Origin of the sequence: Methylobacterium tardum, from assembly GCF_023546765.1 — a bacterium.
Lineage (GTDB): Bacteria > Pseudomonadota > Alphaproteobacteria > Rhizobiales > Beijerinckiaceae > Methylobacterium > Methylobacterium tardum.
Genome location: NZ_CP097484.1, coordinates 2165770 through 2219410, shown reverse-complemented (window position 1 = coordinate 2219410; position 53641 = coordinate 2165770). Strand labels below are relative to the sequence as shown.

The 53641-nt window shown below is 64.5% G+C and carries 65 protein-coding genes, 1 tRNA gene and 4 pseudogenes (2 of these 70 running past the window's edge); 32 read left to right on the top strand and 38 right to left on the bottom strand.

Annotated features, from left to right (window positions below; translation table 11 throughout):
- From otnK to M6G65_RS10445, 4 genes and pseudogenes are all read right to left on the bottom strand, one after another.
- Window positions 1-416 carry the start of a 3-oxo-tetronate kinase gene (gene otnK / locus M6G65_RS10460; RefSeq protein ID WP_238196614.1) on the bottom strand. 859 nt of this gene lie to the left of the window's left edge, so 416 of the gene's 1275 nt are visible here — the first part of the coding sequence; its start codon is at window positions 414-416; its stop codon lies off the left edge, out of view.
- Window positions 413-1195, bottom strand: a complete 783-nt coding sequence (gene otnI, locus M6G65_RS10455; protein WP_238196613.1) for a 2-oxo-tetronate isomerase — start codon at window positions 1193-1195, stop codon at window positions 413-415. The genes otnK and otnI overlap by 4 nt, the downstream gene beginning before the upstream one ends.
- Window positions 1196-1396: 201 nt before the next feature.
- Window positions 1397-2304 (bottom strand): annotated as a pseudogene (ltnD, locus tag M6G65_RS10450) (L-threonate dehydrogenase).
- A gap of 238 nt (window positions 2305-2542) precedes the next feature.
- Window positions 2543-3865, bottom strand: coding sequence for an MFS transporter (locus tag M6G65_RS10445; protein ID WP_238196611.1), 1323 nt, complete (start codon window positions 3863-3865; stop codon window positions 2543-2545).
- Between the two features lie 349 nt (window positions 3866-4214).
- Here M6G65_RS10445 and M6G65_RS10440 point away from each other — a divergent pair, with 349 nt between their 5' ends.
- Together M6G65_RS10440 and otnC are read left to right on the top strand one after the other, a co-directional pair.
- Window positions 4215-5222: a LacI family DNA-binding transcriptional regulator gene (locus M6G65_RS10440; protein WP_238196610.1), complete on the top strand. Its 1008-nt coding sequence runs from the start codon at window positions 4215-4217 to the stop codon at window positions 5220-5222.
- Window positions 5219-5898 (top strand): annotated as a pseudogene (gene otnC / locus M6G65_RS10435) (3-oxo-tetronate 4-phosphate decarboxylase). Before M6G65_RS10440 ends, otnC begins: the two are co-directional and overlap by 4 nt.
- Window positions 5899-5940: 42 nt before the next feature.
- Here otnC and M6G65_RS10430 read toward each other — a convergent pair.
- The 3 genes from M6G65_RS10430 to M6G65_RS10420 form a co-directional block, all read right to left on the bottom strand.
- Window positions 5941-6453, bottom strand: a complete 513-nt coding sequence (locus M6G65_RS10430; RefSeq protein ID WP_238196608.1) for an MmcB family DNA repair protein — start codon at window positions 6451-6453, stop codon at window positions 5941-5943.
- Between the two features lie 106 nt (window positions 6454-6559).
- On the bottom strand, window positions 6560-7336 hold the full coding sequence (locus tag M6G65_RS10425; protein WP_238196607.1) for a cobalamin-binding protein: 777 nt from the start codon (window positions 7334-7336) through the stop codon (window positions 6560-6562).
- Window positions 7336-7857, bottom strand: coding sequence for a DedA family protein (locus M6G65_RS10420; RefSeq protein WP_238196606.1), 522 nt, complete (start codon window positions 7855-7857; stop codon window positions 7336-7338). The genes M6G65_RS10425 and M6G65_RS10420 overlap by 1 nt, the downstream gene beginning before the upstream one ends.
- Before the next feature lie 124 nt (window positions 7858-7981).
- On the opposite strand from M6G65_RS10420, the gene pdxY reads away from it, so the two are divergent.
- The 8 genes and pseudogenes from pdxY (at window position 7982) to M6G65_RS10385 (ending at window position 15758) form a co-directional block, all read left to right on the top strand.
- A complete protein-coding gene (pdxY, locus tag M6G65_RS10415) occupies window positions 7982-8833 on the top strand; it encodes a pyridoxal kinase PdxY (RefSeq protein WP_250103902.1) in 852 nt (283 codons plus the stop codon).
- Between the two features lie 64 nt (window positions 8834-8897).
- Window positions 8898-9782 (top strand): PhzF family phenazine biosynthesis protein, encoded by an 885-nt coding sequence (locus M6G65_RS10410; protein WP_238196604.1) that lies wholly within the window; start codon window positions 8898-8900, stop codon window positions 9780-9782.
- A complete protein-coding gene (locus tag M6G65_RS10405) occupies window positions 9775-10485 on the top strand; it encodes an NUDIX hydrolase (protein WP_238196603.1) in 711 nt (236 codons plus the stop codon). The genes M6G65_RS10410 and M6G65_RS10405 overlap by 8 nt, the downstream gene beginning before the upstream one ends.
- A 220-nt stretch (window positions 10486-10705) precedes the next feature.
- On the top strand, window positions 10706-11680 hold the full coding sequence (locus M6G65_RS10400) for an ABC transporter substrate-binding protein (protein WP_238196602.1): 975 nt from the start codon (window positions 10706-10708) through the stop codon (window positions 11678-11680).
- Between the two features lie 121 nt (window positions 11681-11801).
- Window positions 11802-14069, top strand: coding sequence for a glycogen debranching protein GlgX (glgX, locus tag M6G65_RS10395; RefSeq protein WP_238196601.1), 2268 nt, complete (start codon window positions 11802-11804; stop codon window positions 14067-14069).
- Window positions 14070-14210: 141 nt separating this feature from the next.
- Window positions 14211-14300, top strand: a tRNA-Ser gene (locus M6G65_RS10390).
- 99 nt (window positions 14301-14399) lie between these two features.
- Window positions 14400-14498, top strand: a pseudogene (locus M6G65_RS33970) (DUF6538 domain-containing protein); the annotation flags it as partial.
- A gap of 291 nt (window positions 14499-14789) precedes the next feature.
- Window positions 14790-15758, top strand: coding sequence for a tyrosine-type recombinase/integrase (locus tag M6G65_RS10385; protein WP_250103901.1), 969 nt, complete (start codon window positions 14790-14792; stop codon window positions 15756-15758).
- Between the two features lie 13 nt (window positions 15759-15771).
- Here the strand turns inward: M6G65_RS10385 and M6G65_RS10380 are convergent, their stop codons facing one another.
- From M6G65_RS10380 to M6G65_RS10365, 5 genes are all read right to left on the bottom strand, one after another.
- Window positions 15772-16503: a Crp/Fnr family transcriptional regulator gene (locus M6G65_RS10380; protein ID WP_238200348.1), complete on the bottom strand. Its 732-nt coding sequence runs from the start codon at window positions 16501-16503 to the stop codon at window positions 15772-15774.
- Between the two features lie 34 nt (window positions 16504-16537).
- The gene (locus M6G65_RS10375; RefSeq protein ID WP_238200350.1) at window positions 16538-16777 is read right to left on the bottom strand and encodes a DUF6894 family protein; all 240 of its coding nucleotides are present in this window, start codon (window positions 16775-16777) and stop codon (window positions 16538-16540) included.
- 240 nt (window positions 16778-17017) lie between these two features.
- Window positions 17018-17410: a hypothetical protein gene (locus M6G65_RS33965; protein ID WP_430929569.1), complete on the bottom strand. Its 393-nt coding sequence runs from the start codon at window positions 17408-17410 to the stop codon at window positions 17018-17020.
- A gap of 275 nt (window positions 17411-17685) precedes the next feature.
- Window positions 17686-18177 (bottom strand): hypothetical protein, encoded by a 492-nt coding sequence (locus M6G65_RS10370; RefSeq protein WP_238200313.1) that lies wholly within the window; start codon window positions 18175-18177, stop codon window positions 17686-17688.
- Window positions 18177-18680: a hypothetical protein gene (locus M6G65_RS10365; protein WP_250103900.1), complete on the bottom strand. Its 504-nt coding sequence runs from the start codon at window positions 18678-18680 to the stop codon at window positions 18177-18179. Before M6G65_RS10365 ends, M6G65_RS10370 begins: the two co-directional genes overlap by 1 nt.
- A gap of 979 nt (window positions 18681-19659) precedes the next feature.
- Between M6G65_RS10365 and M6G65_RS10360 the strand changes: the two genes are divergently transcribed.
- On the top strand, window positions 19660-20001 hold the full coding sequence (locus tag M6G65_RS10360; RefSeq protein WP_238200309.1) for a hypothetical protein: 342 nt from the start codon (window positions 19660-19662) through the stop codon (window positions 19999-20001).
- A 40-nt stretch (window positions 20002-20041) separates the two neighbouring features.
- On the opposite strand, the gene M6G65_RS10355 is transcribed toward M6G65_RS10360, so the two are convergent.
- On the bottom strand, window positions 20042-20713 hold the full coding sequence (locus M6G65_RS10355) for a recombinase family protein (RefSeq protein ID WP_238200307.1): 672 nt from the start codon (window positions 20711-20713) through the stop codon (window positions 20042-20044).
- Window positions 20714-20871: 158 nt separating this feature from the next.
- Here M6G65_RS10355 and M6G65_RS33460 point away from each other — a divergent pair, with 158 nt between their 5' ends.
- Both M6G65_RS33460 and M6G65_RS10350 read left to right on the top strand, forming a co-directional pair.
- Window positions 20872-20994, top strand: a complete 123-nt coding sequence (locus M6G65_RS33460; protein WP_283214926.1) for a hypothetical protein — start codon at window positions 20872-20874, stop codon at window positions 20992-20994.
- Window positions 20995-21781: 787 nt separating this feature from the next.
- The gene (locus M6G65_RS10350) at window positions 21782-22210 is read left to right on the top strand and encodes a hypothetical protein (protein ID WP_238199845.1); all 429 of its coding nucleotides are present in this window, start codon (window positions 21782-21784) and stop codon (window positions 22208-22210) included.
- A 142-nt stretch (window positions 22211-22352) separates the two neighbouring features.
- Here M6G65_RS10350 and M6G65_RS10345 read toward each other — a convergent pair whose 3' ends face one another.
- On the bottom strand, window positions 22353-22754 hold the full coding sequence (locus tag M6G65_RS10345) for a SpoIIAA family protein (RefSeq protein WP_238199844.1): 402 nt from the start codon (window positions 22752-22754) through the stop codon (window positions 22353-22355).
- 208 nt (window positions 22755-22962) lie between these two features.
- Entirely contained in the window at window positions 22963-23178 is a 216-nt protein-coding gene (locus M6G65_RS10340; RefSeq protein ID WP_238199843.1) for a hypothetical protein, read from the bottom strand.
- A 339-nt stretch (window positions 23179-23517) separates the two neighbouring features.
- On the opposite strand from M6G65_RS10340, the gene M6G65_RS10335 reads away from it, so the two are divergent.
- Together M6G65_RS10335 and M6G65_RS10330 are read left to right on the top strand one after the other, a co-directional pair.
- The gene (locus M6G65_RS10335) at window positions 23518-23679 is read left to right on the top strand and encodes a hypothetical protein (protein WP_238199842.1); all 162 of its coding nucleotides are present in this window, start codon (window positions 23518-23520) and stop codon (window positions 23677-23679) included.
- A 72-nt stretch (window positions 23680-23751) separates the two neighbouring features.
- Window positions 23752-23931: a hypothetical protein gene (locus M6G65_RS10330; RefSeq protein ID WP_238199841.1), complete on the top strand. Its 180-nt coding sequence runs from the start codon at window positions 23752-23754 to the stop codon at window positions 23929-23931.
- Window positions 23932-23964: 33 nt separating this feature from the next.
- On the opposite strand, the gene M6G65_RS10325 is transcribed toward M6G65_RS10330, so the two are convergent.
- Window positions 23965-24651 carry an antibiotic biosynthesis monooxygenase family protein gene (locus M6G65_RS10325; protein ID WP_238199840.1) on the bottom strand — a complete coding sequence of 229 codons (687 nt, stop codon included), beginning with the start codon at window positions 24649-24651 and terminating at the stop codon, window positions 23965-23967.
- Between the two features lie 248 nt (window positions 24652-24899).
- Between M6G65_RS10325 and M6G65_RS10320 the strand changes: the two genes are divergently transcribed.
- Together M6G65_RS10320 and M6G65_RS10315 are read left to right on the top strand one after the other, a co-directional pair.
- Complete coding sequence (locus M6G65_RS10320; protein WP_238199839.1) at window positions 24900-25190, top strand: DUF2312 domain-containing protein; 291 nt, start codon at window positions 24900-24902, stop codon at window positions 25188-25190.
- A gap of 128 nt (window positions 25191-25318) precedes the next feature.
- Complete coding sequence (locus M6G65_RS10315; protein ID WP_238199838.1) at window positions 25319-25741, top strand: DUF1236 domain-containing protein; 423 nt, start codon at window positions 25319-25321, stop codon at window positions 25739-25741.
- Between the two features lie 336 nt (window positions 25742-26077).
- On the opposite strand, the gene M6G65_RS34195 is transcribed toward M6G65_RS10315, so the two are convergent.
- Window positions 26078-26338 carry a hypothetical protein gene (locus M6G65_RS34195; RefSeq protein WP_488600465.1) on the bottom strand — a complete coding sequence of 87 codons (261 nt, stop codon included), beginning with the start codon at window positions 26336-26338 and terminating at the stop codon, window positions 26078-26080.
- Window positions 26339-26568: 230 nt separating this feature from the next.
- On the opposite strand from M6G65_RS34195, the gene M6G65_RS10310 reads away from it, so the two are divergent.
- From M6G65_RS10310 to M6G65_RS10295, 4 genes are all read left to right on the top strand, one after another.
- Window positions 26569-27153 (top strand): histidine phosphatase family protein, encoded by a 585-nt coding sequence (locus M6G65_RS10310; RefSeq protein WP_238199837.1) that lies wholly within the window; start codon window positions 26569-26571, stop codon window positions 27151-27153.
- Between the two features lie 202 nt (window positions 27154-27355).
- On the top strand, window positions 27356-27628 hold the full coding sequence (locus M6G65_RS10305; RefSeq protein WP_238199836.1) for a hypothetical protein: 273 nt from the start codon (window positions 27356-27358) through the stop codon (window positions 27626-27628).
- A 108-nt stretch (window positions 27629-27736) separates the two neighbouring features.
- Window positions 27737-28576 (top strand): hypothetical protein, encoded by an 840-nt coding sequence (locus M6G65_RS10300; protein WP_250103899.1) that lies wholly within the window; start codon window positions 27737-27739, stop codon window positions 28574-28576.
- A 94-nt stretch (window positions 28577-28670) separates the two neighbouring features.
- Window positions 28671-28889, top strand: coding sequence for a hypothetical protein (locus M6G65_RS10295; RefSeq protein ID WP_238199833.1), 219 nt, complete (start codon window positions 28671-28673; stop codon window positions 28887-28889).
- Between the two features lie 202 nt (window positions 28890-29091).
- Here the strand turns inward: M6G65_RS10295 and M6G65_RS10290 are convergent, their stop codons facing one another.
- On the bottom strand, window positions 29092-29337 hold the full coding sequence (locus M6G65_RS10290) for a DUF6894 family protein (RefSeq protein ID WP_238199831.1): 246 nt from the start codon (window positions 29335-29337) through the stop codon (window positions 29092-29094).
- 119 nt (window positions 29338-29456) lie between these two features.
- Window positions 29457-29948: a Ros/MucR family transcriptional regulator gene (locus M6G65_RS10285; RefSeq protein ID WP_238199829.1), complete on the bottom strand. Its 492-nt coding sequence runs from the start codon at window positions 29946-29948 to the stop codon at window positions 29457-29459.
- 311 nt (window positions 29949-30259) lie between these two features.
- On the opposite strand from M6G65_RS10285, the gene M6G65_RS10280 reads away from it, so the two are divergent.
- Complete coding sequence (locus M6G65_RS10280; protein WP_238199827.1) at window positions 30260-30679, top strand: helix-turn-helix domain-containing protein; 420 nt, start codon at window positions 30260-30262, stop codon at window positions 30677-30679.
- Between the two features lie 541 nt (window positions 30680-31220).
- Window positions 31221-31775, top strand: coding sequence for a PAS domain-containing protein (locus M6G65_RS10275; RefSeq protein ID WP_238199826.1), 555 nt, complete (start codon window positions 31221-31223; stop codon window positions 31773-31775).
- A gap of 148 nt (window positions 31776-31923) precedes the next feature.
- On the opposite strand, the gene M6G65_RS10270 is transcribed toward M6G65_RS10275, so the two are convergent.
- Complete coding sequence (locus M6G65_RS10270) at window positions 31924-32166, bottom strand: hypothetical protein (protein ID WP_238199825.1); 243 nt, start codon at window positions 32164-32166, stop codon at window positions 31924-31926.
- A gap of 291 nt (window positions 32167-32457) precedes the next feature.
- Between M6G65_RS10270 and M6G65_RS10265 the strand changes: the two genes are divergently transcribed.
- The gene (locus M6G65_RS10265; RefSeq protein WP_238199824.1) at window positions 32458-32658 is read left to right on the top strand and encodes a hypothetical protein; all 201 of its coding nucleotides are present in this window, start codon (window positions 32458-32460) and stop codon (window positions 32656-32658) included.
- A gap of 37 nt (window positions 32659-32695) precedes the next feature.
- Here the strand turns inward: M6G65_RS10265 and M6G65_RS10260 are convergent, their stop codons facing one another.
- A complete protein-coding gene (locus tag M6G65_RS10260) occupies window positions 32696-32887 on the bottom strand; it encodes a hypothetical protein (RefSeq protein ID WP_238199823.1) in 192 nt (63 codons plus the stop codon).
- A gap of 62 nt (window positions 32888-32949) precedes the next feature.
- The gene (locus M6G65_RS10255) at window positions 32950-34338 is read right to left on the bottom strand and encodes a class I SAM-dependent methyltransferase (RefSeq protein WP_238199822.1); all 1389 of its coding nucleotides are present in this window, start codon (window positions 34336-34338) and stop codon (window positions 32950-32952) included.
- Between the two features lie 377 nt (window positions 34339-34715).
- On the opposite strand from M6G65_RS10255, the gene M6G65_RS10250 reads away from it, so the two are divergent.
- Complete coding sequence (locus M6G65_RS10250) at window positions 34716-35243, top strand: Pycsar system effector family protein (RefSeq protein ID WP_238199821.1); 528 nt, start codon at window positions 34716-34718, stop codon at window positions 35241-35243.
- 108 nt (window positions 35244-35351) lie between these two features.
- On the opposite strand, the pseudogene M6G65_RS10245 reads toward M6G65_RS10250, so the two are convergent.
- A pseudogene (locus M6G65_RS10245) lies at window positions 35352-36080 on the bottom strand (DinB/UmuC family translesion DNA polymerase); the annotation flags it as partial.
- A 179-nt stretch (window positions 36081-36259) separates the two neighbouring features.
- On the bottom strand, window positions 36260-37171 hold the full coding sequence (locus tag M6G65_RS10240; RefSeq protein ID WP_250103898.1) for a hypothetical protein: 912 nt from the start codon (window positions 37169-37171) through the stop codon (window positions 36260-36262).
- A gap of 293 nt (window positions 37172-37464) precedes the next feature.
- Here M6G65_RS10240 and M6G65_RS10235 point away from each other — a divergent pair, with 293 nt between their 5' ends.
- Both M6G65_RS10235 and M6G65_RS10230 read left to right on the top strand, forming a co-directional pair.
- On the top strand, window positions 37465-37731 hold the full coding sequence (locus M6G65_RS10235) for a hypothetical protein (protein WP_238199818.1): 267 nt from the start codon (window positions 37465-37467) through the stop codon (window positions 37729-37731).
- A gap of 675 nt (window positions 37732-38406) precedes the next feature.
- Window positions 38407-39567: a protein NO VEIN domain-containing protein gene (locus M6G65_RS10230; protein ID WP_238199816.1), complete on the top strand. Its 1161-nt coding sequence runs from the start codon at window positions 38407-38409 to the stop codon at window positions 39565-39567.
- Here the strand turns inward: M6G65_RS10230 and M6G65_RS10225 are convergent, their stop codons facing one another.
- The 7 genes from M6G65_RS10225 to M6G65_RS10200 all read right to left on the bottom strand — a co-directional run bounded on the left by M6G65_RS10225 (window position 39568) and on the right by M6G65_RS10200 (window position 43762).
- Window positions 39568-40707, bottom strand: a complete 1140-nt coding sequence (locus M6G65_RS10225) for a DNA cytosine methyltransferase (protein WP_284042380.1) — start codon at window positions 40705-40707, stop codon at window positions 39568-39570. It abuts the gene before it with no gap.
- A complete protein-coding gene (locus M6G65_RS33455) occupies window positions 40629-41009 on the bottom strand; it encodes a DNA cytosine methyltransferase (protein WP_284042379.1) in 381 nt (126 codons plus the stop codon). Before M6G65_RS33455 ends, M6G65_RS10225 begins: the two co-directional genes overlap by 79 nt.
- 10 nt (window positions 41010-41019) lie before the next feature.
- Window positions 41020-41496 (bottom strand): very short patch repair endonuclease, encoded by a 477-nt coding sequence (locus M6G65_RS10220; protein ID WP_238199812.1) that lies wholly within the window; start codon window positions 41494-41496, stop codon window positions 41020-41022.
- 21 nt (window positions 41497-41517) lie between these two features.
- Complete coding sequence (locus M6G65_RS10215) at window positions 41518-41802, bottom strand: hypothetical protein (RefSeq protein ID WP_238199810.1); 285 nt, start codon at window positions 41800-41802, stop codon at window positions 41518-41520.
- Between the two features lie 62 nt (window positions 41803-41864).
- Window positions 41865-42164: a hypothetical protein gene (locus M6G65_RS10210; protein WP_238199809.1), complete on the bottom strand. Its 300-nt coding sequence runs from the start codon at window positions 42162-42164 to the stop codon at window positions 41865-41867.
- 317 nt (window positions 42165-42481) lie between these two features.
- Window positions 42482-43252, bottom strand: coding sequence for a tyrosine-type recombinase/integrase (locus tag M6G65_RS10205; protein ID WP_250103897.1), 771 nt, complete (start codon window positions 43250-43252; stop codon window positions 42482-42484).
- A gap of 201 nt (window positions 43253-43453) precedes the next feature.
- Window positions 43454-43762, bottom strand: a complete 309-nt coding sequence (locus M6G65_RS10200; RefSeq protein ID WP_238199806.1) for a hypothetical protein — start codon at window positions 43760-43762, stop codon at window positions 43454-43456.
- Window positions 43763-44004: 242 nt separating this feature from the next.
- On the opposite strand from M6G65_RS10200, the gene M6G65_RS10195 reads away from it, so the two are divergent.
- A complete protein-coding gene (locus M6G65_RS10195) occupies window positions 44005-45027 on the top strand; it encodes a hypothetical protein (RefSeq protein WP_250103896.1) in 1023 nt (340 codons plus the stop codon).
- Window positions 45028-45252: 225 nt separating this feature from the next.
- Window positions 45253-45522 (top strand): hypothetical protein, encoded by a 270-nt coding sequence (locus M6G65_RS10190; RefSeq protein ID WP_238199803.1) that lies wholly within the window; start codon window positions 45253-45255, stop codon window positions 45520-45522.
- 28 nt (window positions 45523-45550) lie between these two features.
- Here M6G65_RS10190 and M6G65_RS10185 read toward each other — a convergent pair whose 3' ends face one another.
- From M6G65_RS10185 to M6G65_RS10165, 5 genes are all read right to left on the bottom strand, one after another.
- Window positions 45551-45868 (bottom strand): hypothetical protein, encoded by a 318-nt coding sequence (locus M6G65_RS10185; protein ID WP_238199802.1) that lies wholly within the window; start codon window positions 45866-45868, stop codon window positions 45551-45553.
- Window positions 45865-46182 (bottom strand): DUF6626 family protein, encoded by a 318-nt coding sequence (locus M6G65_RS10180; protein ID WP_238199801.1) that lies wholly within the window; start codon window positions 46180-46182, stop codon window positions 45865-45867. Before M6G65_RS10180 ends, M6G65_RS10185 begins: the two co-directional genes overlap by 4 nt.
- 156 nt (window positions 46183-46338) lie before the next feature.
- On the bottom strand, window positions 46339-46857 hold the full coding sequence (locus M6G65_RS10175; protein ID WP_238199800.1) for a hypothetical protein: 519 nt from the start codon (window positions 46855-46857) through the stop codon (window positions 46339-46341).
- A 128-nt stretch (window positions 46858-46985) separates the two neighbouring features.
- Window positions 46986-48194, bottom strand: coding sequence for a hypothetical protein (locus M6G65_RS10170; protein WP_250103895.1), 1209 nt, complete (start codon window positions 48192-48194; stop codon window positions 46986-46988).
- A 796-nt stretch (window positions 48195-48990) separates the two neighbouring features.
- Window positions 48991-49917, bottom strand: coding sequence for a ParB/RepB/Spo0J family partition protein (locus tag M6G65_RS10165; RefSeq protein WP_238199796.1), 927 nt, complete (start codon window positions 49915-49917; stop codon window positions 48991-48993).
- 739 nt (window positions 49918-50656) lie between these two features.
- Here M6G65_RS10165 and M6G65_RS10160 point away from each other — a divergent pair.
- Window positions 50657-50878 carry a hypothetical protein gene (locus tag M6G65_RS10160; protein WP_238199794.1) on the top strand — a complete coding sequence of 74 codons (222 nt, stop codon included), beginning with the start codon at window positions 50657-50659 and terminating at the stop codon, window positions 50876-50878.
- A 224-nt stretch (window positions 50879-51102) separates the two neighbouring features.
- Here M6G65_RS10160 and M6G65_RS33450 read toward each other — a convergent pair whose 3' ends face one another.
- Entirely contained in the window at window positions 51103-51225 is a 123-nt protein-coding gene (locus M6G65_RS33450; protein WP_283214926.1) for a hypothetical protein, read from the bottom strand.
- A 158-nt stretch (window positions 51226-51383) separates the two neighbouring features.
- Between M6G65_RS33450 and M6G65_RS10155 the strand changes: the two genes are divergently transcribed.
- A complete protein-coding gene (locus M6G65_RS10155; protein WP_238200307.1) occupies window positions 51384-52055 on the top strand; it encodes a recombinase family protein in 672 nt (223 codons plus the stop codon).
- Window positions 52056-52095: 40 nt separating this feature from the next.
- Here the strand turns inward: M6G65_RS10155 and M6G65_RS10150 are convergent, their stop codons facing one another.
- The gene (locus M6G65_RS10150; RefSeq protein ID WP_238200309.1) at window positions 52096-52437 is read right to left on the bottom strand and encodes a hypothetical protein; all 342 of its coding nucleotides are present in this window, start codon (window positions 52435-52437) and stop codon (window positions 52096-52098) included.
- 778 nt (window positions 52438-53215) lie between these two features.
- On the opposite strand from M6G65_RS10150, the gene M6G65_RS10145 reads away from it, so the two are divergent.
- A protein-coding gene (locus tag M6G65_RS10145; protein ID WP_238200311.1) for a hypothetical protein crosses the window boundary here: on the top strand, window positions 53216-53641 show its 5' portion. It continues 279 nt past the right edge of the window; only the first 426 of its 705 coding nucleotides appear in the window; its start codon is at window positions 53216-53218; its stop codon lies off the right edge, out of view.

Genomic DNA, 53641 nt, shown 5'->3' with positions numbered 1-53641 from the left:
TTCAGCGGCACCGCGCCCACGAACAGGTTGCCCTGGTAGACGCTCCGCCCCGTCTCGGGAAAGGCGGGGGTGACCAGCGCGATGGTCTCGCCGGCCTCCGCCCGCAGGGCGTCCATCACGGGTCCGATATTACCTGCATCGGTCGAGTCGAAGGTCGAGCAGACCTTGAACATCACGTGGGCGGCGCCCCGGGCTCGCAGCCACGCTTCCGCCTCGCGGGAGCGCGCCACCGCCTGGTCGGCCGGAATCGAGCGGCTTTTCAGCGCCACCACGACCGCGTCCGCCTCCGGCAGGGCGCGGCCCTCCTCAGGCACGCCGATAGTCTGGATCGTGCGCAGGCCCGCCTTCGTCAACGTATTGGCGAGGTCCGAGGCGCCCGTGTAATCGTCGGCGACACAGCCCAGTGCTAGGCTCATCGTGCGCTCTCCTTGTAGGCGGCAAGCCAGCCGAGGCCCGCGACGGTCTCGGCGGCCGGAATGTACTCGCAGCCGACGAAGCCGGCGTAGCCGAGCCGGTCCAGCTCGTCGAACAGGAAGAAGTCGGCCATCTCGCCGGTGCCGGGCTCGTGCCGCTCGGGCACGCTCGCGGTCTGAACGTGGCCGATGATCGGCATCAGGGCGCGCAGCCGCATGGTCACGTCGCCGTGCAGGATCTGGCAATGGTAGAGGTCGAACTGGAGCTTCAGGTTCGGCAGCGCGAGGTCGCGGATCAGGTCGGCGGCCCGGCCGAAATCGTTGAGGAAGTAGCCCGGCATGTTCCGGCCGTTGATCGGCTCCAGGACGAGGTCGAGACCGGCAGGCGCCAGCCGCTCCGCCGTCCAGATCACGGCCCTGCGGTAAGCTTCGGCAGCGCGCGGGTCATCGTGGGGCGCGAGGCCTGCCATCAGGTGGAGCCGGCCGACGCCGGTCGCCTCGGCGTAGCGGAGCGCGGTGTCGACACCGGCCTTCAGCTCGTCGAAGCGTTCAGGAAACGCCGCCAGACCACGCTCACCCTTGGTGAAATCGCCCGGTGGCAGGTTGAACAGCGCCTGGGTCAGGCCGTTGGCCCGGAGCCGCTCGCCGATGGCCTCCGGCGGATGCTCGTAGGGGAACAGGAATTCGACGGCGTCGAACCCGGCCCGGGAAGCGGCCTCGAACCGGTCGAGGAACGGCACCTCGTTGAACATCAGGCTCAGGTTGGCGGCAAAGCGCGGCATTCTTCTGGGACTCCCTGCCCGATCCTTGAAACGTGGCGATCCGCTCAGCGGACCGTCATCCAATCCAATCCCCTCATCCTGAGGTGCGGCGTGAGCCGCCTCGAAGGAGCCCTCCAGCCGGCCGCGCGATCCCTGGAGCCCTCTTCGAGGTCCGCTGACGCGGGCACCTCATGATGAGGGCGTGGAAGGGATCGGCGCCGATCACTTCATTCCCGGCAGCTTCGCGCCCGAGACCTGCGCGTAGAGCCGCGCCACGGAGGCGTCGTCGTCCCGGCCCATGCCGGCGCCGGACGCCATCAGGAACATCTGCAGCGCGGCCGCCGCCACCGGGACCGGATACTTCTCCGCCCGGGCCATGTCCTGCACGATGCCGAGGTCCTTGACGAAGATGTCGACGGCACTCTTCGGGCTGTAGTCGGCGTCGAGGATGTGCGGTACCCGGTTCTCGAACATCCAGGAATTGCCGGCCGATTTGGTGATCACCTCGTAGACGCGGGCAGGTCGAGGCCTTGCTTGGCCGCGAAGGCCATCGCCTCGCAGGCGGCGGCGATGTGGACCCCGGCGAGCAGTTGGTTGATCATCTTGAAGGCCGCGCCCTGGCCGGCCGCGTCGCCGAGCTCGTAGAGCGTGCCCGCCATGGCATCGAGGGCCGGCCGTGCCTTGGCGAAGGCCGCCGACGAGCCCGAGGCCAGGAACGTCAGGCCGCCGTCGGCCGCGCGGGCGGCACCGCCGCTCATTGGGGCATCGAGATAGTGGCGGCCGGTGGCCTCCAGCCGCGCCGCCAGGGTCCGGGCGATGGCCGGGTCCATGGTGGCGGAGGAGACGAACACCGCGCCCTCCGGCATCGCGGCGGCGGCGCCGTTCTCGCCGAACAGCACCGCCTCGGTCTGCGCGGCGTTGACCACCACGCTCACCACCACGTCGGCGCCCTCGGCGGCCTCAGCCGGGTTGGCGGCGCCCTGGCCGCCGGCGGCCGCGAAGCGCGCCACCGCCTCCGGGTTCACGTCGCAGGCCGCGACGGAGAAGCCGGCGCGCAGCAGCGAGCCGGCCATGCCGGAGCCCATCGAGCCCAGGCCGATCACCGCGGCGCGGTGTGTTGCGTTGGTCATCGGGGGCGGCTCCTGCATGAAGGAATGAGCGCCTCTGCATCACCGTGTGAGGCGGGGGTCGTCTCTCCACCCGAGTCGGGCTTGCCCGACCTGGGCTTCGGGATGCGGATCTCGGACAAGCCCGAGATCCGTCGGCAGAGGGGCGGAGTGAGGGGTGCGACCTCTCCGGAGAGACCTGATCCCTCACCCCAACCCTCTCCCGCATGGGAGAGGGGGTAGGTCTCGCCCGGATCGAAGGTCAGCGGTTGACCATCCGCGCCGGCGTGACGAACACGCACACGGAGCCGACCACCAGCATGACGGCCAATGCGTACATGCCGGCGGCGGTGCTGCCGGTGGCGTCGCGGAGTGCCCCGATGACGTAGGGGCTGACGAAGCCGGCGAGGTTCCCCACCGAGTTGATCAGTGCGATGCCGGCCGCCGCGCCGGCGCCGCTCAGGAAGGCGGTGGGCAGCGACCAGAACAGGGGCGAGCAGGTCAGCACGCCGGCCGCCGCCACCGAGAGCGCCGCCACCGCGATCGTGGTCGAGCCCGCATTGGCCGAGACCACGAAACCGATGGCGCCGAGCAGGGCGGGCACGATCAGGTGCCAGCGGCGCTCGCGCATCCGGTCGGCGGAGAGGCCCAGCAGGACCATCACGATCGCCGCGCACAGGAACGGGATCGCGCTGATCAGGCCGATGTTGAAATTGCCCTGCACGCCCGACGCCTTGACGATGGTCGGCATCCAGAATGTCAGGCCGTACTGGCCGGTGACGAAGGCGAAGTAGATCAGGCTCATGAACCACACGCGGCCGTTCCGGAACACGGTGGCGATCGAGTGCGGGCTCGATTCCTTGCCCTGGTTGTCGGCGGCGATGTCGCGCTCGAGGAGCTGCTTCTCGGGTTCGCTCAGCCACTTGGCCTCGGACGGGCGATTGTCGAGGTAGAAGAACACGGCGAGACCGATCAGCACCGCCGGCACCGCCTCGATCAGGAACATCCACTGCCAGCCGGACAGGCCGTGCGCGCCGTTGAGCGCATCCATGATCCAGCCCGACAGGGGATTACCGAAGATGCCCGAGATCGGGATCGCCGCCATGAACACGGCGATCACCTTGGCCCGGCGATGGGCCGGGAACCACGAGGTCGTGTAGAGGATGACGCCCGGGTAGAAGCCGGCCTCAGCCAGCCCCAACAGGAAGCGCATCCCGTAGAAGCTCCACTCGGAGTTCACGAACAGGAACGCGCCGGAGATCACCCCCCAGGTGATCATGATCCGGGCGATCCAGACCCGGGCGCCGACCCGGTGCAGGATCACGTTCGAGGGCACCTCGAACAGGAAGTAGCCGAGGAAGAAGATGCCGGCGCCGAGTCCGTAGACCGTCTCGGAGAACTTCAGCTCCTGGGACATCTGGAGCTTGGCGAACCCGACATTCACCCGGTCGAGATACGCCACCACGTAGCAGAGCATCAGGAACGGCACGAGGCGCCAGAACACCTTCGCGTAGGTGCGGTCGGCGAAAGACTTCTCGTCCGCGGGTGCGGTGGCGCCCCCCAGCGGGGCGGCTTGGACCGGCATGGGCGTTCTCCCTGGTCCGGGCTCGAGGCCCCTGGACATTGGTCTTCACCGCTCGTCGGGCGGCGCTGGGGCGGTGCCATATCGCCTTTTGGCAGCGCTGCCAATCCGGTTGTGCGAGATAATGCAGGCCGCTATGTCAGTCGTCGGCAGCCGAGAACGGTCTTCCCATCGATCCCCCTCATCTTGAGGTGCCAGAGTGCAGCGTAGGCCTCGTAAGAGGCCTCCAGAGGTCGCAGCGCTTTCTGGAGCTCTCCTTGGAGGCCCGCTTCGCGGCCACCTCAGGTTGAGGGGGATCGATGGGAGGTTCGACGGGCGTCATGGAAAAAAACCGCGTCGGGAGAGCGGGGCCATGGACGACATCCAGCCGCCGGGGCGGCTCGTCACCCTCACCGACGTCGCCCGCGCGGCGGGCGTCGGCGAGAGCACGGTCTCGCGGGTCCTGCGCAATCACGGCTCCTATTCCAAGCGCGCCGGCGAGCGGGTGGCGGAAGCCGTGGCGCGGCTCGGCTACGTGCCGAACCGTGTCGCCGGCAGCCTCGCGGGGCAGGGGGCGAACGCGCGGCTCGTCGGCGTCGTCATCCCGTCGCTCGCGAACGTGGTCTTCCCCGACCTGCTGCGCGGCCTGACCGCCGCCCTCGACGCCGAGGGCATCCCCTGCGTGATCGGGGTGAGCGACTACGATCCGGACCGCGAGGAGGCGCTCGCCGCCGCGCTCCTGTCCTGGCGCCCCGCCGCGCTGCTGCTCACCGGGCTGGAGCACAATCCCGGGACGGTGGCCCTCGCGAGGGCCGGGGGCGTGCGCGTGATCGAGATGATCGACACGGATGGCGACGGGATCGACACCGTTGTCGGCTTCTCCAACCGGGCGGTGGGCGCGGCGAGCGCCCGCCACCTCGTGGCGCGCGGCTACCGCCGTATCGCCTATCTCGGCCACGACCTGCGCGTCGATCTGCGCGCGGGCAAGCGGCTCGCCGGGTTTGAGGTCGCGCTGGGGGAGGCGGGGCTGGCGCTCCACGGCCAGGAGATCCGGACGGGCCCGTCCTCGCCGGCCTCGGGCCGCGCCGGGCTGGAGGCGCTACTGGCGCGCGTGCCCGATCTCGACGCGGTCTACTTCTCCAACGACGACATGGCGCTCGGCGGCTACTTCGCCTGCCTGTCGGCGGGGCTGGCGGTGCCGGAACGGATCGCCCTGTTCGGCTTCAACGGGCTCGACTTCGCCGCCGCGATGCCCCAGCCCCTGTCGACGGTGCGCACGCCGCGCCTGGAGATCGGCCGGCAGGCCGCCGCCTGCCTGACCGGCGAAGGCCCGAAAAAAATCGATCTCGGATTCGAGCTGATCGAGGGAGCGACCGCATGAGCGACGAGAGCCGGCTGCGCGAGGAGATCTGCCGCTACGGCCGTTCGCTGTTCGAGCGCGGCCTGACGCCGGGCTCCTCCGGCAACATCTCGCTGCGCCTGCCCGACGGCGGCTGGCTGGTGACGCCGACCAACGCGTCGCTCGGCTTCCTCGACCCGGCGCGGATCTCGCGGCTGGACGAGGCCGGCCGGCTCGTCTCGGGCGACAAGCCCACCAAGGAAATCCCGCTGCACAGCGCGCTCTACGAGAGCCGGAGCGAGGCGAAGGCCATCGTCCACCTGCACTCGACCCACGCCGTGGCGGTGTCGATGCTGCCGGAGGTCGACCCGCGGCAGGTCCTGCCACCGCTGACGCCCTACTACCTGATGCGCACCGGCGGCACGGCCCTGGTGCCCTATTACCGCCCGGGCGACCCGGCCGTGGCGGATGCGATCCGGGGCTTGGCGGGAAGTACAGCTCGGTGCTGCTCGCCAATCACGGCCCGGTGGTGGCGGGCGACAGCCTGGAGGGTGCGGTCTTCGCCACCGAGGAGTTAGAGGAGACCGCCAAGCTTTATCTGCTCCTGCGCAACCTCAACCCGCGGCAATTGAGCCCCGGACAGGTGGCCGATCTGGTGCGCCATTTCGGCCTGACCCTGCCGGAGCCGGACGATCATGCCGGGCACGATCACGGGTGAGGCGCGGACGCCAATCAGAAAGCGGAGGCACAACCCCCCAGCCTACAGCGCTCCCTCTCGCACGGCCCCCGGATCCGCCAGTGCGTGGAGGATCCGGGCGGCGCTGTGGGCGAAGCGCAGCGTCACGGCCTTGCGGCGGGCACCGCTCAGCGGATGGTCGGGCGGCTCCCGCAGGATCCCCGCACCGTAGGCGTCGGCGACGATCAGGCCGCATTCCTCCGGGATCAGCGATTCCGGGACGTCCTCGGGGATCGCGAAGAAGAATCGGTCGCAGAAGTCGCGGTAATCCGGCCATTTCCGGTCGGCGCGGAAATCCGCCACGCTCGACTTGATCTCCACGATGGTGAGCTTGCCCGCCCCGCACAGCGCGATCACGTCGGCCCGGCGCCCGTTCGCCAGGGAGAATTCCGGCAGCGTCACGCAGCCCATCTCGGAGAACAGCCGGCGCACGCCGCGCTGGATGCGCAGGGCCGTGGGCGATTGCCGCCGGTCGACGGGCAGGAGCGCCTCGGCGACCGGGGGCGCGGAATCAGGCAGGCTGAGGGAAGCGGACATCAATCAAGGGGATGCGTCTGTGCCGAATCGGGACATCCTGCCAAGTTGTGCCCGATCAGTCACCTGCGGCGCGGGATCACTCCGCGGGCCGCCACCCCCGAAACACTCATCCCAGGCAAGCCTGGATCGCGTCGAACCCGTCGGTGAGCGCGGCCGGGCCGGGTTGAAGGATCAGCGGTGCCTTGATCTCGTAGATGCGCCCGTCGCGCACCGCCGGGATCGTCGCCCAGCCGGGGCGGGACCGGATGCGCTCGATGTTGACCCGCTTCCCGCACCACGAGGCGAGGATCACCTCGGGCGCCGCCGCGATCACCTGCTCGGACGTGACGATCCGATCCTTGGCGGCCGCCTGCCGGCTCAGGTCCGGGAAGACGTCCCGGCCGCCCGCGAGGCCGATCAGGTCCGAGACCCAGCCGATGCCGGAGATCATCGGTGCGTCCCACTCCTCGAAGTACACGCGCACCGGTCGGCGCTGCCGCGCCGCCGCGGCGGCCTCCGCGAGCCGGGCCTCGAAGCCGGCCGCCAGGATCTCGGCCCGCTCGGCCACGCCGACAAGGGCGCCGAGGGTGCGGATCATCGCGAGGCAGCCCGCCACGTCGCGCTGGTTGAACAGGTGGACCGCCACGCCCGCCCGGGCGAGGTCGGCGACGATGTCGGCCTGGAGGTCCGAGAAGGCCAGGACGAGATCCGGCGCCAGGGCCAGGATCTTCGGGATGTCGGCGCTGGTGAAGGCCGAGACGCGGGGCTTCTCCTTCCGGACCCGGGGCGGACGCACGGCGTAGCCCGAGACGCCGACGATCCTTTCCTCCTCGCCGAGCAGGTACAGGGTCTCGACGGTCTCCTCGGTGAGGCAGACGATCCGCTCGGGCGGGAAGCGGCGCATCAGCGGTCCAGCCAGGTCAGCAACCCGGCGCCCGGCGCCAGCAGCACGAAGGCCCAGACCAGAGCGGAGGCGACGTTGGCCAGCTGGAACGGCAGCCGCGCCAGGCCGAGGATCCCGGCAAAGAGCGGGACCAGGGCCCGGGCCGGCCCGAAGAACCGTCCGAGAGCCACCGCGGCGATGCCCCAGCGCCCGATGAAGGCCTCGGCCTTGGCCATCAGCTCGGGATAGCGCCGCAGCGGCCACTTGGTCTTGGCCCCCGGGCCGAGCCATCGCCCCGCCTCGTAGGAGATCCAGTCGCCCAGGGCGGCCCCGAGGGCGGCCCCGAGGACCACTGGCCAGAGCGGGATGTCGGCGCCGCCCACCAGCGCGCCGATTCCGATGAGGATCACGGTCGCCGGCACGAACAGCGACAGGACCGCGATCGATTCGCAGAAGGCGAGGCCACCCGCGATCAGCGGTGTCCAGGCCTTGTGCGCCTCGACGAAGGCGAGGGTCGCGGTGCGCAGGGCTTCGAGATCCATGGGGCTCAGCGTCTGACCGGGGAATCGCCCCCATCTGAGGCGCGCGGGGGAGGGCGGCAAGGGACAGGGGTGCGGGCGGGGCGGGAACCGGCTAACCCTAGCGCGGCCAAGAGCGAGTCGCGCGTTGAACGTCCTGTCGATCCAGTCCCACGTCGCCTACGGCCATGTCGGCAACGCCTCGGCGGTGTTCCCGATGCAGCGGCTCGGAGTCGAGGTCTGGCCGGTGCACACGGTGCAGTTCTCCAATCACACCGGCTACGGCGCGTGGCGCGGCCCGGTCTTCGACGCGGCGATGATCCGCGACGTGGTACGAAGCGGCATCGGCGAGCGCGGCGTGCTCGGAACCTGCGACGCGGTGCTGTCGGGCTATATGGGCTCGCCCGAGATCGGGGCCGCGATCCTGGAGGCGGTGGCCGCCGTGCGGGCGGCGAATCCCGCGGCGCTCTACTGCTGCGACCCGGTGATCGGCGACGTGGAGGAAGGCGTCTACGTGCGGCCCGGCATCGAGGCGTTCTTGCGCGAGCGCGCGGTGCCGCAGGCCGACATCCTCACCCCCAACCAGTTCGAGCTGGGCCTCCTCACCGGCCTGCCGAGCCGGACGCTCGCCGAGGCCGGAGCCGCGATCGCCGCTCTCCAGGCGTCCGGGCCCCGCGTGGTGCTGGTGACCTCGGCGCTCTGCGCCGACACGCCGCCGGACAGGATCGACTTGCTCGCCGGCGCGGAGGGGCAGCTCTTCCGGGTGCGCACCCCGCGCCTCGCGATCGCGGTCAACGGCGCCGGCGACTGCATCGCGGCCCTGTTCCTGGTCCACTACGCCCGCACCGGTTCGGCCGCCGCGGCGCTCGGCGCGGCGGCGGCCTCGGTCTACGGGCTCCTGAAGCGGACCGCCGAGGCGGGGTCCCGGGAGATCCTGACCGTGGCCGCGCAGGACGAGTACGTGAATCCGAGCGAGACCTTCACGGTCGAGGCGGTCTGAGACACGGCCCGGCCGCGCCCGATGCGGCCAGGCCGGCACAGCGAGAGCAGGAAGGTCCGACACGATGGCGCGCCGCTTCGTCACCCTGGACGTGTTCACCGAGCAGCGGCTCGCGGGCAACCCGCTCGCGGTGGTGCTCGAGTCCGAGGGGCTCGACGACGCGGCCATGCAGGCCATCGCGCGGGAGTTCAATCTGTCCGAGACGGTGTTCGTGCTGCCGCCCGCGGAGGCCCGGCACCGGGCGCGTCTACGCATCTTCACCCCGGGTCGGGAACTGCCGTTTGCCGGCCACCCGACGGTCGGCGCCGCGGTGCTGCTGGCGCTGCAGCATCCCGCCCGGGGCGATGCCCGTGCCTTCGGCCTGGAGGAGGGCATCGGGATCATCCCCTGCGTGGTCGAGACCCTGGCCGACGGCACGGGCGGCCGGGCGCGGTTCCGGCTGCCGACCCTGCCGGAGTTCCTCGGCCCCGGTCCCGAGCCCGAAATTCTGGCGCCGCTCCTCGGCCTGACCGCCGGGGACATCGGCACCGGCCGGCACGTGCCGAGCCGCCACGGGGTCGGCCCGAGCTTCACCTGCGTGCCGGTCGCCTCGGTGGCGGCCGTCGACGCCGCCCGGCCGGCCCAGGCGCCGGATCCGGCGGACGGGCTCTACCTCTACACGCCCGATCCCGAGGGGACCGGCCAGAGCTGGCGGGTGCGGATGTTCGCGCCGAATTTCGGCGTCCCGGAGGACCCCGCCACCGGGGCGGCGGCCTCCGCCTTCGCGGGAGTCCTGATGCAGTTCGAGACCCTGGGGGAGGGCACGCACGACGTGGCGATCCGCCAGGGACAGGCGATGGGCCGGCCGAGCACGATCGCGCTCCAGCTCACCATCGCGGCGGGTGCCCTGCGGGGCGTCGAGATCGGCGGCGCGGCCGTGATCGTCTCGGACGGCGCCCTGCATGTCTGAGGGCTTCCGCATCACGCGCCTGACCGGTGTCACGGCGCGGATCGTGACCTACGACTGGGCCTTTCCCCGCGAGAATGCCGCCGCGATCGCGGCGCATTGGCAGGACCGGATCCGGCGGAGCCCCGGATTGTTCGACGGCACCGTCCTCCTGAGCTGCGCCCACAGCGTCGCGGACGGGACCGCCCGGGTCGATCTGTTCGCCGTCCGTTATTCTACCTTCACGGCATACCGGAACTTCAGGGTCGCGGACCCGCAGGTCGCCAACGCCTTCGCGGCGATCGTGCCCTGGACGGCGGACGGCGCGGTCCTCCTCGGCGAGATGGGCGCCCACACGGCCAATGCCGGCCAGCTCTACTTCCCGTGCGGCACGCCGGACCCGGACGACATGCGGGGCAACCGCGTCGACCTCGCCGGCAGCGCCGCCCGGGAACTCGCCGAGGAGACCGGCCTGGCGCTGCCCGAGGGCGCCGCCACCGAGTGGGTGCTGCTGGACGGGGAGGGCCAGCTCGCCTTCCTGCGTCCGGTGCGCTTCCCGGATTCGGCCGCGGCGCTCGACGCGCGCATCGGGGCCCATCTCCGCGGCGAGGCCGAGCCGGAACTCGCCCGCCTGCACAGCGCGCGGAGCACCGCGGATATCGACGCCGCGCGGATGCCGGGCTTCGTGCGCGCCTATCTCGCAGACGCGTTCGGGTCCCGATCCTGACGCGCAACCGCGCCGGGCCCGGCGCGGTTGCGCCGACATGATCCGCTGGCACCTGCGGGGAGAGACCTAGATCGTCTCGTGCACGTCGGCTCGACGCGATGTTCTTGTACGATGCGCGTGCAATACAGAATCCCATTTCATTGATCGCCGCTGGCGCAACCATAAACTCGGCCGTCCCGAAGGGCTCGCGCGTCGCGGGCCGCAGACGGCGACAGGCTTCATGCGCACCGGATCTCACGCTCGTCCCGCCGGCCGCCGGCTCGCGGCCGTCCTGCTGGCCGCCGCCGTCACCGTGGCCTCGGCGGCGGCATCGCTCGCGGCCGACACGGTCGTCCTGCGCGTCGGCGATCAGAAGGGCGGGAACCGGTCGCTCCTGGAGATCGCCGGCGCCGCGAAGGATCTGCCCTACCGGATCGAGTGGTCGGAATTCCCGGCCGCGGCACCGATCCTGGAGGCGCTCAACGCCGGCGCCCTCGACGTCGGCTATACCGGCGACCTCTCCTTTCTCACGGTCTACGCGGCCGGGGCGCCGATCAAGGCGATCGGCGGCACCAAGTCGGATCCCCGGACCCAGGCGATCCTGGTCCGCGCGGATTCCCCGATCCGCTCGGCCGCCGATCTCAAGGGCAAGCGGCTCGCCGGCACCCGCGGCGGCTGGGGCCAGTTCCTGATCCGCGCGACCCTGGAGAAGGCCGGGATTGCGCCGTCCGAGGCCATCTTCGCACCGCTCAACCCGGTCGACGCCAAGGTCGCGCTGATGGCCGGCTCGGTGGATGCCTGGGCGGTCTGGGACCCCTACGTTTCGTTCGCGACACTCAAGGACAAGGCCCGCCCGATCGCCGACGGCGCGGACCTGACGCCGACCATCACGTTCATCGTCGCGTCGGACAGCGCCATCGCCACCAAGCGCGCCGCCCTGCAGGACTTCCTGCTCCGCCTGAACAAGGCGCGGCTGTGGTCGCTGGACCACCTCGATGCCTATGCCCGGAACACGGCCGAGCTGACCAAGCTGCCCGAGGACGTCCTGCGCGCGGCCTACACGGCGCAGCGGACCAGCCCGGTCGCGATCGACGACGCCGTCGTGAAGGAGGTCCAGGAGGCCTCGGACCGGGCGACCCGGTACGGCATCCTGTCGAAAACGCTCGATGTTGGCCGGGCCGTCGACCGCAGCTTCACGGCCGCGGCCTCGAACTGAGGCGCGGGCGTGCGGCGCCCGTGATTTTTGCGGCAGCGCGGGAGCTTCGCTGTTTTCGGCACGTTCACCAGAGGCTCCCCGCAACGGCACGTGGCCGGGCGGGTCGCGTTCCGGAGTGTTCATGTCCGATTCCCGTCGTCCCGCATCGCAGGCCCGCGCGACCCGCTCGCGCATCCAGGAAGGCCAACCCTATCCCCTCGGCGCGACCTGGGACGGGCTCGGCGTTAACTTCGCGCTGTTCTCCGCCCACGCCACCAAGGTCGAGCTCTGCCTGTTCGACGACCAGGGCGAGCAGGAGATCGAGCGGATCGAGCTGCCCGAGTACACCGACGAGATCTGGCACGGCTACCTGCCCGATGCCCGGCCCGGCACGATCTACGGCTACCGGGTCCACGGCCCCTACGAGCCGAAGGCCGGCCACCGGTTCAACCCCAACAAGCTGCTGATCGACCCCTACGCCAAGGGGCTCGTCGGCTCGATCACCTGGAACCCGGCCCTGTTCGGCTACCAGATGGAATCGGGTGACGACCTGACCTTCGACGAGCGCGACAGCGCCCCCTACACCCGCCGCTCGCGGGTGATCGACCCGGCCTTCACCTGGGGGCGGCACCAGAAGCCGCTGATCCCGTGGGAGAAGACGATCGTCTACGAGACCCACGTGAAGGGCATGACCAAGCTCGACCCGCGGGTGCCCGAGAAGCTGCGCGGCACCTATGCCGGCCTCGGCACCCGGGACGTGCTCGACTACATCAAGAGCCTCGGCGTCACCTCGGTGGAGCTGCTGCCGGTCCACGCCTTCGTGCAGGACGATTACCTCGAGCAGAAGGGTCTGGTGAATTACTGGGGCTACAACACGATCTCGTTCTTCACCCCCGCCCGGCGCTACGCGGCGGTGCCGGACTTCGCCTTCTCCGAGTTCAAGGAGATGGTCTCGCGCTTCCACGGCGCCGGTCTCGAGGTGATCCTCGACGTGGTCTACAATCACACCGCCGAGGGCAACGAGAAGGGGCCGACTCTGTCGTTCAAGGGGATCGACAATGCCTCCTACTACCGGCTGATGCCCAACGAGCCGCGCTACTACATCAACGACACCGGCACCGGGAACACCTTCAACCTGTCGCATCCGCGGGTGCTGCAGCTCGTCACCGATTCGCTGCGCTACTGGGCGCAGGAGATGCAGGTGGACGGCTTCCGCTTCGACCTCGCCACGATCCTGGGCCGCGAGCCCTACGGGTTCGACGAGGGCGGCGGCTTCCTCGACACCTGCCGGCAGGATCCGGTCCTGAATTCGGTGAAGCTGATCGCCGAGCCGTGGGATTGCGGCCCGGGCGGCTACCAGGTCGGCGGCTTCCCGCCGGGCTGGGCCGAGTGGAACGACCGGTTCCGCGACGACGTCCGAGCCTACTGGAAGGGCGATGCCGGCCTGCTTCCGGACCTCGCCGCGCGCATCGCCGGCTCGGCCGACAAGTTCAACAAGCGTGGGCGCAAGCCCTGGGCCTCGGTGAACTTCCTCACCGCCCATGACGGCTTCACCTTGCACGACACGGTCTCGTACAACGACAAGCACAACGAGGCGAACGGCGAGGGCAACCGCGACGGCCACTCGCACAACCTCTCGTACAATTACGGCGTCGAGGGTCCGACCGACGACCCGGAGATCCGGGCGGTGCGCCTGCGCCAGATGCGCAACATGCTGGCGACCCTGTTCCTGTCCCGCGGCACGCCGATGCTGCTCGCCGGCGACGAGTTCGCCCGGACCCAGCAGGGCAACAACAACGCCTATTGCCAGGACAACGAGGTCTCCTGGCTGGACTGGGGTGCGATCGGGGAGGAGGAGCAGGACCTCGCCGAGTTCACCCAGCGCCTGATCATCCTGCGCAACGCCCTGCCGATCCTGAGCCGCGGACGGTTCCTCACCGGGCAGTACGACGAGGAGTTCGGCGTCAAGGACGTGGCGTGGCTGCGCCCGGACGGGAGTGAGATGACGCCCGAAAATTGGACCGACGGCGGCGCCCGCGCCTTCGCGGTTCAGCTCGACGGCCGCGCCCAGGCCACCGGCCTGCACCGCCGCGGCGGCGACGCGACCCTGCTGATCATGTTCAACGCCCACCACGACCTCGTGACGTTCACGCTGCCCGAATCCGTGGGCGGCGTTGCCTGGACGCGACTCCTCGACACCAACCTGCCCGACAGCCAGGACGTGGAGAGCTTCAAGTTCGGCATCGGCTACGACGTGACCGGGCGCTCGCTGCTGATGTTCGTGCTGAAGCCCGAGGACAGCCCCGGCGACGGCGACAACGCCATGGAGCGCTCGTACCAGCACGTGATGCAGGCCTTCGAGCGGGCGAACGTGGAGCATGTCCGGTTCCACCTCGACGCGGAAGGCTGAAACCCGCGGCCGGGCGGTTTTCGCACCGCCCGGCCGTCTCCGCCTTGCGCACGGCGGCGCACCCGGCTAACAGCACGGCACCGCGCGGCCCTGGCTGCGCCCGGCGCCCCGCTTGTGCGCCCGGGTGCCCGGTCCGCGGACGGAGGGGTGGCCGAGTGGTTGAAGGCGCACGCCTGGAAAGTGTGTATACCGGAAACGGTATCGCGGGTTCGAATCCCGCTCCCTCCGCCAATTGCCTATAAACCACTGTCAATAAACGGTTTTTAGCTCTCGCTTCGAACCCACTTGGTGACACAGTGTCATCGTGGCCGTTGAGGAGAGAGGTCAGCGGTGCGCCGCCCGGAGTACCTGCAACGTCGTCGCGGGCGCTGGTACGTGCGGCTCAGGGTCCCCGCCCACCTTGTCGCGACAGTCGGCCAGCAGCATCTCGTCAGGGCTCTCGACACGGACAGCGAGACTGCTGCCCGCGAGCGACGGTGGCTCGCGCTGGCGCTGTTGTGGGACTGGATCGGTGCGCAGACCGTCTCGGACGGTTGGGAGCCCGCCTGGGCGGCTGAACTGACCGGTTCAGGACGGTCCCGTGACGATGCCGGGCGAGAGTGCCCCGACCCTACTCCTCATCCTCCTCCCAAGAGGCGATCCCGAAAGGGTAGCCAGGACCATGCTCCCCAAGGTGTCTCATCGCGCCAGACCACGATCCTCACGACGATGGAGCGCTGGTTGAAGGAGATCGAAGGGGTGCAGACGAAGCAGTCGAGAATGCAGCACGCCTTGGCGGTGCGGGAGTTCGCTCGAACACAGCCGCCAAATTGTTCTGTTCGTAGGGTAGATCGACGTGTCGCAGGCGACTTCGTTGGCGAGGTTCTGCTGCGGAGTGGAGCATCTCAGAAAACCATCAATCGGAAAATCGCCTCGCTTTCTTCCATGTGGCAGTGGCTCACCAAGCGTGGCTTTGTCGGTAACAACCCGTGGCGAGGCCAGGGTAGCTTTGCAAAGCCCTCGAAGCAGGGATCGGCTAAGCGCGCCTACACTGCTGACGAGCTTGTTGCGCTGCTCAGGGCAGACCCTGTCGAAATCATGGGCCAACGGTATGGGGCGGTGCTGTTCGACCTCATGCGGATCGGCCTACTGACTGGCTGCCGCATAGGTGAGCTTTGCCAACTACGTACTGCCGACGTGATTGCTGACGAGCGGGCGTTCCGCATTTCACATGGGAAGACGGAGAACGCCCGGCGCATCGTACCAGTTCATGAACTGGCGTGGCCGATCATGCAGCGGCGATTAGCAAGCTCATCTGATGGTTGGGTGTTCTCGGGCCTCACCCCCGCAGGGCCGGACGGGAAACGAAGCTGGATCGTGGTGAAGCGATTTGCGACCTTCCGACAGAAGGTGCTTGGACCGAGCAAGCAGGTCGATTTTCATAGCTTCCGGCGGTCCTTCGCGACCTATCTTGAACGGGCCTCTACCCACACAACGGCGGTCAACAGCAGCGTCATCGCTGAGCTTATGGGGCATGCCAAGCCGACGCTCGCCCTCGCCGTTTACTCTTCAGGGCTTGTGCCTGAGCAACTCCGCGCCGCCATCGACGCTCTTGATCGTGTGATCGAGCCTCCTGTGAAAAAGCACCTTCAAACCCTGACGCTTGGTGCCTGCACGCTAAGTCGGCCAGGAGCGGAGGCCGGACCCTAGCGTAACAGGCAGTCTACCCTACTGCTTCGGGCTGCCGCGGACGGAGATGGAGATAGGCGGGATCGAAGCCGCAGAACTCCTTCAGCCGATCCACGTCCGGGATGGTGAGCCGCCGCCGTTCCAGCACGATCAGACCCGCTTCCCGCAGCGCTTGTAGGGTGCGGTTAACATGCACGCTCGTCATGCCGAGCACGTCGGCAAGGTCGTTCTGGCGCAACGGCATTGGATAGCTGTTGGCATCCGCCGCGCCGACGCTCTGAAGCCGGAGCAACAACTCGCAGAAGATGTGCGCCAGCCCCTCGGCCGCCTCGCGTTGACCGATGTTGGTGAGCCACTCGCGTAAGGTGCCCTCATCCACAAGCGTCGCCCACCACATCGCGCGGTTGATGCGGGGGTGGCGCTCCGTCAGATCAAGGATCGTCTCACGTGGGATCACCGCCAGCGTGCAGGGGGTAAGTGCGCCGATGGAATGGTCCATCTCGCCCAGGATCGCCACGTGCAGGTCGCAAAAGTCACCCGGCACCAGCACGGCCACGATCTGGCGTCCACCGTTCCGCATCACCTTGTAACGGAAGGCGACGCCATCGAGCACGAGATGTACGTTGTTGGGTCGGTCGCCTTGTCGGATGATGTCCCGCCCAGCCGCAATGGGCTGAGTGGACTTACACACCTGCTCCAGCACCGCTCGGTCTCGGTCGGTGAAGTCAACGACAGCTTCCAGCTTGCGGATCAGCGGATTGGACATGGCGTTCCCCGCCGCGTCGCAGATCGGCTTACTGTCAGCGCAGCAGCCACAACCCGGCATAGTTTAACGTCCCAGAGTAGACCGGGTGCCCGTCCTCGTCGGTGACCAGCACGGTGAAGGTCTGACGGTCGCCATCTCTGGGGATTTCCTCGCGGGCGATCTCGGGCAGCGTGCGCAGGGCCTGCTGGCGCACCGCGTCGAGGTCGGCGCACTCGGTGCCGGTGTCATCCCGCTTGGGGCCACCGTTGTGGATGTCGAAGAAGTAGCGCGGCACGCTGGCGCTCCGGTCACGAGCCGGGAGCACGCAGGTCTCGCAGTCGCTGACGGCTCGGGTAGGAGCCAGCGATGGATATACCTACTCGGCACGGACCTCGGCCGCACTGACTTAGGTGACAATGGGCAGCGACCGATAGGTTAACGATAGGACGCGGTCCTTTTGGGCCATTAGGGCTGGGAAGGTCCGAGAAGCGTTGGGAGCGGTTGCTGGCGGCAGGTGCCCAATGTCAGAGGCGGCTTACCAGAGGCAGGTTCCAAAATGCTGCACCCCTTCGATCTCCTTCAACCAGCGCTCCATCGTCGTGAGGATCGTGGTCTGGCGCGATGAGACACCTTGGGGAGCATGGTCCTGGCTACCCTTTCGGGATCGCCTCTTGGGAGGAGGATGAGGAGTAGGGTCGGGGCACTCTCGCCCGGCATCGTCACGGGACCGTCCTGAACCGGTCAGTTCAGCCGCCCAGGCGGGCTCCCAACCGTCCGAGACGGTCTGCGCACCGATCCAGTCCCACAACAGCGCCAGCGCGAGCCACCGTCGCTCGCGGGCAGCAGTCTCGCTGTCCGTGTCGAGAGCCCTGACGAGATGCTGCTGGCCGACTGTCGCGACAAGGTGGGCGGGGACCCTGAGCCGCACGTACCAGCGCCCGCGACGACGTTGCAGGTACTCCGGGCGGCGCACCGCTGACCTCTCTCCTCAACGGCCACGATGACACTGTGTCACCAAGTGGGTTCGAAGCGAGAGCTAAAAACCGTTTATTGACAGTGGTTTATAGGCAATTGGCGGAGGGAGCGGGATTCGCCCCAGCCACCGATTTCTACCGCACGATCAATAGTCTCGCTTCCTTGCTCAAGGGGTAACACCGTGGGACCTCGCGTCAAGCGAGGCTCCATGGTCCCGACCTTCGGTCGTCAGCGCCCGGCAGTCGTCGCGGGGCTCACATCGGATCCGCAGCCACCCGCCTCCGGCTCAGGGTAGGAGACGGGCGCCCCGACCTCGACGACAGGCGACGCACACGTCTCGGCTTCGAGGTCCTCCAGCAGCACCAGTTCCGGTGCCTGCCCGGTGAGGTTGATCAACGCCACCTCGTGCCCGGCGACGTAGCTTTGGAGGTAGCGCAGGTCCTTCTCCTGCTCGCCGAGGCGGGCACGGATCCGCTCGTTCTCGGCATCTTGATGATCGATCAGGGCGTTCACGCTGGCGATCAACACGTCGTCGATGTGGATCTTCCGCTCACGCATCTCCGTGCGCAGGCGCATCAGGTGCTGGGCGAGTTCCTCCTCGGTGCGGGCGCGCTTGGCGTTCTGCTCCTCCAGGAACTCAACCTTGAGCGACAGCGCCTCGACCATGGTCATGGCCTTGCGCAGGGCTGCGACGAGCTTGGCGGGATCGATATCGGCCATCACGCGTCCTCCGTCCCGGCGACGAGGCCGTGCGGGTCGTAGAGCGCGTGCCGCTTGGGCGCGTTCGCCTTTTTGGACCGGGTGTTGGCGTAGAACGGGCCGATCTCGATGACCTCGGCGTCAAGGTGCAGGCGCGCCTCCATCCCTTCCTCGCCCGCCACGACGAGCAGGAACTGGCCGTGGAAGTAGTGGTTGCCGGGCGGCGAGCCGATGTGGCCCATCTTGGCCCACAGCGCCTCCGGCTCGTCGCGCATCCAGGCCGCGGCGGCGTCGGCAGCCTCGCGGTAGGGCGCGAGCCCGGTCTCCGGGATCCGGCCCGCGGCGTGCTCCTGCTCGGCCCAGGCCACAACCTTCTTCGGGTCGATGAGCTCGACGAGCCGGTGCCAGTGCGGGGTGCGCTGGTTCAAGGGCATGCCGTCGCCGAGGTAGACCCGCAACTTGATGGTATGCTGGGTGTTGCCCTTGCCGGGGTTCGGCCCGTTGTCGAAGAACTGCGCCCGCATGGCGCGGACCCGACCCAGCGGCGGGAACCGGGTGAACCAGGGCTTGCTGTCCTTCCTCGGCTTCTTCCCGGCAGGCCGCGGCGCGGACGCGCGGGACAGAGTAAGAGGAGCGTCCGCCTCAGGCAGAGTGGGGGCGAGGACATGAGGGGAACGGTGGGCTCGCTGCCGATGAAGGCGTCGAGCCAGTCGGAGTCACGCATTGGGGGGAAAACCTCTTGAAGCAATAGGTAGACTTTACCAGCCCCCTGGAGGCCGCCTCAATATTATTCGATCCTCATGAATGGGAAGCGCTCCTGATCGGCAGCCATTCTCATTGAACATCTTGATCAAGTTCAGGTGCAAGGAAGAATATTGTTCAATGAGAAACAGGGCTGCTGCCCCTCGTCTCGGAAGAAAACGGAGTGACACCGCTCGACGCGCTTCACTCGTCTCGCAAGAGAAAAATCGACGACCGCCGTGCTGCGCCCGTCGCCCGCCAAATGAACTCGACGGGGAACGCCTCGTGCTCCTCGCCTCTGGCTCGTCGCCTCGGGATCAACACCCGGATCCGCAGGAGCGGATCGGCCACCGGATGCCACCTGCGAACCAGTACCGCCATCGACCGAGGCGCCCTATCACCCAGGGCCAATTAAGCGAGCCCCGATGCCCGAACCGCGCCGCCACGATACCACCTGCGGGCGCCCGGCATCGCCGGGGCACACACACTCTATAGTCAGATCCAGCCACCGATCCGGCGGGCGTCTCCCAGGCCCCATCTCCACGCTGGGTGCCCCTCGGGGAGCCTCGGCTGCCGCGGGATCCTGGCGAACGGATCCAGCCGGTCGAACCACTGGTCGGGCTGATCCTCGCGGGCTGAACGTCGGCGATGGTCCGGAGGATGATCTTCGAGCCATCGATCGAGATTAAAATAATGCGACCTCCGACACGAGGTAGTATTGTAAGTTTATCGGCGCTTCTGCCGGTAAGGACCTCTTTTACCGTGAACAAGAACGAAGACGTTAAGTACACCTACGCCTTGCCGATTTACAATTATCGCTCTTCTGCCGTTTTGAAGTTGATCGAATTGGCGCATAAACATGCCGAGTTCTCGACCAGGGAGGTTGAGGACACTTGGGCGTTGACCCGTTGGCCTCACCACGTCCTCATCGGCTTCAAGCTGCGTGACGACCAGCGCTTCTTCAAGCGCACCTTCTGGAGCCGGAACGCGGCGGAGATCCATCAGTACGGGCTCGCGGCGCCCGGCTCCTACACCCCGCCGTATGCTCCGCCTCCCACCAGCGCGAGGGCTGCTCTGGACGAGATCCGCAGGCGCCTCAGCTAACGAACGCACTGAGCGGAGTGTCTTGATCGCGACCCGCTCATCACGCCGCGGCGGTGATTGTCTCCTCATCCTGGGAGGCGGTCATCGCCACATGCACGCGCTGCACGGTCGAGGCGCCGACGCCGGTCCGGCGCGCCGTCTCTCGGATCCCGACCCCGGCTGCCAGTAGCGCCCGGATTGCCTCGGCTTTCTCCGCGTCCAGCGGCGGCCGACCGAGGCGAGTGCCCTTCGATCGCGTGCGCTCCAAACCCGCCAGGACGCGGTCACGGACCATGCTGCGCTCATAATCGGCGAAGACCGACAAGAGCGAGAAGAGCAGCCGACCCGAGGGCGTCGTTGTGTCGAGCCCTTGGACGTGCAGGTACAGACCGACCCCGCGGCTCTGAACCTCGGCGAGGAAGCCGACGAGGTCCTGGAGCGAACGCCCGAGGCGGTCCACGCTCCAGGCCGCGATTAGATCGTACTCGCGCCGGGCGACTCCCTTGAGGAGAGCATCGTAGCCCGGCCGCCGATCGCGCCCACGCGCGCCACTGATCCCCTCATCAATGTGGATCGCCACGACGGTCCAGCCCAGCCGGGCACCAACCGCCTGAAGTTCGCGAAGTTGGTTCTCAACCGTCTGCCCCTTGGACGTGCTTACGCGGGCATAGAGTGCGACCTTCATCGCCCCCAGATTCTCACGGATCCGCGCCTCGGCCAAGCCTACGGCCACGAGCCCTGTCCCAGAACCAGATGGTTCCGGGACAGGCCGACATAAGAGCCGCCGCGAAGGGAAAATGGGAGCCGAAAACGAGAGGGTTTTTGGGACAGGATGCGGAACGGTTGGCCAGACGACCACCGCCGCCGAGATCTCGAACAGCCACGAAGGGCATGATCACCGTCGAGGTGACCATGGACGCGACGTTCTTGGGCATGATCCTGCACCGCCGTGAGGCGCGCTGCCCGAAGTTCGAGAACAACGGGTACGAGGGCTCGCCACTGTGCCCTCGGTGAAGATGGTGACCTCCGGAGAGGACCATCCTTTCGAGATCGGCAGGGCATAGCCCTGGATCACGGCCTCTATGATCTCGAACTCCGCGGAGGACGCACTCGATCAAGCAGGCGTCCTTCAACGAGGACAATCACGATATCAGCGCCGACGAGGGGTTCGAGAAGGCCCTGCTCAACGACGCCGAGCGCAACTTCAGGAGCACGCGTGAGCGGACTGGGTCCTCGGAGTGGACGACAATCTCCATCATGAAGCGGCCATTGACGAGAGAGATCCGCAGCCGGATCGGCGGCCAAGGTCTGGAGAAAGTCGTGATCACCACCAAGGCCACAGATGACTCGGGGTTCGAAGAGTGGAGCTAGGTCTCGAACTTCGGGAGGAATGTTCGGCGTCACCCTCCGAGACCGCTGCTGAGGCGGTGCCCGAACCACGTGATCACTATTGACGACAGGGTGGGGACGACGTGCCCTCGGTGTAGTTGCTCGGGGAAATAGCGGCACTCCTAGGACTACATGGCCGGGAGCAGGGTGGCAGAGAGCACTTTGATCCCCGCGAACGCGATCAAGTGTACAACGGGTCGATTTTCCGCCGGGAAGACCTCCGTGCATCTAGGGCCCCAAAGCTTAGGGACAATGCGCTGTGTATTAGCACCAGAAGAGGCGCGACTACCCACTGGTTCGCGGCAGCGTTTTTGCCTAAAAGAATAATTTCGACTTCGCCCAGCAGCATCTGGCATCAAGAGAAAGCCAGCCCAATTGGTGGGCCCGGCGATTGCCAGAAAGTCATTTCACCATGAAGTTCAAGATTTGGAAGCGCGCTCGCGCCGTCGAGTGTGGCGTGAGGATCTTCCCGAACGGTCTCGAAATTCCGATCGCCTACGATGACTATTTCTTTTCTGCGTTCAAGTTGCCGGTGCTCTGGAAGGGCGAGGAAGCCGTGATGCATTTCAATTACGGCACCAAGCGCTTGGACGACATCAACATCATTGCGACCCGGCTGCTGGCCCACCCGCGTCTTGCTATCGGTGGACAAGTCGAGATCATCACGCACGTTGAGCGGCGTTTCAAAATGAGGGTGTGGGCTAGGGAGGAATATGTCAGGGACGCCATCGCCAACCTGCAATTCGATGTCCCCCCGAGGTTCGGGCGTTCTTCCTGGGGGACGGTGAACATCTATGCTGATACCCCGAGCGACCTCGTCGCCATCCGGATGTGCATCTGATCGCATCTGCGCATTAGAAATGCTCGCCCCTCGGGGCGAGCATTACGCCAGCGTCCCACTTTCTGCTACAAAGAAGCTGTTGAGCGACGCCAAGCGGGTGAAGACTCCTTGGATGTGATCGCCGAGGTACTTCCCGGTCTGCTCAGGCGGTAGCTGGTCCCGCTTCAGCGAGGTGGGCCCACGCCGCAGCCTCCTCAGCCAGATCGAATGTCTTCGTCTCTACCGGAATGACCGTCCCCGACAGCTTGATCATGGCACGAGCGAACGTCGGTGCGCCGACCACGACGTACTTCCGGATGTGGGCCACCGACCGGACCTTCACCTCGTTCGCGTAGCCGTCAAACTTCGCGCCGAGGTCGGACCCTTCGTAGTTCGACATGATCAGCAGCATGTCGATCTTCCCGTGCGCCTGCATGGCCTCGTCGGTGATCCGGCTCATCCACTCTATGTCGGACTTGGTGATCTTGTCCTTGATCTCGAAGGCGATGAGATCAGCCCGCGGTGCGTCGCGCTGGATGACGGATCCGTCTGGTGCAGCGTTCATGAAGCTCTCCGGGGCTACATCGTTTGGCAATCGTCGGAAACCGCGCCGTGGTGAGTCCGGATCCGCAGATGCTCGGGCTGCGGCTATCAAGCGCGATAAGAGACTCTCCGGGCCTTGCCCGGACCTGCGGCATCGCAGTCCCTGGCCCGGTCTGAGGTGGAAGCGGCCGGTGAGCACACGCCGGACGCTACTGTCCCCAATGACACTCTCAACGACGCATCTCGACCTGCTGCTGAGCGGCCAGGATAGCGCGAGTGTAGCCCAGCACCTTGTTGCGGTCTGCCCCCCGGCCCATCGAGAGCCACATGGAGATCAACTCGCCGAGCATCGCCGCATCCGACTCGGCGAATGGGCCCGTGAATGTCTCCACGGGCACGCCGAGAGCCTCGGCGATGCACGTCAGGATCTGGTGCGTCTCGTTCATGAGATCTCGTAGCTCCGACATCTGGCATACCGAATTAAGAATGCAGTCGAAATCGAAGCAGACCGATCACAGACCCGTGAGCGGTCCAGGGTGTGCGCCGCAAACGAGCGGTGCTGACGCGCATTCGATGACATGGCAGCCATCGCCGGTTCACGAACTCTCACAAGAGCTTCCACGGACCCATGATGCGCTCCGAAGCAACAATGCGCCTCGTCGAGTCTGACGGAGTGTCGCAGTTCAGGTGAGTTAAAGCTGATACCGTCCCTGGAACCCGTATCGTCGCCGCATGTTGTCGGGACAACTGCCGGTACTGGCGGCCACTGAAGGAAATTTGCCTATATGACCGACAAGAAGCAGCAGAACCAGTCAAGTAATACTGGTCACGCGACGAAGAACAACAAGGACCCAAACCACGACAACCAGGGAACGGTCCATCACTCGGACGATGGCCGCCTGAAGGAGAACCGCGAGAAGGGCATCCACCGAGGCGACAAGGAGTAGTGTCAGCCGCCGAATGTGAGGGCGCCGTCGAGGCGCCCTCCGCTCAGGTCAACGAGTGATCGAGGAGGTAAGATGGCCAACGACGTGACGACTTTCACGATCAAGGACGCGCTGGCGGCACGGATCGAGGACCATATCGAGATCGCCATCGAGGCGCAGGACGGCACAAAGCTCAAGCTCAAGGCGAAGGCGGACCAACTGGAAGCGCTGGTTGGCGATCTGGAGACCATCCTTGACGCCGACGATGCCTGAGGGCGTGACCAGCCCTGCTGAACCCTGAATCCATCAGTCGTGGATGGTCTCCGCACCTGCGGCGTCGGGGTAGTATTGCGGCGCCTCCCTACGGTCGAACATGCCGTAGTCGCGTATCACGCGAACACGGCGCAGCCTGCATTCTTCCGGCAGCGCGACCTCCGGCTCGAACCCTTCGGCGGCCCCACGATTTCGCCAGGACAGAAGCAGTACGAAGTCACCCGGCGTCAGGATGGCCTCGAACACGTCCCAGGCGACGAGGCCATCTGTCTTGGGGCTGAGGCCAAGCCATCGGGCGAGCGCGTCCGGGCTCGCCTGTTCTGTCCCGCCAAGTGGGCGGCTTGCATCGATCAGGCTAACGGTCGTGCCTAAGCCGATCTCGGTCTCGTCCAGGCGCTGCTCGGTCAACGCGTGACCCTTGGGAACCTGCGTGTCCTTGGTGACCTGACCGACGCGCAGGTGGTAATTGTGCAGGATCTCGGACCGACCCGTCGCCTGGGCCTCGTGGTGCCGCACTCGCGTTCGCCAGCGCACCACTGCCTTCTCGTCGCGCCAGCCTGAGAGCGACAGGATCCAGCCCTCGCGGGTGAGGCTGCGGTAGCGGACGTTCTCCACGAAACCGTCGATCTGCTCCAACTCCGGCCGCAGGATCTTGGCGTGCCCGAGATAGGCGTCCCACTGCTCGGCGCGCGGATGAGCTTCGAAGATCACGGAGAACATGCGTCATTCCTTCTGCATGGCGTCCTGCTAGTCGTTGCGGTGACATCAGGCTTACACCCGAACCGGCCGAGGCTCTACGCCAGTCACAGCCGTGGTTGACCGGCTATCGGAAGGTGATCCGCCCACCATTGCCATGAGTGGGGTCGGTCCAGCGGCGTTACAGCAGAGCCTCGCGCCATCCCGTTCCCTTTAACGTCACGCTTACCCTGACTGGCCACGGTCGCGCGCCTCGTCGCAAGGATTAGCACATGAGCGGGAAGATCGAAGTCACCGACACCGTGGCCGTGGCAGGCGAACGCATCTGCTCGATCATCGAGCGCATCGAGCGACTGGAGGAAGAGATCAAGGACCTGATGGAGGCCAAGAAGGAAATTTTCGCCGAGGCCAAGGGTGAGGGCCTGGACGTGAAGGTACTCAAGGAGATCCTGAAGATCCGCAAGCAGGACAAGGACGAGCGCGACGAGCAGGAGACCCTACTCGACGTGTACCTGCGCGCCATGGACGCGCCATCGCCCGCGCCCCTGGCCGAGGCAGCCTGAGCTACAGTCTAGTCGGGACGGTGTCAGGCGCTGTCCCGACTGTCCGACGTTCGACCCGTCTCTCGGCAGGTCTTCGCACCCTCAGGCGCTTGCCTGAAGGCCCGCGCAACCGAGCAGGAAGATACCGCATGCGCATCCCAGCCACGCTCGCGCTCTTAGCCACGTTCGGCCTCACCGCGGCTGTCCACGCGCAAGGATTGGAACGAGGCGCCCAGGATGGAGCATCCCGCGGCGAGGAGATGGCCGGTCCCCTGGGCGCGATCGTCGGCAGGGCGATCGGGGCGGCCGTGGGCACCGCCAACGGGAACCTGGGTGTCGATCGGCGAGAGCGTTTTCGCATCTACGCGCTAGGCGAACACCGCCCATCCGTCGCACTCGCTGGCCCGGTGCGGGTCGGGACCATGCTGCCAGAGGACGGCGTGGTCTATTACGACGTGCCGCGGGAGTTCGCGCTGCCAGAATACAGCTACACGGTCATCAACGGGCATCCCGTGCTGGTCGAGCCGCGCACTCGCCGCGTTGTGGAGGTGATTGATGACGGACGGCCCTGACGCCAGAGGGTAGTGTCAAGGTACGGCGCGGCGAGCCCGCAGGTCGCCAGGATCGCCACCACCGTGACGCCGAGCAACGAAGGGCATCGAGCCCCGTCAGCCCGTGATCAGATCGGGCGACGGGGCTGACAGCACGGCGCTGACGCCGACCAGCGGCAACGAACTGTCAACCATAATAGCCGAGTTGGCCGCCAGCGATCGGCTGGGGGCTGAGCGTCGAAAGAGCAGCAGCCGAGACCCGGAGGTAGGGGCTCGCGATGCGGCCTCCTCGGCGCAGTCGCAACAAGCCCGCACCTGGAACACCAGGGCGGGCTTTTTCATCAGGCAGGTCCCGCGCTATGTCAGCGCCTGCGGGTGCGGCGACGGCGTACCGGAGTACGCCTCAGGCTTGAGTGGGCAGCCGCTGTGCGCCTTGCGGTGATACACTCGGCGCTGGACATTCAATCCGCTGTACGTCCCGCTGATGGCCACTCGCCCGTGGCAGGCGGGGCAGCGCTTCACGGCCATGGTATAGTGAGCGGCTGCCTCATCCAAACTGACGGCGAGCCATGCCCCCTCAATCTTCACTTCACAGGTCTGAGTGTCAGGGCTCGGCATCTCCCTGACCTGACATGCTGGGGTGGGTGCTGCCAGCGCTTCGGCGTCGCACCGCTGTCTCAGCACCAGGCCGGGCGGTGGGGCACTGGACGTGTGCGAGCACGACCGACCGTCCATCGCACCGCTGATGCGCCAGAGTGGCGGCAAGCACTTTCTCCAGAGCGCGTGTCGAACTCCAATGCCGATCCGGCGTTCCTGAAGCCGATCAGGCGGTTGCCGGAAGGAATAGGATGTCATCGCTGACCATCATGCTGGCGCGCCACGCCGAGAAGGCGGGTGGAGCATTCCCAGGAGAAGGGCTGACTTTCGAGGGCACGCCGGACGAGAAGTCGCTCGTCATACGCGGCTGGCAGCGGGCCGGGGCCTGGGCTGCGCTGTTCGGCCAGGGTGATGCGCGAGGCGACTACCCGCCGCCGAACGTCATCTATGCGGCCAAACCCAAGGCGGTTTCAGAGGATGCGAGCTTCAGCCATCGCCCGTGGGAGACGGCCATACCTGTGGCCAAGCGCCTCCACCTCGAACCGAACACGAGTTACGGCGTCTCGCAGGAGCCCGATCTGGTCAAGGAGATCGTCAAGCTCACCGGGGTCGTCCTGGTGTTCTGGGAGCACAAGGCGATTGTCGAGGAGATCGTCCCGGCGCTGCTGAAGAAGCAGGTTTTGCCGGGCGTCCCAAAGAAGTGGGACGGCGATCGGTTCGATGTTGTACTTCGCTTCGATCGGGCATTTCCGGACGCGCCCTGGTCGTTTCGGCAACTCTCGCCTCGTCTTCTCGACGGCGACACTGATCTACCGTTCAAGAAGCGCCAGTTCTGACTCAGGTAGCCAATGGGTGAGGCAGATCAGGTTGAGCGATGTCCGGCTCTCAGGGTGAAAAGCCTTCAGATTGGCAAGGCATCCGTTGGCTTCGATCGCCCCACCTGTGGGTGAGCGCACCTTCGGGCTCGGGCAATTCTCCAACCCCCGCTACACTCCTGTGACTGGCCGAGCCGGACCGACGTAGCCCGAGGATGTGCTCATGCTGGGATGGCTGCGCGGGTTTCTCACCGACACTGACGCGCTTGAACAGCGGCTTACAGGCGAACTGCGTGCGAGTGAGGAGCGCCTGTCGCGGCGGATGTCGGTCATCGAGCAGCGCCTAGCCGAGAACGAGCAGGTGCTCCGTCGTCTTGGACACCAGATCGCTCGGATCGAGGGACGAGCGTCAGCGCTGGGAGCGAGCGCTCCGGCGCTGGATAAGAGCAACGGCAACGACGACAGGCAGCCGGGAACGCAACCGCTTGGTTCATGAGCCGGGTGTACATCAGCGCAGGCAGCGCGAGCCGCAGCAGTTGGAAAACGGTGGCGTTCTCGTTGTCGGCGATGGGCGGCGTTCGCCCGAGGTGACACAAGCACGTCGATGACGAAGATCGAGCACTTACCGGCATGGTCGTTGCTAACACCGTCCGGGATAGCTGGGCTGCTCGCACGGCCGAATGGCGGCCCACCAGAGACGATCCGGCTCGGCTCCAACCTCGGCGAGACCAGTGCCGCCGGGATGCCGCTGCTCGCCACGTTGAGCCTCGTGCTCACTCGCGCGCAGGCGTCCGGCGGTCTCACGCTGACCGCTACGCACGCCCTCTCGCGCGCGGACACGCGTGCTCTGTTCGACGCTCTCGTCTGGCCCGACTACGACAAGGAGGAGGTCCTTGCCGTCAACAAGGTGCTCAATGAGGGTGACGTGATGCCGGTGGAGGTGACCCGCCTCATCGCTCAAGCTGCTAAGCTCCTACGGCGACGCGAGCGCAAGCTGGTGGCCACCAAGCGAGGGCAGGAATTCGCGTCAGGGAGCAGCGCTGTCGAAGCGTTCCGGCGGCTCTTCGCGCTGATCTTCTGGCAGATTGACCTCGGCTCACTCGACCGTGTGCCGGTCGAGCGCTGGCCGCAGGACCACGTCGGTCTGGTGCTGTGGTGCCTGTCGGTCGCCGCACGCAACTGGAGCAACGTTGGAGATCTCCTGCCGGTCTGCACGGTGCTCGACGCCGCAGCGGAGGGAAGCGCAGCCGATCATCTCGCATTCGCCTTCGAGGGCCGGATCCTGCGTCCGTTGACGTGGTTCGGACTGCTGGAGACGCGGCGCGTCGGCGAGCCGGGCACATTCGCGTGGCGCTACGTGCGCGAGTACCGCACGGCGCCGCTGTTCGACCGAGCCTTAACGTTCGAGGCCGAGGTCGCAGCATCGATCGGCTCGAAGCATTGAACGCCAGCGGTTCAAAGTGTGCGAGGCACCCCCGAGCTTATGGGCGATAGGGATTCTGCGGCCTCAGGCAGCCGGAACGAAGCAGGAGGCAGATGTGAAGATCCGGGTCGGAGAGCGCGGCGAGATGCGCCACATCCGGGTTGAGGGGATCGAGCGCACGAAGGAGAACACAGTCTACGTCACGGGTCTCATGGGCTTCGGCCGCGCCGAGCGCGTGGCTATCGAGATCGACGCCGATACGTTGGCCGAGATTGTGAGGGCAGCCCTTCAGGGCGGGCTCCGACCAGAACTCAAGGGCCGGAGCGAAATCTAAGGTTTTGCTACGATCGATCCTTATGGTCGAGGACGCCCGGCGGTGTCGCTCAGGACGCCGCTATCAACTTCTCGCGCAATGCGCTCGGCAGCGACGCGAGCCACGCCTCCTCGCCGCCCGGCTGCGGCAGGATGTTCCCGAACTCGGCCACTCCTTCAGCCGGGATGACCGACCAACATCCCTCGGCCGCGACGCAGCGAGGTCACGACCGATCTTTTCTGCCGAGGATCTCGCTGAACGGGATGCGCCAGAGCAGACGCCCGGCCTCATCGGTGACTTCGAACGCGTAGTCCTGCGGGGCGTCGCCCATGTGGGCGAGTTCGGCCGTCAGGTCCGGGATGGCCTTGCATGCCTCCATATAGGCGATCTCCGCGCTCGCGAACTCCAGCCCGGTGTCGTCGGACTGACAGCCACAACGTGACCGCAGATCGAAGAAGAACGACGGCATGGCACCGGCCCTGGGTGCCCCCCGCAATGAGAACCCGGGCGGTTCCGAGTGGTCACGCGTCTATGATGGTTTGTATAGAACCGGACGAAGCTACTCGGCAGTCCGGCGATCATCCAGCATCAGGAAGCTTGCTGGATCCTGGCCATGTCACCAAGATCGATGCTGGGCTTTTCGGATCCGCCTTTGCGACCGAGACCATTCTGTCGTGCCAGATTGGATCGCGCGGCGGAGTAGCTGGCAGCCGTCGAGGGATAATCCCGCGGCAAGCCGAAGCGCTCGCGGTACTCGTCGATGGTCAAACCGTGCTTGGTGAGATGGCGCTTCAGAGTCTTGTAGGGCTTGCCGTCGATGAAGCTGATCAGCGCGTCCGGTCTGATCGACTTCCGGATCTGGGCAGGTGTCAGCCTTTCCGCCGCTGGTTCGGCCGCTTCGGCACTCTGGCCAAGACCAGCGAGTGCGGCGTGAACGCCCGCGAGAAGACCGGGAAGTTCAGCGACGGGGACACGGTTGTGAGACAGGTAAGCGGCGACGATGCCGGTGGTGATCTCCACGTAATCGACCGCCTGTATCTCGACCAAATCATTAGTCTGTAGCTGCATGGCCTCTTCCATTAAGCTGCGCTCCGTGATTGAAGGAGCCTAGATGCTTTATCGCGACTGAAGGTCAAGAGAAAAAAGGCCAGCAGATCGACGGCAGGAGTGAGTCGAGACGGGGGGACAAGAAATCTGGACGTAGGGACAACAATGAGGGTTCCGGCCTTGAGGCACACCCCTTCCGGCTCAGGCATCAGCCCAAGCCATGCACGAGACGCAGCCAGAGACCGCACAACTTAATGGTGCACTAAGCATTCTGCGGTTGTGCTCACGGCAGCGGTTCAAGCTAAGCCCTAGCGTGCTGTTTCATGCCGAAGGTTTCTTCCCAAATGTCGCCCCTGCTCAAGCCCAAGGCAGCCACTGACGCCGACCGCACGATCGGCAGCCTGATCGCCTCCCTTCGGAAAGCGCAGGGCTTGAGCCAGTCCGCGCTCGGCGACGCCATAGGTGTGAGCTTCCAGCAGGTGCAAAAGTACGAGAAGGGCCACAACCGCATCGGTGCTGGTCGCCTCCAGATCATCGCTGACCTGCTGAACGTGCCGGTGGAAACCTTCTTCGCCACGCAGGCGGGATCAGAGAGCGAGAAGCTTGGAGCCCGAACTTTCTTCGAGGACCCGCAGGTGATGGAACTCGTCCTGGCCTTCACCAGCATCTCCGACGAGACGACCCGTTGCAGCGTGCTGTCGATTGTGAAGACAGCGGCCACCCTCCAGAACGATCACCGGACCGCCCAATCGCTGAAGGGCTGATCTCGCAGGCAGCGAAGCGGCGCGGCAGGAACGTCGCCCCGCTGCCCCGGTACGTCACCTTGACCCTGGTCCCAACCTATCTCGGACAGGACGCTTCCGGCCGCATGGCTGCCGAGAACTGTCCTGACGCGTCTCAGGGCTCGGATCGCGTCCTCTCCTGGTCGGCGATCATCCGCAGGGCTTCTAGGGCTTGCTGTCGCCCAACCTCTGTCGTGATCCTGGACCACAAGCGTAGGCACTCGTCCGCAGTCGCTGTCGGTCGCGCGGACGCCGGGTCGGTGAGGAAGCGTTCGACAGGCAAGCCGAGCGCGTCTGCGATCTGACGGAGCACCGCATGCTTCGGTGAATTGAATTTTTCCATGATGCCGCCCGAGGCCACGCCGGGAGAGATCGCCTTGCCGGAAGGCTCATAGCTTGTGAATGAGGTGAATTCTTAATGCAGTTGACGGTTCCGGCGCCAATCCTATTCCCATGCTAGGGTATGGGATCGGCGAGCGCCTCCTGATGCGGATGCAGGGCTCGGGCCCATGGAGCGTTCAGGATGATCTTCGTCGCGAAAGCGGACGGCGGCGTGACCTACGTCAGCCCCGAGTGGACCACCTTTACCGGACAAGCTGCCACTGAGGCTATGGAGCACGGCTGGACCGCGTGCATGCACCCCGACGATTACGAGATGGCTGTCACCTTCCTGCGCAGCGCCCGCGACCAGCAGAGCGAGTACAGCCTTCGCACCCGCCTGTGCCGGGCTGATGGGAGCTATGCCTGGGTCGTGATCGGTGCCGTGCCCTCCTACGGGCCGCCGGACCGCACCTTCCTGGGCTACCTCGGTTCATTGACAGAGATAGGCCCCAGCGGCTCCGAACCTCTGACCGCCTACGGCACCCTTGCGCGCTACGTGCCCCCACCCTCGCATCCGGCGACGCAGCCCGGCTCGACCTTGGAACGCGTGGCTGACTACCTGCTGATGGCCCATGGGCTGATCGAGCAGGATCACGCCAAGGAGATGTTGCCGGTGCTCAGGCAAGCGCTGATGGCGGTGGGTCGGTCGCTGGCGCGCAACATGTCCTCGCCAGATCCAAGCGGTAACCTGCACTGAGCCATCGGAGCTACACGCTGAGGTCGGTCGCTTCCTTGCGACCGTCCGGGCAGCCTGAGCAGCCGAGGATGATAACGAGACCGCGCATGCGCATTCGCACGGGCTTCATGACGCCCACACCCTGCCTGTAGGCTCTAGCCAAGCGCACTCAGCCCGCGTGCATCTCCGGCCTGCTCGAAGTCTCGACGGAGCAAGCTCTGCTCTGACACGCAACCATGAGTTCGCGCCTCAGGTCGTCAAGTTGGGCATCAGTCAGGTCTGACAGGATGTCTTCGTCAGCGTCGTCGATGGCCGCGATGAGGAGCAGACCAGCCGTCGTCGCCTCGAACTCGACCAGGACCTCTCGCTCAGCGTATGGGTCATGGGGGTTGAGGCAGTAGTGCTTCGGCATAGTGATTAGCTCCCGGCGTGCCGGTGAAGCGGTCCCGTTATATCTGTGCCGCGACGATGACATGACCATCGTTGGTCCGTCCGGGTTGCACGATGAACCGGTCGCGACATGCGCCGACCGCATGGCAACCACCGGCAACCGTATGACGATCAAAGACCGGACGCGTTTAGCGCTTCCGTGTGTCACCCCCGGCAGCGCACCTTAGGACCCACGAAGATCCAGCAGCCGGGCGTCGAACCCTTTGGTTACGGTTTGTCCCCGATGACGGCGCCCTGTTTTAGAGGTGCCGCGATGACCAGCCCGCAGTTAAGGTTGCAGGACGCCCAGGCCGTCATCGGGGCGATGGAGCCGGAGGAGATCTCTCGGGCGCTCGAAGAGGCCATGGACAAGGGCGTGAGCCTTGAGGAACTGGTGCTGCGCACCATGGCTCAGGTCCGCATTGAGACGCCACCCAGACGGGTCCCGCAACGTGATGACGCCGTGTGGGAGTGAGCGTCTCGGAGGGCACCCAGGTCGAGGTCTGCCGCCGTCAGCCAGACTTCCGCTCGCGAGTGGCCTCTTCATCCGCCACGGCCTCGACGGCGGCGATCACGTTCTCAAGCTCGGCAACCTGACGCAGGGCGCTACCGGCGGGCATCCCGTCGTGCCCAGCCATCGCGAGGATGAGATCGCGCTGGTGGGCTTTGAGGCGGTCGAGAAGAGCGGCGAGCTTGTCGTGCATCAGGTGGCTGTAGTCGTCGGGATCACCCTGAACAACCGGGTCAGCAGCCTATGCTCCTAACATCATTCAGCAGCATACAACTCAATCTCAGCCGCGGTATCGGCGACTTCCAAGTGAGCTTGACCGCGTTTCAGAACTGAAAAACGGTATTGATTATGGACATTGCATTTCCGCCCCGCGACCTCGGCCGCACTTACGGAAGCGGCGAGTTCCCAGCCATGCATCATTCCAAGTTTCGTGAAATCATCGAAGCCCGTGATGAAAGGTTCGCCGAGACGCGACATGGATGAGAGGAAAGCGGTTACTTCCGGGTCATCCATACCAAACAAAGTATCTGTCACATGATCGATCCATAGACGGCTGTCCGAATGCTTGCATAGGAGAGCCAGTTTCTTCAAGGTGTCGCATAGATCCTTCTTGGCAAGGTACATCGAAACACCTTCGAGAAGTACAAATGTGCGTCGATGAGGATCAAACCCGGCTGCGAGCAATTCACTCGGCCAGTCAGCCATTCGGAAATCGAGAGGCACCGGGACGATCTCGGCACGACCTGTATCCATACCCTGGAGCCGTGCATCGCGCTCCATCAGCATTTCCGGCAAGTCGGCCAGAAACCATCTTTCTCCGCTGTCTGCCAACTCGACGGGTTTCGTATCAAGTCCCGCTCCAAGGACGAGAACCTGATCGAACTTCTCGGCCTTCAAGGTATCGCGCGCGTATTTTGTCCGGGCACGAACCAACGAGGGAAGCTGCGGCGTAGCATTCGACATACGTTTTCCAATCGCGATGCCTTGCTCACCGGCAAGAACGTCCGAAAGGCTGTCGCCCCGTAGACCGGCAATCATCAACGCCGAAAGCTTCATTTTTTCGATCTGGCCTGCCGATGCCTTTTCATGGGTCGCCCGCGGAAGGTCGGCGTACATCCCAATCTCATGCTCGCAGAGAGCGACTAGCCGATCGGATTGAAAGATCTTGACTTCACCTTTCACTACGCAGCGCCCCTTCGACGCCAGACTTTTCCTCATGTCCTCGACAGTAGGCTGATCCAATTCAGCAACTGCTCGGATGGCCCCTGTACCAGGAGCTAAATGAGTCACACGACCATTTCGGAGCCACATCTGTACCGGCAGTGCGTTGCAGCGATCATGCACGCCCACCGTATAGATGCCCGGCACTGCCGCGAACATAGCGACACCGAGAGCATAATCCGCCATCAAGTAGAATACAGATGCTTGATGAGTTCCATTCTGGTTCATCGCCCCGTCTTGAAGAGGAGCGGTTAGGACGGCTCTCGCCGAAGTAGCTTCTTCTACCTTGCATTCGGCGAAGCGGAACAGTGGGACCAATTCGCCCAGTCGCTCTGTTATGAGTTTTGGGTCGCAATTCTTAGCATGAAGAACGATATCTTCGTTGCTCGGAATAATATTGAACGCTTCGTTGATGACATGCATCGAAATCACACCAACAATCCGGAGCACCCACCCGAAGAGGGCAGCCCACACACAATCTAAAGTATGTGTACACGATTTTTTAACCTTCGCAATTAGCTTGGCCGCCCTGTACCGTTTTATGATTAATTAGAGGCTGTGCCCTGCTCGGTGGTGAATTGCGGACAAGCCTGCTCTTTGCATCAGGGTACTCGCATCAGTGAGATGGCCATCTCGACCATTCTGACTGATCCAGTCACGCAACTTGACCTTGGAAATCATGTCGCTGACGTGAGCCCAGCGGGCCTGATAGCCCTCGTGGATTGCCGCCTCGTCTGTGGCACCGTTGTGGTAGATCTACACGTCACACCGGAGAGCCGCGCTCGGCACAGCGAGGGGCCATGCTGACCCTGGAAGACCTGGAGCACGCGACCGTCCACGGTGAGACGGCCAAGGAAGCTCTCTCCCAGGCGGAGCGCCGCCTTGCCGAACTCCTGGAGACCAAGAAGGCGATCGAGCAGAAGGCCACGACCTTGGTCGCCGCCTACGTCACCCTGTCCGTCGCGCTGGTCGGGGCGTCAGCGGGCATCTATCGCGAGGGCCACGCCGTCGCGAAGGCGCTCCCCTTCGCCCTCTCGGCCGTCACGTTCGTGATCGGCGCAGTCGTCCTGGTCGCGGCTCTACGCGGGCGTCAGTACGGCAACCTCGGCAGCACTCCAGACATGTGGCTGGTGAAGGGTCGGATCGACGGGAACGACGCCTCGCTCGCCCGGATGCGGGCCTACCTCGTCCATCACTATGCAAACCGCATCGCCGTCAGCATCAACAGCAACGAGGCCAAGCACCGCCTGCTCAACGCGGGCATGATCCTCGGCATGGTTGGCGTCGGCGTCTTCCTGATCGCCATCATCGGGTTTTTCGCGCTCTAGGATCTCCATCCCGGACACTCACGCCACCCGTGTCAGTCGGCGGCGGGTCACGCGGCGGCGTCTGCTTCGGCGGGTCCTTTTTGTCCTCGGCCATGGTGTCCTCCTTGATCACGCGTGGGCCACCGGGAGTTCGGTGATCCGGGTCGTGTAGTGTGGCGTGCGCATCTCGAATTTCGTGTTCCAGTCACGCTTTTCGACGAGCCCCGCGCGGGCGGGCACGACAGCACCACGGCCCCAACGGGCGTTGCAGGCGTCCATCGCCGCCATCAGCGGCCCCGATCGCTCTCGGTCCAGTGCGCCGATCAGCGCGCGCGGACTGTGGGACAGCGGCGCGAGATCGTTCGTCACGATCCCAGCCTTGCTGTAGCGCCACGGCCGTTCGCCCGCCTCGCGCCATGTCTTGGCTACCCCGAGGCGCGCTGCCTTGATCAGCGCCAGCGTGTCGGACGTGTGCTCGGGCAGGCTGACGGTAGTCGAGACCGAGCGTTGCGGATCGTCCCGATCATGCTCACTGGTGTGGTAGAAGACGCTCACGTGGTTGGTGCCGAGCCCCTCGCGCCGGAGCTTCTCACCAAGGCGCGTAGCATGGGCAGCTACAGCCTCCTCCAAGGTCGCTCGATCGGTGATGCGCGACGAGAAAGATCGCGTAACCGCGCAGCCTTTGCGTCGAGCGGGTACGAGGTCGAGCGGTAGGCAGGTGGTTCCCCGCAGTTCGTGGATGATCCGCTCGCCCACGACTGTCAGCCCCTTCCTGACCGGACGCGGGTCGAGATCGCGCAGATCCGCCACGCTCTCCACGCCCATCGCCTCCAGCTTCGCCAACGACGCCCGGCCGATGACGAGACCGGCGAACTTGAGGGCGTGTCAATCCTCGGTCAGTAGGGTGAGGTGCCGGATGACTTCGCCGAGAATTTTCAGGGGCGATCCGCAGGAGAAGACAGAACAAATTCGTTAATAGTTCTTTCAACAAAAAAGGGCGATCCCGAAGGACCGCCCTGTACGAAAACGCCTGACCCTCACTCGGAGTCTTCGTCCGGAAACATCTTCTTCCATCGCCGTTGCGCAGCCTCTACAGCGACATCTGAGAATAGGTGGGGGTGGTCGATAACGATCTTCTCTGCAAGCAGGTCAGCACGGCCGATCTTGATCATCGTCGAGTAACCGAGGGTCTCCGGGCCGGTAACAATCGTCTCGATGGCGCCGATAAGCCCCTTGTCCCTGACCAAGTTCCAGGTCCGATTGGCATGCAGCCGCTTGCCGCCGTTGTTCTTGCGGATCTCGATGGTGTGGAGCTTCAGACCCTCGGCGAACAACTCGGCGACGGGCTTGTGCTTCGGCTCAAGGGTGTCATCGAGTTCGTGGATACGACCGACGAAGTCATCATACGGCTGAGCGGGAGGAACGTAGTCCGGGTTGAGACGCGCCCGGCCCGGCTTGATGCTGTTGTCGAAGAGGATCAGTCCCTGGCGGACGAGGCTCTGACGGCCGGTCAACATGACGTTGTAGACGCCGTGCCAGTTGGTATCGGCTCCCTTGGCAACAACGGCGGCCATCGTCTCACGTATGGTCTTGGGACCATCGCCGAGCGCCTCCAAGATCTTGCCCTCGATCGAATTGCCCCACGAGAATTCTGGGATTTCAAACTGAGGGGCGGCTCCCTGGTCCTCGACATCCTCGTCGCCCTGTTCAGGAGCCAAGTGTCCGCCTTTCTCCGGGATCGGGATGCCCGGCGCACCCATCATAATACCTTCCAACTTAGCGATCACCGAGCCGATGCCTGCCTGGAAGGTCTGTTCGGCCTTAATCGTCACGGTTGCTTCCTCGATCAGTTCTTTTGACTCTTTTCTCCACAAATTCAATTGCTTGATCGCGTCCCTTGGCGGCTGTGTGGTCGCGACCACCATGACGTTTTCCATCGACCGATCCATCCCGACCTCCTCGCACCGTCCCGGCTGAGCGCCATTCCACGACTGTTAGCTAAAGGTTTTGGGCGAGTCAACGACCTACCTCTAAGTTTGGCTTAGACATCGGCCCGGAGCCAGACTTAGGCATCAATCAGAGCGAGAGCTTCCGGATTGGCGGCCTTCGCGGTGGAATGAGAGCGGCAACATCCTCTGTCAGAGGTGCTTGATGAGATCACCACTGTGGCAACCTGATCGAGACAAGCATCAATCTATATGACCCCGGTCACCCCTGAGCAGGAGATGGCGATCCGCCTCCGATGGCACTGATGCCGCTATGGAATATGGAATTGCCGGGGGCTCGCTCCGTGATAAGCCCGACATATGGCAGCTGCTTCATCGCCAGGAATATTACCTCGACGCTCAAGCAGATGGGCCAACCGGCTGATACACCGCCATCCAGGCGGACTGTGGATCAACTGCTTGGTTTGCTCAAAAAGTGCGTCTTGTTGTTTGATGGTGAATCTCGCGAGGCGGGTATGAGTTTTGATATTTTTTGCGTCATCCCCAATATTCTGCCGCATTAGTATTGTAAGAGGCGTACCTCCAAAATGCTCTTCCGCCAATGGGCCAGCAGCAGCGATGAATATTCTCTTTGCGTTTAGTTCCTTGGAAAAGTCGTAGCACTCTCTGACCGATTTATAGCGGGAATCGAATAAGCTATATCTTACTTCCGACAGACCGAGTGCAGATCGTTCGATTTTGCCTGCTCGTGTTTTGATATAGAATTCCCCTCCGGCCCGCGATGAACGTTCGAACCTGCACCTTATAAATTTCGAGGCCCACGAACCAACTGGCGTAAACGTGGCCCGCTTCATGGAAGCTTGTTCGTTGATTTGCTATCTTCGGTCGCCCCAGCATTCTCAATGCTCATGCTAAACCAGTGATGCGACAAGCCCGAGCGCACACGGCCGTTCCCTGCCCAACGAAATGACGAACCGTACGAACTTCGCCTGGATCATGACACTGCCAGCAGGAACGCTCGTTGACTTTGATGGTTGGGCGTAGTCCGCGCACGACCCAGGTTGGTCACCTGGATTCAACCCGCGTGATTTCGAGGTGACCGCGACGGGAACGGGGCCCAACGTCAGGCTGTCAGGCTTGCAAACACGTGACTGCATCGCCTTGGGATCATCGCTATCGACGGGTTCGGGCCGGTCGTATGACGCTCCGAGCCATCTACCCGCAGGGAGAAGCTACAGTTGAAGTATGTCATCAAACGCCTGCGCCGATCAGATCTTACCTTCTTCGAGTATCAATATCGCATTCAGAACGCAGGCAACCAGAAATCACTCAATCTGACAAGGCGTGTCTTTATCGACGTGCTATTTCCATCTGCGCCCGAGATCGCAGCGAATAACGGCGAAGTCGGCGCTCCCAAGCCATTCCATCTGCCGCTCACGATCTACGGACCCGGTGAACGCCGGATACCCCAGATCGTGTCTCGAAGTGTCCTGCCCAAGACACAGAAACAGAAGAATTGGCGTCTCAACGGGGAGTTTGTTCGTGACCCGGATGAGGATCCCAACCGTTATCATGCCCTGGCGGCAGACGATGTCGGTGTTCTTGCCTTCGATGGCGACGCGTTTCCGACCGCCGTCACTCTGGTTCTGCTGAGTCAGGCAGAGCCCGGCGATCTCGGTTTGCGCACGGCCGTTCTGGAAGCCATCAACAACAAGGCGATGGGGGTGATCACCCGTGACCTGCTCGCGCGGATCATCGAGCGCGAGGCGTCGCCGACGCATCCGATCCGCGAAGTTCTTGACAGCACGTTGGATGAGGTACTTGAGGACGCCGCGCTCGGCTCCTCGTCGGCCGTCCGCAGGCTGCGCAACTCCGGCTCCGCGCGCCGGATGTCGGCAAAGGCGTTGCAGAACGCCAGAAGGAATGCCGAGGTCACGGGCCGGAACGGCGAACTGCTGTTGAACGACTGGCTCCAGGCGGAGGTTGAAGCCGGGCATCTCCGGTCTGCGGTCTGGACCGCCGAGACGAACGCGATCAGCCCCTGGGATTTTGTCGTCGAGGAGAACGACGGGACCAGAGTCCGGATCGAGGTCAAGTCCACAGCCGGACCCTTCGAACGGAACTTCCACATCTCCCAGGCGGAGATCGAGTGGGCAGCGGAGGCAGAGGCACCCCGAACGGATCTCTACCGCCTGTCCGAACTCCAGGACGGCACTGCCTCGCTTAGGATCTGCCGTGACATCCGCGCCGTGGCCGCACAGATCGTTGCAGCCACCTCCGGTCTGGGCGTCGGCATCGTCCCCGACAGCTACACCATCAGCCCGGTGCAGTTCGGGACGTGGTCGGAAGCCGTCGCGATCGAAGTGCCGGACGAGGATGACGATGAAGAGGACGAGTAGCTACTCGGCCGCAACCGGCACACGGCGTGTTACTGCTGGTCGGGCACAGGCGCGGCGCAGGCTGTCCATGATCGTCTCGGCGAGGCGCTTCGCCATCAGGGGCGGAACGGCATTCCCGATCTGACGGTACGCCGGGTTCATGGTGCCACAGAAGGTGAAGCCGTCCGGGAAGCTCTGGAGCCGGGCCGCCTCTCGAACGCTGATGACGCGCGCCTGCGCACCATCGTAGTGGATGTGCGAGTAGGTGTCCTTGCCGATGTGCGCCATCAGCGTCCTGACCGGGAAGTCCGACTTGAGCTTCCACCAGCGGTTCGGGAAGCTGCCTACCGGGTACGGGGGGACCATGGTCCGGAAGATCATCGTCTTCTCGCCTGCCGTGAGACGCCTGCCGCCGCGCTGCTCACGGTTCTGGATATGCTCCTCGTACAGCCGGACGGCGGTCGCATGGGCCGCCGGGTACTCGGCACCGTTGGGCATGGCCCGGAAGATGTCCGTGTCCCTTGGAAGATACCGGATGACATGATCCCGTAACCCGTCCTCGGGGGCCTCGAACCCTGCCCATGTCCTCATCGTCTTGGCGTAAGCCGAGATCGCTCCTAGCTGTCGGGGATAGGCGGTGGGTACCTGGAAGCGCTGGGCACCCTTCTTGAGCTTGCCCTCCAGGTGCAGGGTGATCGGGCTGAGATCGCCGATTGCCTCTTTGGCCGTGACCGGCCCCGGAAGGTCCGGCGTTCCATGGTCCGCTTCCTCAAAGGCATCGCTACCGAAGAGGTCCACGAACTTCAGAGCCACGGAACGTGTCCCACCGTACCCTGATGGCAGCACCATGTGCTTGATCGCGCGCGGGAAGTGGATCTCATGATCGACTTCCTCATGCACGGCGAGCAGGTAGACCCGATCCCGCATCTGCGGGACACCATGGAAGGCCGAATTGATCAGGCTGTAGCGTGCCCTGTACCCGAGATCCTTCTCCAGAAGCTCGGCAATCTCACCCATGACGTTGTGACCGCCGTAGTTGAGCGAGTCGGGTACGTTCTCGATCAGCAGGGCGAGCGGCTTCGTCACCCGGATGTAGTGCAGGTAACGCAGGTACAGGTTGCCGCGCGGATCAACCTTGTAGGCAGACGGATGGTCTGCCACCTCGCGCAGCTTGGCGCGCCCGACCCGGGCGTAAGCTTGGCATGGGGGACCCCCACGAGCACATCGAAGGCCCGCTCCGGATCTCCGAGTCCCAGATCGGCGGTTACCTCGCCGGGCTCGACGCTGGTGATGTCGCGACTGCGCGCGTGCTGGGCGAGAACTTCGGGCGGCTCGTGCCCGTGGAAGTTCAGCGCATGCGTCCGCGCCGCGATCGGGTCGATCTCGACGGCAGCGTCGATGCGAAATCCTGCGGCCTGAAAACCGAGCGAGATGCCGCCACACCCGGCGAAGAGATCGAGCACGCGCGGCGGCTCACCCCGCCGGAGTCTCGTCAGCTTTTCGCGAATGATCCCGCCCTTTACTCGGTGCACCGTGCTCTCCAGCGCCGACGAATTCGGCGACCCGCTCTTGCAGGCTTGTACCTTGCGCCGTCTCGCACTCCCAGATGGTTAAGACCTGCCATCCACGGTCCCGAAGCGCACGATCGTTGCGCTCATCCCGTTCGACGTTCGAGGCGAATTTGCGGGTCCAGAACTCCTGGCGGCTCTTCGGCTCGTAGGCGAAACGGCAGCCGGGGTGACGATGCCAGAAGCATCCCCGCACCTCGATGATCTTCCGCCTCCCGCTCATGCTGATGTCCGGCTTTCCCGGCAGATCCTTCCTGTGCAGGCGGTAACCGACCCCGAGTTCGCGAAGGATCTTCCGCACCACGAGTTCGGGCTTGGTGTCGCGCCCGCGGATGGCACTCATCATCCGGCTGCGGGTTTCTGGGGTGAACCGATCGACCAATCCGTCCTCCCGCTCTAAATGCTACTTTTTCAAAGCAAACATTGCCAGTTCAGAAATATTTCCACCGCGGTTTACGCAAAATTTTGTTCCCGCAATTTCTTCCGTCAATGCGTAATGATAAAGTCTCACCATTTCTTTGAACATATCAGTATAGGAAGAAAAATCGTTTAGTTTTTTAATCTTATCTAATTTTTCAAACGACTCTTCAGGCAAGTCAATCTGTAATCTTTTCGTGTGTGACTTCATTTTACTTTTTGTCAACGAAGCTTTTCCGTTTTTTGTAGGCTCGTTTGTTTCCGTAGACATATTCATCCTCCGCTGAATAATGATGGGCGCCAGTGGCCGAGACCACTGACGCCCATCCGAAGCTACGCCCTGGTAGAACGGTAGTAGTAACCGCCGATCGTTCCGAAGAGCGGACCGACCACACTCCAGATTGCCTGGAGAGGAGTCCAGTTGCTCGTCATAACTCCCAGGCAAGCCGCACCAAGCAGAAAGATTGAACAGAGCCCGATTACTGCGAATGTGATCACATTTCGAGCCAACCCATCTTCAGACTTGGTGGGATCCTCGATAACACGAACCTTAACATCGAAAGGCTCGCCCACGATGACGTGTCGCTTCATCTCTGACTCTCCAAGTGCATGGAGCGCCAGATCTTCGGCCATTCCGTAGTCTCCCCCCGGCGCGGAACTTTGATCTCAACGACCTGATGAACTGGTCGCGGGGTGGCCAAGAGACTTAGGAGCGCAGTAACGGCATTAACTCCTACACCTCGGGTAGACCGAAGTTACAAAGATAATACCCATACCGGCCAACCAGCATGGCACTGCCCGTGACCCTTGTGGGGGGACGCTCGTGCCGCACTTCGCTTCTATCGGGCATTACTCGGGTGAAGTCAACACCCCCGATGACAATCCGATGTTTACCCGATGAACGGGTCACCCTGCGATCCGCGATCGGTCACAAGCCCAGTCCGCTCGCGTCAAAGCCCGATCTCAGTGGTGAGATTGTCCTCGAACAACTGCCCCTCGCGGACATAGCGGCGCAGAACCGTGAGGGAGGTGTGACGGGTCTGACGGGCGATCGCGAGTTCGCGGACCCCGGCGCGGGCGGCCGACGTGGCGAACCCCGCCCGCATGGAGTGGCCTGCATAGGCGGCTGCGTCGAGCCCGGCTGCCCCGGCGCGACGCTGGACGATCAGGGCGACCGCGTTGCCGGACAGACGCCCGCCGAGGCGGCCATGGCGATCGACGGCGCGGAACGCTGCCCCCTCGGCGATCCCGGATGCGGCGAGCCACGCCGCGTAGGCGGCGACCGGACACGTCGCCGTCCCGGTACGTCCGACCGCCAGCACCGCCCCACGGCCCTCGGCGTCGGTCTTGCTGCGCCGGATACTGATCCGCAGACCCTCGGGCAGGACGGCGATGTCGGCAACGTCGAGGGCGACAAGTTCCGAGCGCCGGAGCGCGGCGGCGGTGCCGACCAGGAGCAGGGCACGGTCGCGCCGGTCGGCAAGGCCGTCGCCAAGCGTGGCGAGCGCCTGCTTCAGGCGCGGGACGGTCAGGGCCTCGGCATGGCGCTGGGCGGAGCCGCGCTCGCGCCGCAGGCCCGCCAGCACGTCGGCCACGGCCGGATGACGCACGTCGAGGCCGAGCCCGGCTTGGCGGTGCCGGGCGGCGAGGCTGCTCACCCGCCGGGTGAGAGTCGCGAGCGACAGCCGGTCGGCGATGTCGGCGAGGTAGAGCCCGACCACGGCTGGAGTCGCAGGGAGGTGTGAGGCCACGAGCGGAGCACCACGCCGCAAAATCGCGCCAGTCGGCCTCGTAGGCGCGGATCGTGTTGGCGGCGCGTGCCTGCCGGGCGAGCCCGGCGGCACGAGCGGCGACGGCTTCGAGATCCGGGGTGGCGGCAGGGCTGCCATCGGTGAGGGGGACGACAGCCTGCGCCATGAGGGTCAGCCTTTCGGGGAGTAGATCGCACCGGTCGAGAAAAGGTGGCCCGGCGGGATGCGCCCGGTCCGACCCGGAAGGAGTCCCTCGCCGTCGAGGATCTCACGGACCCAGCGCCCGATCAGCTTCTTGATCGGATCGGGGCGGACCTCGTCCCCGATCCGATCCAGCAGCGGGCGACCAACTGCCCGAAGAGCGGGAATGTCGTGCTTCGACAGCACAACCATCTCGGTGACGTAATCGGGGTCGGTGAGGATCGCGCCGACGCGACCGCCGAGCGGCGATGCCTTGAACCCGTCGAGACCAAAAGCCATCAACGTCTCCTTGCTTGCGTTTCGCTATATTGCATCTTGCAATCTTGCATTCAAGCAGGAACGCTGGCGGGCACTGCGATGTTCGCGTGGATTCACCTTCGATAAGCGTCATTATCACAGCCCACGACGGCCCCGGCAACGGCCTTCATGCGTGCATGAATAATTTTTTCATGTTGCCTCTTGCGGGCGCGCAGAGACGGGGTATGTTGGCTTTATGAATTTGTGATTCACGAGGTCATCGAATGCCACCGTTCACGAAGGACGAGATGCTCACGGAACTCCGGACCATCCTGCTCTACGAGGCAGACCACATCCGGGCGGCCGCGAATGACGAGATCGCCGCCGAGTTCATCGGGTTTTCGAGATGGGCCACCGACGACAGCGTCCTGGAAGGCGAGGACGAGCAAATTCCAGATTTCGAGTATGAGGAAGAAGAATACAGCGTAATGGATCCACAGAAAGTGGATCTTGAAAGATTTTCCATCACCAGCACATTGATAAAATGCTTCGAATTTGCATTCAGACCAAGCTTGTCTCACGAATTATATGACACAAACATAAAACAGATCACATTCTTCACACAGGGTATCCCGCGCGTCGGCACATATGGCGAGACACGCCCCTTCATGACCCCGGACGGCTATTGTCAGATCGTATCTGAGGTCGCGGCAGCACGCTGGCGCCTGGAGGTTGAGGAGGAGGGAACCTTCACGGCACGTGAACTGGCGCTGTTGGCCAATATGACCGAAGGGGCCGTTCGCAACGCCATGACCGGCAAGGGCGAAGGCAGCCTCAAGACGGTTCCCGGTAAGAAGCCGATGCAGGTGGAGTGGGCTGAAGCTGAGCGCTGGCTCAAGGGTCGGCGCGGCTTCGTGCGAACTCCGGCTCGTCCGAGCCAAGATCAGGTTTTGAAAGATCGACTCAAGGCTATCAAAACGGCCCAGGAACTCGGCGCCCTAATCTGGCTGCATAGCGATTTGCTCGAAGCCCCTGGCCTACACAGCGACTTCATCGAGCGTACTCCCACCAAGGTGGATCGGAGCGCGGGAGGTGCTGCATCTCTGAACTGGCCTCACGAGGAGGTCATGGCATGGAAGCTGGGCACGTTCACGTTCGATGCGGCAAAGGCACAGGCCCTCGCGCAGGCTCTGGACTTCGACGCGCCGGAGTTCGTCGGTAAGGCGCTTGAGGTCTCCCTGCGCCGTGATGCGAGCGGGGGAATCAGCGGTGAGCTACCTCGGCGGACACACCTTCTTCCGTCTTGAAGGCGATCCCACCGGTACTTGGCTGGACCGCCACGTTCGACATCGTCCGCAACGGGAGGCGGTGAGCGGGTTCCCGACTGGCCCCTCCGAGCAGGTCCTCCGCGAGATCGCGCAGATGGATCGGGAGGTTGCCGCCAAGCTCGCGGCTCGCCGCTTCGAACAGCGTTCGACAGTGCGGCGGCCGTCCAAACAACTTGTCGGGAGGCCAGCATGATCAGGAGCATCATGACCATTCACGCCCAGGAGCGGCTTCAGCAGCGGGCGATCCCACCCCTCGTGATCGAGCTTCTTGAGGAATTCGGTTCGATCGAGCGGTGTGGACACGCCGAGCGTCTGATCTGGGACAAGGCTGCCCGACGCCGCCTCGCCCGTCATCTCGGTGGCGAACGTGGCCTGCGCATGGTCGAGCCCTGGCTCCACGTCTACGCCGTCCGATCAGACGATGGGCATCTCGTCACTGCGGCCCATCGGCGGCAGCGACACCGGAGACAGTAGCCGGATCATCCCCTCGGCTGCTCACCGGTCACCATCCGCGAGCGGAGAGCCACTCCTCGAACGCAGCGGCATCGGCCTGAACTTCGAATTCGTAGTTGAGCTTGTCGAGCCGTGCATTGCGCACACGCTCGACAACGCGCCGCCGCCAGCGACCGGAAGCCTTGGCCGCGCACCACCGACACGCGATCTGATGCCGGTGCTCATGAGCGAATGAGTTCAGGTTCACGACCATCGTGACGGTGTCGGCGACATTGAAGGTGTTGCGCGCGATCATCGCCTGGAGAACCGGGTCGTCCCGCAACCGGGCGAGCATGTCCCGGATCCTCTGGATCTGCGTCGGGGTCATGCCGTAATCCTCGCATCGATGGAACGGCGTCCGAGAAGATCGGCGACGCGCATGTCCCGAAGGATTGCCGCGTCGAACGCCTGCACACGATCGCGAAGATCCGGGGGCAGTAATGATCCGGCCTCGGCAAGCCGCAAGCGCAGAGACTGGATCGTCTGCACTGACACCCGCATTGTCGCACCCTCGCGCCGCAGATAGTCGCGCAGGTAGCCGGGGTGGCGTCCGCACCACGAACGGGAGAATTGTTCTCGGGACCGGACGAGTCCGAGATTTTTCATTTCCTCATAAATTCGAACGAGTTGAAATCCGTGCATCTTATTCCTGGGATATTATCTGGGATGAATATCTTCTATCTACTTATATAACAGACACGCACATGCAGTCAGAAGTTTCGTGATCGTCTCTGGCGATCAACGCAATGCTGCGAATTCAATCGGGTTTGTACGACAGGATCAGCGTGCAGAGCGGTATCACGCACGAAGCTGGCGGATCCGTTCGAACGCCTCTTCGGCGCGGATGTAGCGATCGTGGGCCTGCGGACGATGATGTGGAGGGTGCACATCCGGATGCAGTCGGCGCCGGTAGGCCCGGCGGGCGGCCTCGACCAGCCAGTCCGGGGCTGAAGGGCTCAAACCCACCCGGCGGTAAACAGGATTGCCAACCGTATTGGCCGCACGGTGGGCCGCCGCTCGTACCTCGGCAAGTTCGCCTTCCAGACGCTTGATCCGAGCGTCGCGTCCCGCGAGTTGAGCGGCCTGCCCCTCGTGATCCGCTTCGAGCAGCCGCCGCGCCCGATCTTGTTCGCCGACCATGCACGCCAACGTTTCTGCCATCACGAGATAAGGCAAGGCCAGCACCCACAGGGTCAGCCCGGCGACTGGCATCGGTAGGCTCGCCAGCACCAGGGTGATCACGATGGCCAGCCAGATGCGGATCTTCCAGCCGGGCGTCTTCAGGACGTAGACCGCAGCGGGGTGAAGGTTCGTCATGGGCGGAGCAGGAACGCCGCCAGCGCCTCACCAGAGGTGACTATGAGGCGACGCCGATCACGCGTGCTTCCCTCATCCCTGCGGTCGAGGATGTCGTCGAACCCGATGGTCACCCGCCGCCTCCCGGATCAGGCCGCCTCGTCAGCTTCACCCTCCAGCGCTGCGAGAACCTCGTCCTCCTCGCTGCTGCCGTGCGGGTGAAGAGCGTCGTGGAGGGGCGCGTAGCGGTAGATCCCCAGCAGATCGGCCACATCCTTTCGATAGGGGCCGCCGATCGCCGGGCCGGGGATGATCGCGCCGAGCGCCTCCAGGCGCCTCAGCACAGGGTAGAGCACCTCTCTGGAGGGTTGCCGGTTCTTCATCCCGCCGACTTCCGAGACCATCCAAAGTCCGTCGATGGTCGGCGTCAGCGATGCCGCGAGGGTCATCTCCGTGCCGTCTTCGGCGCGGTGCATTACCTCTACGACTGCGAGTAGACCGAGCGCAGCCTCGGCGATCTTCGTGCTCGCGCAGTTGCGGAGCTTGGTGCCGATCTCACGGTACTCCGCGGCCGTCCGGAGCGGCCGGATGCCTTCGGCTGCTGGCAGCGGGGTGGGCAGGCGATCCGCGGTATCGAGAGCGGACTTGGCGAACGCCTCAATGACCCCCAGGCTCTTGAGCGACTGGCGCAGCGCGGCGACGACGGCGTCTTCGTCTACGACCGAGTGGCAGATCCGGATGAGGTCCAGCACCGCATTCATCGCCACGACGCGCTGCGGCGTACCGGCGACGGCGAGAACGTCGGGCCAGACCAGGACAGGGTCCAGGGTCATGGCTGCCTCGACGGTAATGGACATCAGCTTGCCGGAGTACCTCAGCGCGTGCGCCCGGCGACTGTGACGCTCGACGGCGAGGATCTCGAACAGGCGATGATATGCGGTGGGATCGACGAACGGATGCAGGCCCGCTCCCTTCGCGCCAATTTCCTCGATCCTGGCGAGCGCCCGGAGGTAGCCGGTGGGCACGTCCTGGGGTTCGACGGCGAAGGCTGCCGCAATGATCTGCCGGGCGCGACGGGTTCGAAGCGCGAGACCGATACCTTCAGCACCCGCAGTATCAATGGCGAGGCAGCGAAGGAAGGGGCCGGGTGCATCCAGGTCAAGGGTGGCGAGAGCGACGAAGGCAGCTTGCCGCCGGAGCACTCCCGCGACGCAGAGATCAGCGATGAGTCCGCGGGCGCCCTTTCGATCGAGAAGCGAAAGCCGCGTCAGGGCCCAACCGGTGATCGGTGTTGCTTCGTTGGCCGTCTCAGCCGGGTTCTCAGTGATGTGATCGCATCGCCGATGGGCCAACGGCATGCTCCGACAGCATCGCCGTGGTCACGCGTTCCCGCGCCACCCGTTTCGACCTTGTGCAAATTCTACCACAATGCTGATGGACCGCAACGATGCGTGAAGATGAAGCGAGTCGTGGTTAAATCTGGGCGTCCAGCCTGAGGATATCCAGCAGCTTTTTCGTGGTAGGTCGTTGCAGAAATTCGAATCTATGCGAGCATCGTCGGGATCGGCGCCAGTCCGAAGTTGCTGATGACGTTCGGGGTGTGGAGTTCACAATCGTAGACCGCGGTGCCATCTTCTCCGTCATCCTCACCCGACAAGCACTGCGGATCGAAGCGAAGCTTCCACTGCTCGATGTCACAGCCGAGTACCGCCGCGCAGTCGCCCAGACCCTAAACCGAGTCGAGGAGGCTCGGTGGCAGCGCCACGCCGAACTCCATCTTGATCAAGTCCGAGAAGAGATCCTCGCTCGGCAGCGCGCCAAGTATGGGCCTGAGTGGCCGTCGAGTTGGGGCGGCCGGATGACGTTGAGCATCCTGGTGCAGCGAGCGTTGGAGGTCAGCTTCCGGCGTAGCTAAGCATTTCTGAACCCGAACGAGACGGATCCGGCGCTGTGGCGTGGAAGCCCACCGGCAGCTAAGGTCATGCTTCCCCTGCCTGAATTGGTGGAGGCCAACCTATACGCAGTTGCTATTGCCCTGGGCGGTTTTCCCCACGCCCCAGAACTAGCGCCTCCTTATCGACAGGTAGGCGCGGACGATCTCGGCGACGCCAATTAGCGCCGTGCCGGGTTTTGTCCCGGCCGACAGATGGAATTTCAGGCATCGATGGCTTCGATCGCCGCAATAGCAACTGGGTCGGTCGCCGGGACAACGTGGACGGGCACGGTCTCGTGGCTCAAGCGATCTCGCAACGTCCAGAAGGTGTACTCCCCCGCGATCAGCGTGTAGCGGCCGTCTTGCCCCACGACGGCAACGATCGGCGGGAGCGTTTCTCCCCAGTTGAGGGACGCCTCGAAGCTGGCCATCCGCCCCACCCACCGCTGGCTCTCGTTTGCGTCAGACAGGAGCCCAATCCGCGCGAAGGCGTCCACCGGCACCATGATCGTATGCATGGCCTGGGCGCGCGCCACGTCCGCTGCGACGATCGCCTTCGCCATCACACTTGCGAACCCTTGGTGCCCGAACCGGGTGCCAAACGCCGACAAGACCTCGGAGCCGAGTTCCCGCATAAGAAACGCAACCCCGACATCGTCGTTGGGCGCGTGCCTCGCCTCTCGCTCTTGGCGAGCCTGCCACATCTCATGAGGCTCGGGCGCCTGCGGCGGCTCGCGGCGCTCGGGCGCACCCTCCTCCTGTCCATGCCACTGGTGCAGCGGGTCAGCCTGCTGACCCTTGACCTTGGCGGCAGCACGAGCCTCGCGGATCTCGGCGGCAACCGCCTTGCTGGTCAACTTTTGGCCAGCCTCAAGCCGTTCGGCCACAGATGCGCACAGTGCGTCGGGCGTCGAGGGCGCTGCCAGCGCGTAGATGGCTGTCGGAGGCAAACGCGAAATTATTTCGCTTTTGTCCCCGAACCGCTTGGCGGCCCGCATGAAGTTCTGAGCCATGCGAGGGCTGATACCCATCTCGGACTTGGCCCACGGATAGAAAGTGCCGCGATCGAGGCGCGCCTTCATCTCCAAGAGGTCGGAACCCGTGTTGATTACGTAGGTGCGAGTTCGCTGGTGATAGCGCTCGACCACTGAGCGAGCCTCACGGGCAACCTCCGCATCCATTCCAGCGTAGTCGAAGGCCGTAGGGCCAGAATTGGGCTCTGTGATCGGCGGCGCACCCATATTATGTGTTCTCCGTTTCAGCCGCGCAGCCGAACCACGGCCGAACTAACATCCATCATGGAAACTGAAGCAGTCGGCCGCTCGGGTGACAAACACATAACAAAACAGCACTGCTTTGCAAGAGGCAGCGGCAAATTCCACTGATGGAATTTTCCCGCGCAATCGCCGAGCATTTCGTTATACGAAAAACGAACGCGTCGATGACCTAGAAGACAGTCGTCTACACCGAGGATACGTCGTCCCGCCTTTTCCTCTATGATGATCACGAAGTTCGGGTCGCACCCAAGCGGCGATCGAGCAGGTGGAGCGCCCTCCGTCTGGGCCGCCACCCCCCTAATGCTTCTTGCGGTGATCTCGACGTTCTGCCGACCTCGCTCCACCGATCCGGCCCCAGCCTTCTCCCATCATCGGCTCGACCATTACGCAGGCCAGTGTCGGCGTCGAACTTCCGCCCGGAGGTCTCGACGGCCACGCTCGCCCACGATCATCGGACGGACCTTGCCTGGAACGGGCATGCGAAGCGTCCATACGGCAGCAGTTCACGCGACGGTCGGCTCGCGCGGACCATGCATCGGCTGACGCTATATCGCCCAGAGTTCGCGTCACTGCGGCGAGAGCAGCCTTCGATCTCCGAGCGTGGTCGATCGTGCGTTTTTCGCACGAAAACGATGTCGCCGAGATCGACATCTCGCGCACGGGCAACGTCTTGCTCACGGGCGCCATCTCGCACTCGGGCAACATTACGACAAGCACGGGCACCGACGCGCTTTTCGATATACGAAAACGCGTGCAGCAAGGTTGTCTACTCGTCCACTTCGCAGATCCGGTTGCCGAGCACGACGCGCGCTACGTCCTGGGGTGCGTGTAGGTGCGCTTGCGCGAGAGCAACAAGGTTCGCGAGCACGACGGCTTCGAGGCTCAGATCCTCAACCGCCAGGATAGGCACCTGCACCCATGCGGATTTTGTTGACGAAGTTCGCGTCGGTCGTCCGGCTCTCGACGTTCATGCGGAGTTCGAGATCATAGAGGCCGTGATCCAGGGCTATGCCCTGCCGATCTCGAAAGGATGGTCCTCTCCGGAGGTCACCATCTTCACCGAGGGCACAGTGGCGAGCCCTCGTACCCGTTGTTCTCGAACTTCGGGCAGCGCGCCTCACGGCGGTGCAGGATCATGCCCAAGAACGTCGCGTCCATGGTCACCTCGACGGTGATCATGCCCTTCGTGGCTGTTCGAGATCTCGGCGGCGGTGGTCGTCTGGCCAACCGTTCCGCATCCTGTCCCAAAAACCCTCTCGTTTTCGGCTCCCATTTTCCCTTCGCGGCGGCTCTTATGTCGGCCTGTCCCGGAACCATCTGGTTCTGGGACAGGGCTCGTGGCCGTAGGCTTGGCCGAGGCGCGGATCCGTGAGAATCTGGGGGCGATGAAGGTCGCACTCTATGCCCGCGTAAGCACGTCCAAGGGGCAGACGGTTGAGAACCAACTTCGCGAACTTCAGGCGGTTGGTGCCCGGCTGGGCTGGACCGTCGTGGCGATCCACATTGATGAGGGGATCAGTGGCGCGCGTGGGCGCGATCGGCGGCCGGGCTACGATGCTCTCCTCAAGGGAGTCGCCCGGCGCGAGTACGATCTAATCGCGGCCTGGAGCGTGGACCGCCTCGGGCGTTCGCTCCAGGACCTCGTCGGCTTCCTCGCCGAGGTTCAGAGCCGCGGGGTCGGTCTGTACCTGCACGTCCAAGGGCTCGACACAACGACGCCCTCGGGTCGGCTGCTCTTCTCGCTCTTGTCGGTCTTCGCCGATTATGAGCGCAGCATGGTCCGTGACCGCGTCCTGGCGGGTTTGGAGCGCACGCGATCGAAGGGCACTCGCCTCGGTCGGCCGCCGCTGGACGCGGAGAAAGCCGAGGCAATCCGGGCGCTACTGGCAGCCGGGGTCGGGATCCGAGAGACGGCGCGCCGGACCGGCGTCGGCGCCTCGACCGTGCAGCGCGTGCATGTGGCGATGACCGCCTCCCAGGATGAGGAGACAATCACCGCCGCGGCGTGATGAGCGGGTCGCGATCAAGACACTCCGCTCAGTGCGTTCGTTAGCTGAGGCGCCTGCGGATCTCGTCCAGAGCAGCCCTCGCGCTGGTGGGAGGCGGAGCATACGGCGGGGTGTAGGAGCCGGGCGCCGCGAGCCCGTACTGATGGATCTCCGCCGCGTTCCGGCTCCAGAAGGTGCGCTTGAAGAAGCGCTGGTCGTCACGCAGCTTGAAGCCGATGAGGACGTGGTGAGGCCAACGGGTCAACGCCCAAGTGTCCTCAACCTCCCTGGTCGAGAACTCGGCATGTTTATGCGCCAATTCGATCAACTTCAAAACGGCAGAAGAGCGATAATTGTAAATCGGCAAGGCGTAGGTGTACTTAACGTCTTCGTTCTTGTTCACGGTAAAAGAGGTCCTTACCGGCAGAAGCGCCGATAAACTTACAATACTACCTCGTGTCGGAGGTCGCATTATTTTAATCTCGATCGATGGCTCGAAGATCATCCTCCGGACCATCGCCGACGTTCAGCCCGCGAGGATCAGCCCGACCAGTGGTTCGACCGGCTGGATCCGTTCGCCAGGATCCCGCGGCAGCCGAGGCTCCCCGAGGGGCACCCAGCGTGGAGATGGGGCCTGGGAGACGCCCGCCGGATCGGTGGCTGGATCTGACTATAGAGTGTGTGTGCCCCGGCGATGCCGGGCGCCCGCAGGTGGTATCGTGGCGGCGCGGTTCGGGCATCGGGGCTCGCTTAATTGGCCCTGGGTGATAGGGCGCCTCGGTCGATGGCGGTACTGGTTCGCAGGTGGCATCCGGTGGCCGATCCGCTCCTGCGGATCCGGGTGTTGATCCCGAGGCGACGAGCCAGAGGCGAGGAGCACGAGGCGTTCCCCGTCGAGTTCATTTGGCGGGCGACGGGCGCAGCACGGCGGTCGCCGATTTTTCTCTTGCGAGACGAGTGAAGCGCGTCGAGCGGTGTCACTCCGTTTTCTTCCGAGACGAGGGGCAGCAGCCCTGTTTCTCATTGAACAATATTCTTCCTTGCACCTGAACTTGATCAAGATGTTCAATGAGAATGGCTGCCGATCAGGAGCGCTTCCCATTCATGAGGATCGAATAATATTGAGGCGGCCTCCAGGGGGCTGGTAAAGTCTACCTATTGCTTCAAGAGGTTTTCCCCCAATGCGTGACTCCGACTGGCTCGACGCCTTCATCGGCAGCGAGCCCACCGTTCCCCTCATGTCCTCGCCCCCCACTCTGCCTGAGGCGGACGCTCCTCTTACTCTGTCCCGCGCGTCCGCGCCGCGGCCTGCCGGGAAGAAGCCGAGGAAGGACAGCAAGCCCTGGTTCACCCGGTTCCCGCCGCTGGGTCGGGTCCGCGCCATGCGGGCGCAGTTCTTCGACAACGGGCCGAACCCCGGCAAGGGCAACACCCAGCATACCATCAAGTTGCGGGTCTACCTCGACGACGGCATGCCCTTGAACCAGCGCACCCCGCACTGGCACCGGCTCGTCGAGCTCATCGACCCGAAGAAGGTTGTGGCCTGGGCCGAGCAGGAGCACGCCGCGGGCCGGATCCCGGAGACCGGGCTCGCGCCCTACCGCGAG

Coding starts and splice junctions, on each gene's coding strand:
- otnI (WP_238196613.1), bottom strand. CDS start 1,195: ATGCCGCGCTTTGCCGCCAACCTGAGCCTGATGTTCAACGAGGTGCCG.
- M6G65_RS10445 (WP_238196611.1), bottom strand. CDS start 3,865: ATGCCGGTCCAAGCCGCCCCGCTGGGGGGCGCCACCGCACCCGCGGAC.
- M6G65_RS10440 (WP_238196610.1), top strand. CDS start 4,215: ATGGACGACATCCAGCCGCCGGGGCGGCTCGTCACCCTCACCGACGTC.
- M6G65_RS10430 (WP_238196608.1), bottom strand. CDS start 6,453: ATGTCCGCTTCCCTCAGCCTGCCTGATTCCGCGCCCCCGGTCGCCGAG.
- M6G65_RS10425 (WP_238196607.1), bottom strand. CDS start 7,336: ATGCGCCGCTTCCCGCCCGAGCGGATCGTCTGCCTCACCGAGGAGACC.
- M6G65_RS10420 (WP_238196606.1), bottom strand. CDS start 7,857: ATGGATCTCGAAGCCCTGCGCACCGCGACCCTCGCCTTCGTCGAGGCG.
- M6G65_RS10410 (WP_238196604.1), top strand. CDS start 8,898: ATGGCGCGCCGCTTCGTCACCCTGGACGTGTTCACCGAGCAGCGGCTC.
- M6G65_RS10405 (WP_238196603.1), top strand. CDS start 9,775: ATGTCTGAGGGCTTCCGCATCACGCGCCTGACCGGTGTCACGGCGCGG.
- M6G65_RS10400 (WP_238196602.1), top strand. CDS start 10,706: ATGCGCACCGGATCTCACGCTCGTCCCGCCGGCCGCCGGCTCGCGGCC.
- glgX (WP_238196601.1), top strand. CDS start 11,802: ATGTCCGATTCCCGTCGTCCCGCATCGCAGGCCCGCGCGACCCGCTCG.
- M6G65_RS10380 (WP_238200348.1), bottom strand. CDS start 16,503: ATGTCCAATCCGCTGATCCGCAAGCTGGAAGCTGTCGTTGACTTCACC.
- M6G65_RS10370 (WP_238200313.1), bottom strand. CDS start 18,177: ATGGCCGATATCGATCCCGCCAAGCTCGTCGCAGCCCTGCGCAAGGCC.
- M6G65_RS10365 (WP_250103900.1), bottom strand. CDS start 18,680: ATGCGGGCGCAGTTCTTCGACAACGGGCCGAACCCCGGCAAGGGCAAC.
- M6G65_RS33460 (WP_283214926.1), top strand. CDS start 20,872: ATGATCACCGTCGAGGTGACCATGGACGCGACGTTCTTGGGCATGATC.
- M6G65_RS10350 (WP_238199845.1), top strand. CDS start 21,782: ATGAAGTTCAAGATTTGGAAGCGCGCTCGCGCCGTCGAGTGTGGCGTG.
- M6G65_RS10345 (WP_238199844.1), bottom strand. CDS start 22,754: ATGAACGCTGCACCAGACGGATCCGTCATCCAGCGCGACGCACCGCGG.
- M6G65_RS10340 (WP_238199843.1), bottom strand. CDS start 23,178: ATGAACGAGACGCACCAGATCCTGACGTGCATCGCCGAGGCTCTCGGC.
- M6G65_RS10335 (WP_238199842.1), top strand. CDS start 23,518: ATGACCGACAAGAAGCAGCAGAACCAGTCAAGTAATACTGGTCACGCG.
- M6G65_RS10330 (WP_238199841.1), top strand. CDS start 23,752: ATGGCCAACGACGTGACGACTTTCACGATCAAGGACGCGCTGGCGGCA.
- M6G65_RS10325 (WP_238199840.1), bottom strand. CDS start 24,651: ATGTTCTCCGTGATCTTCGAAGCTCATCCGCGCGCCGAGCAGTGGGAC.
- M6G65_RS10320 (WP_238199839.1), top strand. CDS start 24,900: ATGAGCGGGAAGATCGAAGTCACCGACACCGTGGCCGTGGCAGGCGAA.
- M6G65_RS10315 (WP_238199838.1), top strand. CDS start 25,319: ATGCGCATCCCAGCCACGCTCGCGCTCTTAGCCACGTTCGGCCTCACC.
- M6G65_RS34195 (WP_488600465.1), bottom strand. CDS start 26,338: ATGCCGAGCCCTGACACTCAGACCTGTGAAGTGAAGATTGAGGGGGCA.
- M6G65_RS10310 (WP_238199837.1), top strand. CDS start 26,569: ATGTCATCGCTGACCATCATGCTGGCGCGCCACGCCGAGAAGGCGGGT.
- M6G65_RS10305 (WP_238199836.1), top strand. CDS start 27,356: ATGCTGGGATGGCTGCGCGGGTTTCTCACCGACACTGACGCGCTTGAA.
- M6G65_RS10300 (WP_250103899.1), top strand. CDS start 27,737: ATGACGAAGATCGAGCACTTACCGGCATGGTCGTTGCTAACACCGTCC.
- M6G65_RS10290 (WP_238199831.1), bottom strand. CDS start 29,337: ATGCCGTCGTTCTTCTTCGATCTGCGGTCACGTTGTGGCTGTCAGTCC.
- M6G65_RS10285 (WP_238199829.1), bottom strand. CDS start 29,948: ATGGAAGAGGCCATGCAGCTACAGACTAATGATTTGGTCGAGATACAG.
- M6G65_RS10280 (WP_238199827.1), top strand. CDS start 30,260: ATGTCGCCCCTGCTCAAGCCCAAGGCAGCCACTGACGCCGACCGCACG.
- M6G65_RS10275 (WP_238199826.1), top strand. CDS start 31,221: ATGATCTTCGTCGCGAAAGCGGACGGCGGCGTGACCTACGTCAGCCCC.
- M6G65_RS10270 (WP_238199825.1), bottom strand. CDS start 32,166: ATGCCGAAGCACTACTGCCTCAACCCCCATGACCCATACGCTGAGCGA.
- M6G65_RS10265 (WP_238199824.1), top strand. CDS start 32,458: ATGACCAGCCCGCAGTTAAGGTTGCAGGACGCCCAGGCCGTCATCGGG.
- M6G65_RS10260 (WP_238199823.1), bottom strand. CDS start 32,887: ATGCACGACAAGCTCGCCGCTCTTCTCGACCGCCTCAAAGCCCACCAG.
- M6G65_RS10255 (WP_238199822.1), bottom strand. CDS start 34,338: ATGCATGTCATCAACGAAGCGTTCAATATTATTCCGAGCAACGAAGAT.
- M6G65_RS10250 (WP_238199821.1), top strand. CDS start 34,716: ATGCTGACCCTGGAAGACCTGGAGCACGCGACCGTCCACGGTGAGACG.
- M6G65_RS10240 (WP_250103898.1), bottom strand. CDS start 37,171: ATGGATCGGTCGATGGAAAACGTCATGGTGGTCGCGACCACACAGCCG.
- M6G65_RS10235 (WP_238199818.1), top strand. CDS start 37,465: ATGGCACTGATGCCGCTATGGAATATGGAATTGCCGGGGGCTCGCTCC.
- M6G65_RS10215 (WP_238199810.1), bottom strand. CDS start 41,802: ATGTCTACGGAAACAAACGAGCCTACAAAAAACGGAAAAGCTTCGTTG.
- M6G65_RS10210 (WP_238199809.1), bottom strand. CDS start 42,164: ATGGCCGAAGATCTGGCGCTCCATGCACTTGGAGAGTCAGAGATGAAG.
- M6G65_RS10200 (WP_238199806.1), bottom strand. CDS start 43,762: ATGGCTTTTGGTCTCGACGGGTTCAAGGCATCGCCGCTCGGCGGTCGC.
- M6G65_RS10195 (WP_250103896.1), top strand. CDS start 44,005: ATGCCACCGTTCACGAAGGACGAGATGCTCACGGAACTCCGGACCATC.
- M6G65_RS10190 (WP_238199803.1), top strand. CDS start 45,253: ATGACCATTCACGCCCAGGAGCGGCTTCAGCAGCGGGCGATCCCACCC.
- M6G65_RS10185 (WP_238199802.1), bottom strand. CDS start 45,868: ATGACCCCGACGCAGATCCAGAGGATCCGGGACATGCTCGCCCGGTTG.
- M6G65_RS10180 (WP_238199801.1), bottom strand. CDS start 46,182: ATGCACGGATTTCAACTCGTTCGAATTTATGAGGAAATGAAAAATCTC.
- M6G65_RS10175 (WP_238199800.1), bottom strand. CDS start 46,857: ATGACGAACCTTCACCCCGCTGCGGTCTACGTCCTGAAGACGCCCGGC.
- M6G65_RS10170 (WP_250103895.1), bottom strand. CDS start 48,194: ATGCCGTTGGCCCATCGGCGATGCGATCACATCACTGAGAACCCGGCT.
- M6G65_RS33450 (WP_283214926.1), bottom strand. CDS start 51,225: ATGATCACCGTCGAGGTGACCATGGACGCGACGTTCTTGGGCATGATC.